The sequence below is a fragment of the Massilia sp. TS11 genome, from assembly GCF_022012445.1.
Classification (GTDB): Bacteria; Pseudomonadota; Gammaproteobacteria; order Burkholderiales; family Burkholderiaceae_D; genus Telluria.
Genome location: NZ_JAKLTS010000013.1, coordinates 1 through 56797 on the forward strand (window position 1 = coordinate 1; position 56797 = coordinate 56797).

Below are 56797 nucleotides of genomic sequence, written 5' to 3' on the forward strand. Positions count from 1 at the left end.
GAGTGCCCTAGCGATCTCCTCGAGACCTAACGCTATTAGCATGAATTGAAGAGTAAGCACGACGGCAAAGCTAACGACTAGCAGGGAGATTGCCATTCTCCACATGCCCTTGGCGACATAGTAAAAGGGGCCAAATAAGCGCAACCCGAAACGATCTTCCGATGACATAGACTTCAAATCTTTCAACGATGGCCCACCGGCCTTTTTGCTCCATTTGAAGCGCCTCTTCCAAGTTTCGGAAACATCAAGCCTGTCAATTTCGATCCCAGTTTCACCGTGCGTAGCACCGACACCTGGTGCTTGAATTGCATCCGTATGTGGCATTCGGTCCTCCGAGAAACGAGAGCAGGACCTAAGATCGGATCATTCGGAACATCAGGTATTGAGTCACCTCAGATAATCAAATCGCATCGCGGTGGGATGGTGTTGACATTGTCGCCACAAAAAACAATACAGCTGTCAGAGCTGCGGAGCTCGTGCATTTCATTTTCATCACCAATTCTTTAGCAGAACCTGTTTTCCCGTCTCCCGTTCTAGCTTGATCGGATAGTAGATCATCGTCACGGCGGTCTGAACTAAAGGCCCAACCCCCCATTGAAGTATAGGAACCGCGAGAAAGGAGGTCACCAAGAATACTCCGTGACCATCGCCAAGAATTGGAGTGAACAATCTGTTCAACACCAATACAAACGGAGCTATGAATAAAGCAGCGTACATATGGACTGTCCTGAACGGATTCCGATCCCGTCTGGCTTTCTCCAACAAGCCGACCGCGTCGCGCGTAAATGAAATATTCGCGCCCTCATCCCGATACATTCGATCAAACAGTCCGTGATTCTTTTGAAACGCGTCATTGATGTCGCCAATTGTGAGGTAAGCTCGATGGAGCAAGCTGGCTGTAACTCCAATTAGGACCGGCGCTCGTATATAAACTTTCATTGGAGCGAACAGGAAATAGAAGTAAAACATCGCGGCGCCAAAAACCCAAAATATGCACAATATAGCTAGAATTGCCAACAAACCATTACACAAGAGCTTGTCTGTTTTCCTAAATGGGAGATACACCAGCCAAGCCAAAATAAACATCGCGAAGTTAATCGCCAATGACGTTTTCCAGACGGCAGTAGAGCACTTGAATGAATCAGTCCCAGCCCACATAAAAAAAGTTCCGCTCAACGAAAGAAATAGTCCTGCAAAGGACGTTGTTATCACGCAGGCTCTTAGATGGTCGCCAACCTGGGGAGCATAGGCGGACCTTCCTTTTTTGTTCATGGCGCAACTCCTCACCTAACCATCTGAATTCGCGGGTAGTCTGTGTAGCGAAGGTCCTTGGTAGAGCGTGAAAGATATTCAGCCGTTTCTCGGAATTTCTTAGCGAGCCAGGAAGTGGTATCGCTTTCGCCCAATGCGTGACTGACCGCCTTGTCAAGTTTGTCAACGCCAAATGCCCATGCAACACTAATTGCAATCGTACCCGCAACAACTAGAACAACCGGCGCAGCAATGGTCGCACCAAGCATGGTAGCAATTCCGAAAATGGCTGCGACTGAAGCCGTTGTCAAAGCTGCGGCCAATCCAGCTTTAACCAAGTCTGTGCCGATTTTTGCTAAGAGGTCGCAAAAATCCTTCCTATGATTCCCGTGCTCATCAATTTCAACATAATCTTTGTACCATTCGGCAGTATCAAGAGCGATGGCAAAGAAGACGGCTACACCTGCCCCCTTCACGACCATCCTGCCTTCTTCTTGCGCGAAGGCTTTCATTGAATCCTTGGCCGCTCCCTTCGCTGTATCCCATGCCTGTTTCACGCCACCTGCACCGCCGGTGATCTTCATGACCTTGGCATGCTTTAATCCGTACTTGGTGGCCGACATCAACTCCCGAAGTTTGCTATTCCCGTTGAAGACCAAATATATTTTTGGGCCTGATTTATGAACCACTCTCTGCAGATGAAATCTGCAACCGATGAGTTCCTTAATCCAGGCATGATTGTCGAAAACATACCCGCCAGTCCCCGCCAACTGAGCAATAATCCAATTGCGTGTGATGATGTCATCGGGATCAAGGTGCAAGGATTCCCCACCTTCTCCAATCCACCGAATCAGCCAAGGTGGCGCACCTTCCTTCGATACTTCCTGAATGTGAACCGACTGTACTTCTTCAGGCTGGCTTGCTGACCTGCTTACATTCTCGATTGCGGTCGATTTCGCCGCAGGCGCAGGATTGGCAATAGCAACAATGAGAGGGACCGGCTTTTCTTTGGGGTCATCTGAATGACAGTGTTTGTCCCACTCGTTCGGGGTGACATTCGAAACCAGATGACCATCGCATTTCACGAGAAGCGAACCGCGAAAGTTTCTGCTAACCCATACATGCATTCGCTCGCCATCCTTGAACATCACCTTGGCATGCTGCGCAGCCAAGACAATCTTCTTGTCGCGTGCGTTGTAGAAATCAGATTCCGTCGCTTCAAGCGTATAGCTCTTGCCATTGCCAAGGTGGATATCGAAGACGACATCACGATGTTTGCGCAATATCACCTTCAACTTTCCGGTACTGCCGCGGATCCAGCATTCGACGGTTTCACCGGGAAGGTCGATGTGATGCTCTTGCACGACCACATCACAGCTTTCGCTCTTGGTTTGCGTAGACATCATTGCTCCCTTTACTTGCGTCTCTTCTGATCCGCGCGGAACGATCCGCGAGCTACATTCTTAATAACCATCTGTCCAGCACCATCCAACGTGCCAGAGTGCTTTTGTCCGTCCCATGCGTGAGCCTCAATAGGATCGTGTTGCAAAGGGGCGTCATCTGCGTCGACGTACTCCAAATGCAGATCTCCGCTCATCACCAGGTCTTCCGCACTATTCTTTAGATCTGGAACCGGCATGCTCTTGGCACCATTGAACTCGTGAGACGCCGCATGGAAGAAAAAATTCCCTTTGGTCCCAACCTCAATACCGCCAGAGCCGAACCGCGCATAACTGCCACCGCCATTGATCACAATTTCATCCTTTGCGCTTATAAAGACTCGATTGGCTGTCTGCGTAATATTCAGCTTAGCGAGTAAATGGATGCTGTCCGTCAGAGCGCTTACGTCAATGTCACCGGCCGCTGCGATCAACTTCATCCCGGCCCGTTGCACAAAGAGCCGAAATGCTTGACGAACACTTGCGAAGAATCCATGTCCCGCTGCGATAGAAACACTCTTGCCGGACGTAAGCGAAGTATCCAAGTCGCTAGCTATATGAGTCGAATTGGCGGTGGTTGTGGCGATGCCAGCCGGGCTGGACAGCACAAGGTGCGGCTTTGCGATTTCTGGAAAGTTGCCTCGATTCGAGTTTAATCCTTCGATGGCAGCGTTCTGCGCTTGAATGGCTGCGAGAGTCTCAGCTTGATCCCCACTAGCGTCTTGCGCGCCGTTTTTCTTTGCAGCGTCCGCCAAGACCTGGTGCAATTCGGCCGCCGCCGCCAACCGTCCGCTGGTCTCGCCCATGTCTTTGATCGGGCCGCGTGCGTCCTGCCTGGTTTCGGTCGTTATCAAGATCCCGCGAGCGGCCCGCGCAATGCCATGCCCGTCCGAGCGCAATTCCCAACCTTCGCCGCGCGTCTCCTTGCGCCCTTCCGTGCCTTCAATGCGTCCGATATTGCCAAGCGCGAGCTGACTAGACAAATGGTCGCTTCTCAGCAAAGTCTGAATTGAGGCGCGCGTATCGTCAAATATGAGTTGATTGCCGCGTTCAGATCCACCGAGTTCACGACTGCGAATCCCGGAAAGGGCCATCTGTTCATCCAGGTTCCAAGGCGGTGCGTGCCTTGCGTTGTAGAACGAACCAAGGATGACGGGATGATCGATATTCCCATCCAGGAAGACGACTGCAACCTCCTCACCCACTCTTGGAAGCCGAATGTGACCGAATTCGTTTCCAGCGCCTGGGGTCATGACGCGCAACCAAGGCGAACTGTTTTGATCACTATTACCGAGCCGATCCCAATGGAATTGCACTCTTACGCGACCCAATTCATCCGTATGAATCTCAGCACCGTCAGGCCCGACGACGGTTGCGGTTTGAATTCCCGGATCAGGACAACGTTCAGTGTTGAAATTTCGTCCTGGGCGCCAGCGAATGTCCTTGCGCACGCAAGTAAAGCTGTTCTCATATGAAGAGACAGCACCCAGCCCCGCTGGGTAGTTATTGCTTGCAACATGATCGACGCTGAGGACCAAGTAGTCGCGATTTGCAATGCTCGAGCGCGCTGCTTCATCGCGTCGATAAGGCCTTGGTTCGCCGCTGAAATGGCCGCCCAGTTTGAACGTCCGGCCCGGCGCGAGCGTTCGATGATTGCTCTCGCCCTCGAAAAACTGGCGATCCTTATCCAGTTCTTCCATCCGCTGCTTGGCGATGCGCTCGCCATCGTCCCGGTCCTTGAATCCATACGAACCAGTGTCTTCGTAGATTTCGTACTGAAAAACGTCGCCTTGCTCATTCAGCGATTCAATGCCCGCCTGTTGCGGCGTCGGACTCTTGTAGTTAAAGCTCGCCAGGCTTGTCTTGGCGCTACCGAGACGTCGTACAGCGTTCCACTCGCGGATGCCGTCTCCTTCCTCTGAACCAGCAAGGTTCTGAAATTGAATTACGTCTGGACCGTCGAAACGCGTCGCATCGATCGGCTCGGCCAGGTGGCTATTGTCGGAAAGAATGAGCGTATGACCATCGGCGCGATGCTCATACCAGTAGTAGAGGCCCAAGTCTTCCCAACGCCGATGTAAATGATTCCAGTCAGTCTCGTTGTACTGGTTGGCGCAGGTCAGCTTCGGATCCTCTCCATAAATCAGCAGACGCCAATCGGCCTGCCGATATTTTGCAAAGCTCAGCTCGGTGATTTCGCGCACGTTCCTGTTGTGGAAGGAAATGCAGTCCTTGTGGAGGCGCGCAAATGCCAGCCAAGGCTCCAGCACGAAGTGATAGAAGGCAAAGCCTCCATCCGCTCGCAGAAAGCGGAATTCAGTCACATAACCATTGAAGTAGCGCAACGAACCGTCTTCGCGCACCAGCGAAATCGTGACCATCTTCCCCATCATTGCCTTCAGCGGGATCCGCGCATCATCAGATAGGGCCTCGACTTCGATGCGAAATCCTCGCGAGACCTCTTCATGCGCATTCAGCATGTTTGGGAGAAGAATCTGATCGGGTCCATCGGAGCGAGGAAAATCCAGGCGCAGGAGCCGATGGTGCTGGGAATCCGAACCGAATACAGACGAGGCTACTTCCGCTAAGACCTGGCTTCCGTTCATCCACACCCTCCGTATCCATGCAGAAATTCTTCAACGGCTAAATTAATGCCGCCGACAATTCCAGCATTGACAGGAGTCAACGCCGACCTCATACGAAAGATGGAATTTTTTTTGAACGGAGCAGGCACGCGCGCGCTTGCGACGGGTGCCTCTAAACGAGGTTCGGACGACGCGAAGCGCGTCGTATGGAAGCGGACAAAAAAATACCCCATTGCTGGGGTACCTTTAGTCGATCTTGGCGGAAGCGGTGTCCGTAGGACTCTCGAATGAAGATGATTGCTCAACAGCCGCCATCCCACCTCTCATCCCTCCTTTACAATTCGAAAGATAGCATCCCTCTCGGGCCAAAGTCTCCGCTGGAGACTTGCTTACGTACACAGGATGGGAGAAGCGGAGCCCGGCCGTGCTCCGGGCCTTTTCATGTCTGACGCGACGATGCGCCATTCGATTGCGAAAAGAAAAATCGCAGCATTTCGGCTGAAGCGTCGGGCCCGGCGGGATCGGTAAAGGTCCCGGCAGGGTTGCCGCCAGACCAGGCATGGCCGGCCCCGTGCAATTCCCAAAATTCAGCCACGCTGCGCCCGCCGCTGGTCAGCAGCGCCGTTTGCGTGTAGCCGCGCCCGTCCGGCTGCTGCACGCGCTGTTGGCGCCGCTGCAGCGCGGCGTCCGGCGTGCAATCGAGGAACTGCTGCAAGACGGCGCCGCCATTGTGCAAATGCACGACCTCGTCGCGGTCGCCGTGAAAGACAATCACCGGCACCGGCCGCGACGGCCGGCGCACCGTCTTGCCCCCGGCGCGGGCCTTGGCGGGCGCCTTTTTCATCGCCGCCAGCCCCGTGATCAGATCGCGCGCGCTGCCGGCGGCCAGCCCGGAATGGACGCCGACCGCAGCGTACAGCTCGGGATAGGCCAGCCCCAGGATGGCGGCCATCGCGCCGCCTGCCGACAGGCCCGCCACATAAATGCGTTGTGGATCGATGGGCCGGGTCTGGACGATCTGCCGCGTCAGCGCCGCCAGCAGCGCTGGCTCGCCGGCGCCGCGCTGCTGATGCTCTGCCTCGAACCAGTTCCAGCATTGGGTGGCGTTCGCCGAGCGCGATTGCTCGGGATACAAAACGAAGCAAGCATGTGTCTCGGCCAACACGTTCATGGCGGTGCCAGCGGCGAAATCGTCCGGGTTTTGCGTGCAGCCATGCAGCATGACGATCAAGGGGCGCGGCCCCGCCGGCGCCTTGGACGGCACGTACAGCTTGTAGCGGCGCGTGCCCTGCTCCGCCGTAAAGCGGCTTTCGAGAAATTCGCCGGGGGCGCGCGGATCGGGCCCGGCCGCTTTGCCAGCCCTGGAGAACGGCCCCGTCTGCACTTTGGACACCCAGTCCGGCACGGCGTTCAGATCCACCATGGGCTTGTCGGCCCGCGGCGTCGCTGCGCGTCCCCGCGGCGCGCGCCGGTGCAGCTCAGGCAGCAGACCGGATGCGTTCAAGGCCTGTTGCACCAGCTCGGACGCGCCCAACGGATCGTTCTGCCGCGCGCGCTGCGCCGCAACGTGCATTTGCTCGATAAAATTCTCGAATGGTTTCATCATGACTCCTTGTTTCAAGTGTGCAGGCGGTCGTTCAGCGCCTGTTTGACGGCTGGCGCAGCAACGAAGGCGCCAAGGACATGGAGAGAGGAGATGGCCGCGCGCGCCAACTCGGGACTGACGTCGTCGTCCAGCGCGGCCAATCCCAGCACGTGAATTTCCAGCCGCGTGCCAGCGGCCACGGCATGTTCGAGGTCGGCACGCGAGTAGCGTTGCAAGCCCATCACAAAATGCTTGCGCTGCGCCGCATCGCGAATCGCGTCGGCGTGTCGCAGCAATTGGTTGCGGATCGCCGTACGGACGAAGTCGGTCCGGTTGGTATAGAAGGCTTCCCGCACCAGCAAGTCCATCTGGGCCAGGTCCACCAGACCCAGATTGACCGTGACTTTGTCGCTGTCAGGCAGCTTTTCCCGTGCTTCAAGGATATTCATGGCTTTGTCCTCCCTGCATACTCCAGATGGAGTATATGGAGGGCTTTTCAAGCGGCGCACACCAACATATTTGCTGCGCCGCGAAGGGGTAGGGAACGCCGCTTTGCGCTTTGCACGCGCCGCCACGCCGGGCCATGCCCGGCCTTGCGCTGAGCGCCTCCCCTATCTCAACCATCATGGTGATGTAGCGCTTCCGCAGCGCAAGCCGCACGCCGCCGCGCAGCGCGCACTATGCGCTGTGCCGGAACCAGCCGGGCAGGCGGGAGGCGGCGCCGGCTCAAGCCTCGGACGGGCCAGGCTTGCGCGGCGCCTCGCGCTTCACCGGCGTGATCGACACGGGATCACTGGCCGGAAAAGTCGCCGCCAATGCGCCGTCGAGCACGTCTTCGACATGCCTTTCCTGTGCCGTCATGCGCTCAGCCGGGACGGGCACGGCCTGGGCGAGCGATGGCATCTGGCGCAAGGCGTAGTGGGCCGCGTCGAGAAAGTGATCGTAACGGTAAGGGCCGAAACGGTATTGCCGGCCATCGTAGGTGATGTTCAATGCCGCCATCGATGCGTCCTGGCCGGGCGTGGGCTGATTCGAACGATCAAGCAAGGGGCCCGGATCGTCACTGTCGCCTGCCGCGGGGTGGGTGCGCACATGGCGGGCATAGGCCAGGGCGTCGTCCAAATGGTCGTAGCGGAATTCGCGAAAACAATAAGAGCGTCCGTCGAAACGCACGCCTGCGCGGGCCGCGGCCTCGACCGTGTCGGGCTCGGCTGGGGGCGCGCGCGCCGCCATTCGGTCGGGGTGAGAAATCGTGTTCATGGTGACCTCCGCAAGAAACGCCGCCGACATGACGGCAGCTTCACGATAGGCCTTTGCCAGAACCAGGGGCGCACCCTACTGCGCCCAAGGAACGCAGTCGGGACGCGAACTGGCGCAAGGCCGGGATGCCCGCCGCTTCAGCACGTTCGCACCAGTCGGCCAGGCGGGGTAACAGATCCGGTGCGCCGCCGCGCTGTTCCCACAAGCACGCCAACTCCAGGCGCATGGCCTGGAGCGTGGCCAGCGCCGGGTCGCGCGCCAGCAGCGGCGCCAGGCTGGCTTGCTCGCTGGGGTTCAATCGCCCGGGCTCGCGCCTGAACAGGCGCACGACGCGGCGCTCGGCCTGACCGCCACCGGCGGCGAGCGCACGGCCGGCCCGCACCACCATGATGCCGTAGGCCCGCGCCAGCGGGTAACGGTAGGTGTGGAAGGCTGCCAGCGTGGTCGCATCCGGTGTCGCGGGCGCGCCTGGCGGCGGCAAGATTGGCGCGATGGCGCGCACCTGGACCAGCCCGAGTCCGCGCAACAGGCACACATAAGCCCAGCCGATGTCGCACTCGAACCAGCGCCAGGACAGTTTGGCTGCGGTGGGAAAGGCGTGATGGTTGTTGTGCAGTTCTTCGCCACCGATGAACAGGCCCCAGGGCAGGAGATTGGTCGCGGCGTTGGGCAAGTCGAAATTGCGGTAGCCGCGGGCGTGACCGAGGCCGTTGACCAGGCCCGCCGCGCACACGGGGATCCACAGCATCTGGATCGCCCAGGCCGTGGCGCCGAGAACGCCGAACAGCGCCAGATCGATCAGCAAGAGCAGGCCCACGCCTTGCCACACGTAGCGCGCATACAGATGACGCTCGAGCCAGTCGTCCGGCGTGCCGGCGCCATAGCGCGCCAGCGTGGCGGGACAACGCGCTTCACGTTGGTAGAGCTCGGTGCCTTGGGTGAGCACGCGCCAGAGCCCGAACACTTGCGGACTGTGCGGATCGCCCGCGCGTTCGCACTGGGCGTGATGTTTGCGATGCACGGCCACCCAAGCGCGCGTGACCATGCCCGTTGTCAGCCACAGCCAGAAGCGGCACCCATGGCTGAGCCAGGGGTGCAGGCGCAAGGCGTGGTGGGCCTGGCTGCGGTGCAAATACAAGGTCACGGCAATGATGGTCACATGCGTCGTCGCCAACACGTAAGCGACGATGCCGGCGAGGGGCCACTGTAGCCATCCCCCCTGTAACCACTGCAATAAGAATTCCATCCAGCTGCCCTCGCCATCGGGACTGCGGCACGCGCCCTCGCGTCGACCGGTCTGCGGGCAGTGTAGGCGCATGCTGGCCGGCGCGCGGTTCGATAGGCACAGGCACTAGGCGGCGGGCGGGCGCCGCCGGCGGCCGTACCACGCCATCATCGGGTGGACGGACAGGCCGTGCAGCAACACCGACGCGGCGACGGTGATCAGCGTGAAGTCGGCCCACTGCCGCGCCAGCGCCGGCACGGGCGCCAGCGGCGCCACATAGAGCAAGTAATACAGGGAACCGATGCCGCGGATGCCGAACCAGGCAAGCAAGGGGCGCGCTGCGCCGCGCGCCGCGCCCAGGCCCGGCGTCAATAGAAGGGCGAGCGGCCGCACCAGCACGAACACGAGCGCGGCGAAGCCCCAGGCCACGCCCAGGCGCCAGGGTGCGCGCGGCAGCAAGGCCCCGAGCAGCACCACCAGGCCCAGTTCGGCCAGGGTCTCCAATTGTCCATTAAAGCCGAGCACGGCTTCGGTCAGGGCCGCGCTGGCGTGGTGCGAATGGACGGCGCGCTGGGCCGGCGCGTCGGCCTGGGCGGCGCGCGCGCGGCCAAGGCGGACCGTGCCCGGCAAGGGCCGCTCGCGCACGCGCTGCAAGGCGAGGCCGGCCGCGAATACGGCCAGAAACGGCGAGGCCTGGCACACGCTGGTGGCGCCATAGGTCAAGCTGATCAAGCCCAGAACCAGGAATTCTTCGAGGCCCAGCGCGCTGCCGCGGCGCGTGCGCAGATGCACGATGAGCATGCCGAGCACGGCGCCGAACACGGCCCCCAGCGCCGCCCCGGCCAAGGTCGCCCACAACAGATCGTGCCACAACCAATACCAGGCCCAGTGCGGGGACGGCGGGGCCGCCAGCAGCGCCAGGCCGAGCATGACGAAGGGATAGGCGGCGCCATCGTTCAAGGCGCCTTCGGCCGTCAAGGCGAAGCGTACCGGGTCGGGATCGTCGCCGGCCTCGGCGCGCACGCCGGCGGCCAGCACGGGATCGGTCGGGGCCAGGATCGCGCCCAGCACGATGGCCGCCCCCCATGACAGGCCCACGGCGTAGTGGGCCAGCGCGCCGATCCAGGCCACGCTCCAGGCCAGGCTGGGAAACGCCAGTGCGAGCGGCACCAGCCAACGCCGGTCGCGCAGCGGCACGCCCAGCTTCAGGCCGGCGCCGAACAGCGACAACAGCAGGCCCGCCTCGGCCCAGTGGACGTAGGCCGCCGCATCGCGCACGGGATCGGGATGGACAATATCGAGCACGCCCGGCCCCAGCGCGTAACCCACGCCCAGGTAAATCATGGCGGCACTAATGGGCAAGCCGGCGAAGCGCTTGCCCACCAAGAGCATTGAAATAAGCAAGGCGCCGACGGTCAACGCCCACATTGCGCTGGTCATGCGCTGGCCCCCTTGCTGGGCACGCGGGCCGGCGCCGCGCTCGCCTCATCCCGCATTGAGATTGCCCAACAACGGCCCCAGGGCGTCGGCCGTCACGGCAGGACTGAACAGGAAGCCCTGGGCCTCGTCACACGCCTGGGCCTGCAGAAAGGCCAGCTGTTCTGGCATTTCCACGCCCTCGGCGACGACGCGCTGGTGCAAGTTCTTGCCCATGCCGATTACGGCGCTGACGATGGCGCCGTTGTTTTCCGCCGCCGAGCCGATCGCGTGCACAAACGACTGGTCGATCTTGAGCACGTCGATCGGCAAACGGTTCAGATAGCTCAGACTCGAGTAGCCGGTGCCGAAATCGTCGACCGCGATTTGCAGGCCCCAGTGCTTGAGTGTCAGCAGCAAGTCCGTGCTCATGCCGACATCGCGCATCAACACGCTTTCGGTCAGTTCCACCTGGAGCTGGCGCGGATCGGCCCCGCTCACGGCCAGAATGTCGCGCACCCCGTCGAGGAACTCGCGGTGCTGGAATTCCAGCGCCGACACATTGACGGCCACCGTCAGCGGCGCCAGGCCGGCATGGTGCCAGCGTGCCGCCTGGTCGCAGGCGGCGCGCAAGACCCAGCGCCCGATCGGCACGATCAGACCGCTTTCTTCGGCCACCGTGATGAAGCGCTGCGGCGCGACCAGGCCCCAGTCCGGATGATGCCAGCGCAACAGGGCCTCGACGCCGGCGATATGTCCCGTGCTCAGGTTGATCTTGGGCTGGTAGAACAATTCGAATTCCTGGCGCTCGAGCGCGCGCCGCAAGCTGCTTTCGATCAGCTGGCGTTCGACGGCGCGCGTATTCATGTCTTCGCGGAAGAACTGGTAGTTGTTGCGCCCACGTTCCTTGGCGTGGTACATCGCCGTATCGGCGTTCTTGATCAGGGTGTCCGTCTCTTGGCCGTCATCGGGATAGATGCTGATGCCGATGCTGGTCGAGGCGTGCAATTCATGGCCGTCGATCCGGTGCGGCAGGGCCAGCGCTGCCAGGATCTTGTCGGCCGTCAGGGCCGCATCCTCCGCGTGCCGGTCTTCGGCCAACAGGATGACGAATTCGTCGCCGCCCTGCCGGCTGACCGTATCGGACGTGCGCACGCATTGCACGAGACGCTCGGCAACGGACTGCAGCAATTTGTCGCCGACCGCATGGCCAAGCGAGTCATTGATGTATTTGAACCGGTCCAGATCGAGAAACAGCAGCGCCAGCCTGCCGCCATGGCGCCGCGCGTGCGCGATGGCCTGCTTGATGCGGTCCTGCAGCAAGACCCGGTTGGGCAAATTGGTGAGAAAGTCGTGCTGGGCCAAATGGCGCATCTGCACCGTCAGCGCGATCACATGGGAGACGTCGCGGAACACCATGACGGCGCCGACGATGTTGCCGTCCCAGTCGTGGATCGGGGCGGCCGAATCTTCGATCGGGATCGGCGCGCCGCCGCGCGGCACCAGCAGGGCATCGGCGCGCAAGCCGATCGAACTGTCGTGTTCGAGGACGAATTCGACTGGATTGGGGATCGCTTGCTGCGTCTCGCCATCGAGGATCCGCAAGACCTCGGCGATCGGCCGGCCACGCGCTTCGTCGCGCTGCCAGCCCGTCATGACCTCGGCCGCGACGTTGAGATAATCGACGTGGCCGCGCATGTCTGTGGAAACGACGGCGTCGCCGATCGAATTGAGCGTGATTTCGGCGCGCGCCTGCGCCACATACAAGCCTTGTTCGACCGCCTTGCGCTGGATGATCGAGCGCAGCGCTTGCGGCACCAGATAATTGCCGAAAAAGCCCCGCATCAGGTAGGCTTGCGCGCCGTGCTGAATGGTCTCGATCGCCTCGGACTCGGTACCGTCCGTGTACAGCGTGAGGATGGGTGTATGGCCGGCGGCCTGGTGCAGCCGGTCGAAGCTGGCCAGGCCCTGACTATCCGGCAAATTCAAATCCATCAACACCGCATCGATACCCGGGCGGCCGAGACGCGCGATGGCATCGGCCAAATTGCCCGCGCGCTCGCATTCGAAGGGGCCGTCGCGCGCGTACGCCAAGGCCGACTCGAGACTCTCGTTATCAGCGATATTGGAAGAAACAATGAGTACGCGGTTGCTCATGCCAGGCCTCCCACTATAGTAGTAAAGACCGGCGCCGCATGAATTAGTTCAGCGCCCGGCACCCAAGGCGTGGACATACGACGAGGCCCGGGCGCGGCGATCTGGCTCGGCTCGCCCAGCGCAAGGACCGGCCCCGGCCCCATGGCAAACGATGCGCAGGTTCAGCATCGTCTCGTGAGTCTGCCCGCGTGCTCAGCCTTTAAACCGCGATAGCCATGCCATATTCGCCGCCTCGAAACCCAGGCGGACAAACGAGCGGTGCGCAAGTTCCATTGCCGCGCTGAGGACAGCTCCGCCGCTTGTACGCCGGCGCAGGCCACAGCCGGCCAGCCACATCAATATCATCCCAGGTCGACCCTCGCACCTCGCCTGAACGCGCCAAAGTGAAAATCGCAATTTCGAGCGCGCGGGCGGACGTCCCTTCACGCTGGCGTACGAGCCGCACGAACTCACCGAATTTACTGGAGCCCCGAAGGCGAAGCCTTCGGGCGCAGGCAACGTAGATCACGCCTTACATCAATTAGAGACGGCAACTCCTCGATTACAAATTCAATTGCTCCAGGGCCTTCACAATACGTCATCCCTTGCGTTAATCATGTTCGTTTGCGTACTGTACATCGGATAACCATGACGTCCAGGATTACAAACGCAATCGCACCTTGAGCTAGCACACGGAAACCCACGCGATATGCAGCTTCGCAAGAATCCGTTGATCATTGGTCCAATGATGCAAACTCGTTTTTGCAGCTAGTCGCAAACCCCACCCTAAAACGGCGGGGATTTCTGCTGTCCTGCTGAACCGCCCTGCCCCACAATGAAAGCTTAATCAGGCAGGGATCGCCCCAACGCCGAGCGGGCTCAAGCCCGACCTGGAGTGACGCTCCAGGCGCTGCGCATGATACGCGCCATTTCCAATGCAGCCTTGCTGCTAGCGGCTTTGTCCGCAACCTGAGCGGTGCAGCTGGCCGCCCGTACACGGTCGCAGTCAGACCGCGTACATCCACACCCGCATCCGCGGGCATTTGTTATGCGGCCGATGTCCGGCCATGAAGTTCGCAAGCGGCGCAATTCGGCCGCCTGCACGCCAGCTCGTGCTGGCAACGCCACGCGGCCGCAGCCTGGCCGCAGCGCTCGCAAACCGCGAGTGCAACCGGCGTCGGTACCGGCAGCGTGGGTTCCGACGCCAGCACGCCGGCCGGTTGTTTAGGCCACCAGCGTGCGCCGCGCGTCGTTACTGGCGGCAAGGCTGCCAGTGACGACGCGCTACCGCGCTCGCCCTGCTTAGCAAGCAGGCGAAAACGGTACATGACGGTAGCACGTGACAGCCACAGCAGTAGGCACACAAGCGACCGTCGATGCTGCTTGCCAGCAGCTTCGCTCCCGTCAAACGGAGCCGTCTCGTGCATGTCGATGCACTCCATGGGCCCTGGGTTATTGGCCCGCCCGCTGATCGGCCTTCAAGCCATCAGCGGCGCCACACACGCATGCGGCGTGGGCAAGCAGTGAAACAAACCGCATGAACGGGAGTGGTGTCCCGTGGCCTTCAACTCCCTGGCCTCGCTGCGGCGAACCAGGCGGCCAAAAACACTTACCGGACTGAACCACACCACGCGATTGCTAACCCTTGCAAGGAGCTTTGTCGTGCGCGATTTGAATTACGAACTGAAACAGATGTGCAACCGGAACCAGGACGGCAGCTTCGCCAGCCGTGCGGATCGGTTGCGCGTATTGAGCCAGGCCGCAGCCCAGCTCGAACGACTCGGCTTTCGCGACATGCACGCGATCAGCCTCAAGCCGAAACACATCACCGCCCTCCTTGGCCAATGGCGGGCGGACGGCGTGAGCACGGGAACGATGAAGAATCGCATGAGCGCCCTACGCTGGTGGGCCGAGAAGATCGGCAAGCAGAACATCATCGAGCGGTCGAACGCTGCCTACGGCATCGCGCACCGCTCGTTCGTCACCAACGTCTCGAAGGCCAAGAGCGTCGACAAGGCGACCCTCGGCCGCATCAAGGATGCCCATACGGCTGCCTCATTGCGCCTGCAAGAGGCATTCGGACTGCGCCGCGAGGAGAGCATCAAGATCGATCCCAAATGGGCCGACCAGGTCGATTACCTACGCTTGAAGGACTCGTGGACTAAGGGCGGCAAATACCGGGAAGTGCCGATTACAACGGAACGGCAGCGCGCCGCCTTGGACCATGCAACGCAAGTCGCAAACGGCGGCAGTTTGATTCCAGCGCAATTGCGCTATAAAGACCAGCTCCAACGCTTCCGCTTCGAATGCCACCGCGCCGGCATCAACGGCGTGCATGGCCTGCGTCACAAGTACGCACAAGATCGTTACAAGCAATTGACCGGCTGGGCTGCGCCGGCCGCCGGCGGGCCCAAGTCAAAAGAACTCAACGCGCTTCAAAAGGCGAAAGACCGCGAAGCCAGGCTCACGCTTTCAAAGGAGATGGGCCATGGCCGCGAACAGATCACGGCGGTCTACCTGGGTCGCTAACCAATTCCTATCGAACGAGGACAATTATGCTTCCCCCTTCCGACCGCCTGCTCAAACTTCGCGAAGTGATGCACCGCTGCGCGCTGTCCCGATCGGCGATCTATTTCAAGATCAAGAATGGCAACTTTCCTTCCCAGGTCCCCATTTCAAGCAAGTCGGTCGGATGGCTAGAGAGTGAAATCAATGCGTGGCTGGACGAGCGCAGGGCCGAGCGCGATCGACGATCACGTTGATTCGGAATTGGCCGATGCGAGAAAGTCCGCCCAAGTCTGCATCAGGACCCGACGCTTTTCGAGAAGATCGCCGCGTCGATACGCAGCCTCCACACGATCGGGCAAGCTATGCGCCAGCGCGTGCTCGCACACCTCGCGAGAAAAGGCGTTCGAGACGTCCTCCGCGCACCAATCGCGGAAGGCGGATCGAAAACCATGCACGGTGATGTCGCCATGTCCCATGCGGCGCAGGACAGCGGTCAGACTCATGTCCGAGAGCGCGGCATCGCTTCGGCGCCCAGGGAAGACGAGACCGTCCTTGCGGCTCAAACTCTCCAACAAACGCAGCGCCGCATCGGACAGAGGCACGCGATGTTCACGTCCGGCCTTCATGCGTTCGGCCGGCACGGTCCACAGGCGACCAGCGAAGTCGATTTCATCCCAGGTCGCACCACGCACTTCGCCCGAACGTGCCGCCGTGAGAATCGCGAATTCGAGGGCACGCGCGGACATCCCTTCACGCTGGCGCAAGAGGCGCATGAAGCCACCCACTTCGCGCCAGTCCATTGCCGCAAAATTCGTGGTGCGCCTCACGCGCCCGGGTTCTGGCAGGAGCGTCGCAAGGTGCCCGCGCCAACGCGCGGGATTCTCGCCTTGCCGATACTGGCGCACCGTGGCCCAATCGAGGATCGCCTCGATCCGTCCACGCAAACGCTTTGCCGTCTCGGTCTTGGTATGCCAGATTGGTTCGAGTACCGTGACCACGTGGGCCGTGTCGATCCGGGCCACAAGGAGCTTGCCAAAAATGGGAGAGACGTATGTCGCCAACGTCGCTTCCCACTGTGCGGCGTGCTTTGGATTGCGCCACCCACAGCGATGCGAACGGATATATTGGGCCGCACATTCATCGAAGGTGTACGCGTGGGCGACATCGACAAGAAGCGCCATCATGGCCCGCCTGCGTTCGTCCAGGGGATTGCGCCCCTCCTTCAGCTGCGCGCGGCATTCGCCAGCCTTTTCACGTGCTTGCGACAGACTCACGTCGCGCAGGGCGCCAAGCCCCATCTCGTGGCGCTGGTGATGAAAGTCAAAGCGGAAGATCCAGCTCTTCGTACCCTGCCTGGACACACGCAGGCAAAGGCCGTCGCCGTCGCGATGGTAGCCAGGCTCCGCCACCTTCGTTGCGAACAAGCTTGTCAGTCGCTTGGTTCGTCGTTTCGCGCCGTCCGCCATAATCCGTCCCACCTTTCGTCCCACCTTTAGAACGAGGATTTGACCGGAAGTTCATGGAAGATCTTGGACGCAAATCAAGCTTCTCCCTCTATGAGCGGACAAAAAAATACCCCATTGCTGGGGTACCTTTAGTCGATCTTGGCGGAAGCGGTGAGATTCGAACTCACGAACGGGTTCCCCCGTCGGCAGTTTTCAAGACTGCTGCCTTCAACCACTCGGCCACGCTTCCTGCGAAGCCGAGATTATACATAAACGCCATCGGCCTGGTCAGCGTCCTGGTTCTCGCGCAGCAGCTTTTCGAAAGCGCGCGCGTCGAGCGGGCGTGACAGCAGATAGCCCTGCACTTCATCGCAGCCGGACTCGCGCAGGAAGTTCAGCTGCTCCTGCGTCTCGACCCCTTCGGCGATCACGCGGTGTTTGAGCTGGCGGCCCATATTGATGATGGTGCTGGCGATGGCGCAGTCATTGCTGTCGTTCGGGATGCCGGTCGTGAACGAGCGGTCGATCTTCAGCGTGTGGATCGGGAAGCGCTTCAGATAACTGAGGCTCGAATAGCCGGTCCCGAAATCGTCAAGCGACAGGGCCACGCCCATCGCCGTCAGGCGGTCCATGATGGTGATCACGCGCTCGATGTTGTGCATCAGGGTGCTCTCGGTGATCTCCAGCTCCAGCCAGGCCGGATCGAGTTCGTAGCGTTCGAGCGTGTTCTTCACGCGGCCCGGCAGCATCGAGGTGAACTCGCGCGCCGACACGTTCACGGCCAGGCGGAACGGGCGCAGCCCGGCGCGCTGCCAGGCGGCGGCCTGCGCACAGGCGGTCTCCAGCACCCACTCGCCGACCTGCACCACCAGACCGGTGGATTCGGCCAACGGAATGAATTCGGCCGGCGGCACGAGGCCGCGTTCGGCGTGGCGCCAGCGCACCAGCGCCTCGGCGCCGATGATGCGGCCGGTGTCGACCGCGTACTTGGGCTGGTAGTGCAGCAGCAGCTCGCCGTGGCCGAGCGCGTGGCGCAGGCCGTGCTCGAGGCGCATCCGCTCGAGCATGGTCTGGTTCATATCCTGGCTGTAGTAGGCCACGCTGTCATCCGGGTTTTCGGCATCGGCCTTGGCGCGCGCCATGGCGATGTCGGCCTGGCGCAGCAGGCTCTCGGCGTCGGTGCCGTCCTGCGGGAAGACGCTGATGCCGATGCTGGCCCCGACGCGCAGCACATGGCCATCGACGAGAATCGGGTCGATCAGGCTGGCCTGCAGCTTCTGGGCCACGGTGGTGGCCTCGAAGTGCTGGCCCAGGTCGAACAGGCCGACGGCGAATTCGTCGCCGGTCAGGCGTGCCACCACGTCCTGCTCGCGCAGCACGGCGCGGAAGCGGCGCGCCACTTCCTTCAGCAGCTCGTCGCCGACGCTGCGGCCCAGCGTATCGTTGATGACCTTGAAGCGATTCAGGTCGATGAACAGCACCCCGGCGATCGACTGGTTGCGCAGCGTGACCGACAGGCCCTGGTCGACCAGCTTGGTCAGCAGGGTGCGGTTGGGCAGGCCGGTCAGCGCGTCGTAGTAGGCCAGGTGGTGCAGGCGTTCCTCGGCCTGTTTGCGCTCAGTGATATCGGTCAGGTAGGCGATCATGCCAATCGGGCGCTCTTCCAGATCGCACAACTGCGACAGCGACAGGCTGGCCCAGAACACTTCGCCATTCTTCTTCCGGCGCCGCACTTCCATCATGCGGCCGCCGTATTCCGCGAAGTTGTCGCGGAAGGCGGTGTCCTCGTCCTCATACAGGAACAGGATGTGGCGGCCCACGGCCTCGATCGCGCTGTAGCCGAACAGGCGCTCGGCGCCCTTGTTCCAGCTGGTGATGTAGCCGTTCAGGTCCATCGTCACGACCGACTCGTGCAGGTGGTCGAGAATCTGGGTCTGGTGCGCGAGCTGGGCTTCGACCTGCACGAAGGCGTGGGTCGAACGCTGCGCCACCGAATGAATCTGCAGCAGGCTGGCCGTCAGCGTCGCCAGACTTGAAAACTGCTGCTTCTCGTGCTCCTCGAAGCTGCCGCGCCCGCACACATGGAAGCTGCCGAAGTACTGGCTGTCGCGCACCACGTCCTGCATCAAACCGCCGGCGGCCGATTCCACCGGCCCTGAGTGTACGGGCGGCAGGCCGCCCGGCGTCAGGTCGGACGGGATGAACTTGCCGTGCGGGGCCTGCATCAAGTCGCTGGCTATGCGTCCCAGTTCTTCCCACAGGGCCGGGCCGCGCAGCCGCAGCACCGCCTCGCAGACGGCGGCGCTGGCGTGCATGTAGGCGGCGCTGGCGTGGGTGCTCATCTCAGAGGTCCCGGCTCACCTGAATGGCCCAGCGGAAGCCGGCCAGCTGCACCTTCCACCACATGGCGGCGTCGCATTCGGCCTGCTGCAGGTAGGCTTCGCTGGGCGACTCCACCAGATTCAGCATCCGTCCCAGCGTGCCCTGGCGCTGCAGCAGCGCCGTTTCCACTTCCTGCGGCAGGCTCAGGGCCGCGCACAGTTCCACCATGCTCATGCCGAACAGGCGGTCGAGCAGCGAGAACATCCCCGTCATGAAGGCGAGGTCCTGGAATTCCACCGGGCCGCCCTGCTGCTTGACCAGGGCTTCCATGCAGGCGGCGCGCAGCGCGGCCAGCGGCAGCAAGGGGTTGATCGGGCCGTCCTCCTGCTGGCGCGCGTACAGCAGCAGCTGCAGCCAGCGCTGCAGCTGGCGCCGGCCCAGCACGTGGATGGCCTGGGCGAAGCTGGCGATGCGCGCCTTGCTGCCCACGGCCGCGGAATTGGCGAGCTTCAGCAGGTGGTAGGCCAGGGCCGGGTCCTGCTTGACCTGCAGTTCGAGCTCGCGCGTGTCGGCGTCGCGTGCCACCAGGGCCAGCAACGCCAGCAGGCGCTTGCGCGAGGCGCTGTCCTGGGGCGGCGCGTCGGGATCGGTATCGAGCACATAGTCGCCGCAGAACCAGCTGGCGCCGGCCGCTTCGGCCGCCGTGCGGGTGGCGCGGTCGTCCACATGGCGCGCCAGGCGCAGCGCGTGGCGCGGCGTGAAGTCGACGCCGGCCGGCAGCGCGCCATCGAGCAGCACGCGGTAGCCCATGTCCTGCCAGCGCGCCACGGCCGCCGGGGCCTGCTCACGCGTCAGACAATCGGCGCGGAACAGCGGCAGCACGCACTCGGGCGGCAGCAGGGCCATCACATTGTCGTCCGGGCGCGGACAGGGCAAGGGCAGCACCCACTCCAGCTGTGCGAGCGCCGCCGCCATCTCCAGGTCGCCGAACACGGCGCCCAGGGCGGTACTGACGTCTTCCCCTGCTTGCGGTACCACTTCAACAACCAATCCGACCCAGAGGTCCTGGGTGTCGGTCACGGCCTGAATATTTACCAACGGGAACTGGTTGAGATTGTTTGCTGCGGACATCGTGGTTTTGGATGGACAATCTTCCAATGCTAGCTAATTAATTGGCAAAAAGCAACAAATTTGGTGAGATTTGGTGATCTTTTCCTAGAATCAATCCTCGAATGCCGCGCTGTCTTTTGACGCCGGTGTTGATCTTTTAAAAGCGTGCGGCGCGCCCCGTTCGGCCACTGTTTGTGGTGCCTCAAGATTGCTGAAGCGCCCTGCCCGTATATTTTTCCGGCAGGAATCAACGTCCTGAGCGGAGCGGAGCATGGGCAATTTTGAGCAGGCCAGCCTCGGACAGAAACTGACGCGCACGGCGGCTTCGGCCGCCGGCCTGGCGCTGCTATTGGGTCTGGCCGCCTTCGCTTTCGACACCTGGCTCGAGTCGCCCGACCGGACCCAGGCGCTGCGCCGTCTGCTCGGCGCGGCCGGGGTGGCGCTGGCGGCCTTCGGCCTGGCGCTGGGCCAGGCCGGGCGCCACCGGCGCCGCCTGGGCGAGCCGGTCACCGCCATCACACGCCAGATTCTCGGCATCGCCGCCAACCAGGACTACACCCAGCGCCTGCAGCACGAGCGCCACGATGAACTGGGCGCGATGATCGACGCGATCAATGCCCTGCTGGCCCAGATCGAAGGGCGCGGCGCCGCCCTCACCCTGCACCGCGACGAACTCGAACGCCAGGTCAGCGTGCGCACCGAGCAGCTGGAGAAGGCCAAGAACGCCGCCGAAGCGGCCAGCCGCGCCAAGAGCGCCTTCCTGGCTACCATGAGCCACGAAATCCGCACGCCGATGAACGGGGTGCTCGGCATGACCGAGCTGCTGCTGTCGACCAAACTCAGTGAGGAGCAGCGCAACTACACGAGCATGGTGCAGCGCTCGGGCGAGCATCTGCTGGTCCTCATCAACGATATCCTCGACTTCTCGAAGATCGAGGCGGGCAAGCTCTCGGTCGAATACATCCACTTCAATCTGGCCGATCTGCTGGACGACATCGACCATGTGTTCACGCCCCAGGCCCAGGCCAAGGGTCTGTCCTTCGTGCTCGATGCCGCCCACGATCTGCCGCTGGCCGTGTGCGGCGACCCGAACCGCCTGCGCCAGGTGCTGGCCAACCTGCTCGGCAACGCGATCAAGTTCACCGAGCGCGGCCAGGTCGCGCTGTCGGTGCGCCTGACCCAGGAGGACGGCCAGGCCGCCGCCCTGCGCTTCGAAGTCAAGGACACCGGCATCGGCATCGCGCGCGACGCCCGCACCCGTATCTTCGAGGCCTTCAGCCAGGCCGATAATTCGACCACCCGCAAATACGGCGGCACCGGCCTCGGTCTGGCCATCGCCAAGCAGCTGGTGGAGCTGATGGGCGGGCGCATCGGCGTCGAACACGCGCTGCCGCATGGCTCGCTGTTCTGGTTCACGGTCAGTCTCGACAAGCGCCGGGTCGACGCCGGCAGCACGCCCTCGCATCCGAACGTGGTGCGCGCCCTGATCGTCGACGAGAACCCGAAGAGCGCGGCCGCGCTCGAACTGCAGCTGGCGCAGTGGCAGATCCAGGCCGAGACGGCCGGCAGCGCCGACGAGGCCCTGGCCAAACTGGTCGGTGCGCCCTTCGACGTGGCCATCATCGACATGGAACTCTCGCACGGCAGCGGGCTGTCGCTGGCGGCCGCGATCCAGGCCGACCGCCTGGCCACCAATATGCGCATGCTGCTGCTCTCGAGCGAACGCTGCGCCGCCGACGCGCAGCAGCGCCGTACGGCCGGCGTGGCCTATCAGCTGATCAAGCCGCCGCGCGCGGGCGATTTGTGGGAATGCCTGCTGGCCCCGAGTGCGCCGCCAGCGCCGGCCACACCGGCCGAGAGTGCGCCGCCCGAGCCCGCGCCCAGCGCCAGTGCCCCGGCGCGCGGGCGGCGCCGGCGCGTGCTGCTGGCCGAGGACAACCCGGTCAATGTCGAAGTGGCCCAGGCCATGCTGGCCTCGCTGGGCCTGGACGTGACCTGCGCCCGCAACGGCGAGGAGGCGCTGCGCGCCGTCGACCACGGCGACTTCGATGTGGTGCTGATGGATTGCCAGATGCCGGTGATGGACGGTTTCGCCGCCACCAGCGAAATCCGGCGGCGCGAGCAGGAAGCCGGCCGCACGCGCAGCCTGCCGATCCTGGCCATCACCGCCAACGCCCTGCAGGGCGACCGCGAAAGCTGCCTGGCCGCCGGCATGGACGACTACCTGTCCAAGCCCTTCACGCGGCACGCGCTGGCGGCCACGCTGGGCCGCTGGATGGCCTTGCCCGCCCTGCCCCAGCCCGCGCCCGAGGTGCCGCGCGAGACCTTCAACCGCAGCGCGCTCGAGGCTATCCGCACGCTCTCGCCCGAGCGTGGCGACGCCCTGGTTGAACGGGTGGTGCAGGCCTTCATCCACGACACCCCGCAGCAGATCAAGCGCATGCGCGAGGCGGCCGCCATCGACGACAGCGAAAGCCTGCGCAAAGCCGCCCACAGCCTGAAGTCGGCCAGCGCCAACATCGGCGCCGAGACCCTGTCGCAGCAGGCGCGCGAGCTCGAACAACTGGGCCGCAGCGGCATCTGTGGCGGCGCCGACGCCATCCTGAAAGACATGGAGCGCGAATTCCAGGCTGTCCGCCTGTCCCTCAACGCCTTACTTGAGAAGGAGACCTGACATGGCTGCGCCGATTGCTCCCCGCCGCTCCCGGGTCCTGGTCGCCGATGACGACCCGGTCATGCGTTTGCTGATGCTCGAAATGCTCGGCCAGGTGGGCCTGGAGGGCATCGAGGCCGCCGACGGCGCGGCCGCCCTCGCCCACTGCCGCGCCGGTCCGCCCGATCTGGTGCTGCTCGACGTCGACATGCCCGGCATGGACGGCTTCAGCGCCTGCCGCGCCATCCGCGCGCTCGAACATGGGGCCCTGGTCCCGATCATCATGGTCACCGGCAGCGACGACGTCGACGCCGTGACCCGCGCCTACGAGGCCGGCGCGACCGACTTCGTGTCCAAGCCGATCAACTGGCCGATCCTCGGCCACCGCGTGCTGTACGTGCTGCGCGCCTCGGACGCCATCGCCCGCCTGCGCATCGCCGACGCACACAACCGCGCCGTGCTGGCCGCGATTCCCGATACCTTCTTCCGCCTTTCGGCCGACGGCGTCTATCTCGATTACGAGCAGGGCCGCACCGACACCGGCGCCGGCTGCGTCGGCAAGCATGTGCGCGAGGTGCTGCCGGCCGCCATCGCCGAACGGATGATGGAGCACGTCCAGGCCGTGCTGGGCGGCGACGCCCTGCGCTCGATGGAGTACACGGTGCTGCGCGGCGCCGAGGAAGTGCATGTCGAAGCGCGCCTGGTGGCGACCGAGTCAGGCCAGATTCTCGGCCTGGTGCGCGACATCAGCGAGCGCAAACGCAGCGAGGAGCAGATCCGCCGCCTGGCCTACAGCGACAGCCTGACCGGCATTCCGAACCGCCAGGCCTTCCTCGACATGCTGGAACGCGAACTGCAGCGTGCGCGCGCCGCGGGCAGCAAATTCGCGGTGCTGTTCATGGACCTGGACGCCTTCAAGCGCATCAACGACACGCTCGGCCACAACGTCGGCGACCTGCTGCTCAAGGCCGTGTCCGAGCGCCTGCGCGAAACGATCCGTCCGTCCGACCTGCTGTCGCAAGGAGCGCACGACAACCTGGCGCGCCTGGGCGGCGACGAGTTCACGCTGCTGATTCCGGACCTGGAAAAAGTCGACAACGCTCTGGCCGTGGCCCAGCGCGTGAAGGAAGCGATGCGCCGTCCCTTCGCCATCGACGGCCACGAAATCTTCGTCACCGCCTCGATCGGCATTTCGCTCTACCCGGAAGACGGGCAGGATTCGGACGCCCTGCTCAAATACGCCGACACGGCCATGTACCACGCCAAAAACTGCGGCAAGAACAACGCCAAGCTGTATAGCTCCTCGCTGACGATGCAGATCATGAGCCATGTGAAGCTGGAAGTCGGCCTGCGCAAGGCGCTCCAGCATGGCGAGCTGTATCTGCACTATCAGCCGCAGGTGTCGGTGCGCAGCGCGCGCATCGTCGCGGTCGAGGCCCTGATCCGCTGGCGCCACCCGGAGCGCGGCCTGATCAGCCCCACCGAGTTCATTCCCCTGGCCGAGGAGACCGGCCTGATTGTGCCGATCGGCGAATGGGTGCTGCGCAGCGCCTGCCGCCAGGCCAAGCTGTGGGAGGCCGTCACGCCCGAGCCGCTGCGCCTGGCCGTCAATCTGTCGGCGCGCCAGTTCAAGGACGAGAATCTGAGCCAGATGGTGCTGGCCGTGCTGCAGGAGACGCGCCTGGCGCCCGACAAGCTGGAACTGGAACTGACCGAGGGCACGCTGATGGACGATGCGCGCGCCACCATGGCCACGCTGGAGCAACTGCGCCGGATCGGCGTCTATCTGTCGATCGACGACTTCGGCACCGGCTATTCGTCGATGAATTATCTGAAGCGCTTCGATGTGCGCGCCCTGAAGATCGACCGCAGCTTCATCAGCGGCCTGCCGCAGGACTCGGAGAACGCCGCCATCACGCGCGCCATCATCGCGATGGCGCATGGACTGAAGATGGCGGTGGTGGCGGAAGGGGTGGAGACCGACGAACAGCTGGTGCTGCTCGAGCAGTTCGGCTGCGACCTGGCCCAGGGCTTCCATCTCGGGCACCCGGCGCCGCCGGAGTCGATCACCCTGATGCTCGAGAAGCAGGCCGCCCTGACCGGCACCTAGGCCTTAGCCGTTCCAGCGGAACACCGGCAGCGCGGGCGGGCGGTAGCCGAGCGACAGCACGATCTGGTCGCCGTGGTGCAGCGTCAGCATGCGCGGATCGCCCTCGTATTCACGCGCGCCGGCGGCATCGATCACAAACACATGCAGGGTCTTCTCGGTGATGCCGGCCACGTTCGTGCTGCTCAAGGGCTGGCCCCAGGCGGCAAACACTTCGGCCAGGGTCGGCAGATGCTTGTCGCTGACGCTGATGTGGAGCACGCCGCTGCGGTCCTCGGTGTAGATCGGACCGGCGCAGGCGCCGTCGGCGGCGCCGATCCCGGCCGGCACGGCCAGGGCCTCGCCATCGCGCAGCACGCTCAGATGCACCGACATGCCGCGCCCATCGAGCTGCTCGCTGTAGCAGCCGATGCTGTCGGCCAGATCGGGCCAGGCGTCGCTGCCCACCTGCTCGCCCGGCTGCAGCGGATAGGCCGCGCCAAGCGGCGGCACCGCCGCCACCGACACGCCGGACTGCACCGGCTGCGGCCCGGGGCCGCCGTTCCCGCCACCACAAGCTGCCAGCAGCAGCGCGCACACCACACTCAGACTTCCGATTGACTGACGCATACGACCTCCTTCGCTGTGGAAATTGTCGTTATGCTAATTTTTTGGTGCAGAGCGGGATTGTGCTGGCGCAGGACCAGTTCAGGCAGCGATTGATTTGCTTCAGGGGCAGTGTGGCGCTCAGATCGCGCCGTCGGCGCGCAGGGCCGCGATCTCCTCGGCCGACAGGCCCAGGCTGGCCAAGACTTCATCGGTGTGGGCGCCCAGGGCGGGGCCGATCCAGGCGGTGCCGCCGGGCGTGGCCGACAGCTTGGGCGTGACCGCCGGCAGCTTGATCGGGGTGCCGTCGGCGAAGGCGGCCTGCTCGAACATGCCGCGCGCGAGGAATTGCGGGTCCTGCAGCATATCGCGCACCGAGTAGATTTTCGAGGCCGGCACGTCGGCCGCCGTCAGCACGGCCAGCGCGCTGTCGATGTCGTGGGTGGCGCACCAGGCCTGGATGGCGCCGTCGATGTCGGCCGTGCGCGGCACCCGCCCGTCATTGCGGGCCAGCGCCGGATCCTCGGCCATGTCGTAGCGGCCGATGGCCGTCATCAGGCGCTTGAAGATCGCGTCGCCATTGCCGGCGATGACGATGTTCTGGCCATCGCGCGTGGTGTAGGTGTTGGACGGGACGATGCCCGGCAGGGCGCCGCCGGTGCGCTCGCGCACCACACCGGCGTAGTCGAATTCCGGCACCAGCGATTCCATCAGATTGAAGACCGACTCGTACAGGGCCACGTCGACCATCTGGCCTTGGCCCGTCACGTCGCGGTGGCGCAGCGCCATCAGCGCGCCGATCACGCCATGCAGGGCGGCGACCGAATCGCCGATCGAGATCCCGACGCGCACCGGCGGCCGGTCCGGGTGGCCGGACACGTAGCGCAGCCCGCCCATCGATTCGCCGACCGCGCCGAAGCCCGGCTGGTCGCGCATCGGGCCGGTCTGGCCAAAGCCGGACAGGCGCACCATGATGGTCGAGGGCTTGTCGGCCTTCAGCTGCTCGTAGCCGAGGCCCCATTTTTCCAGCACGCCGGGGCGGTAGTTTTCGACGATGATGTCGGCTTCCAGCGCCAGCCGGCGCGCCAGGGCGCGGCCCTCGGCGTGCTTCATGTTCAGGGTGACGCTCTTCTTGTTGCGCGCCTGGACCGCCCACCACAGCGAGGTGCCGTCCTTCAGCACGCGCCAGCTGCGCAGCGGGTCGCCGCCGTCCGGGGTTTCGATCTTGATGACGTCGGCGCCGAATTCGCCCAGCATGCGCGCGCAGAACGGGCCCGCGATCAGCGTGCCCAGTTCAAGCACCTTGATGCCTTTCAGCGCCGTCATGTGCTGCGGCGGTCCAGCATGGCGCGCGCGATGGTGCCGGCGTCCACGTATTCGAGCTCGCCGCCGACCGGCACCCCGCGCGCCAGGCGGCTGACCTGCAGGCCGCGCGCCTTCAGCATTTCGGCGATGTAGTGGGCGGTGGCCTCGCCCTCGCTGGTGAAATTGGTCGCCAGGACCACTTCCCGCACCAGACCATCGGCGGCGCGCTGCATCAGTTTTTCGAGATGGATGTCCTTCGGCCCGATGCCGTCCAGCGGCGACAGGCGTCCCATCAGCACGAAGTAGCGGCCCTTGTAGGTCAGGGTCTGCTCGATCATCATCTGGTCGGCCGGGGTCTCGACCACGCACAGCAGGGCCGTGTCGCGCTCGGGATCGGCGCAGGTGTCGCACACTTCGCTTTCGCTGAAGGTGTTACACAGGGCGCAGTGATGGACCTGCTCGACCGCCTGGAACAGCGCGCGCGCGAGCATGGCAGCGCCTTCGCGGTCGTGCTGCAGCAGATGGTAGGCCATGCGCTGCGCCGACTTCGGCCCGACGCCAGGCAGGCGGCGCAGGGCTTCGGTCAGAAAATCGAGCGACTTCGCGGTCACGCCTTCCTCAGAACGGCATCTTGAAGCCCGGGGGCAGCGGCATACCGGCCGTCAGCGCACCCATTTTTTCCGAGGCCGTGGCTTCGGCCTTGCGCACGGCGTCGTTGAAGGCGGCGGCGACCAGGTCTTCCAGCATGTCCTTGTCGTCGGCCAGCAGCGAGGGGTCGATGCTGACGCGCTTGACGTCGTTTTTGCAGGTCATGACGACCTTCACCAGGCCGGCGCCAGCCTGGCCTTCGACTTCGATCGTGGCCAGCTGTTCCTGCGCCTTGCGCATATTGTCCTGCATGGCCTGGGCCTGTTTCATCAGACCGGCGAGTTGGTTCTTCATCATGGTAGCTTTTCCTTTTCTTGAATGGCTTAGGCGGTTTCGGGCGGTTTCACCGAACCGGGAATCACGCTCGCGCCGAGCAGGCGCATCATGTCCTGAACGAAGGGGTCGCGCTCGACCAGTTCTTCGGCGGCGCGCTGGCGCGCCTCGCGCGCGGCCTGGGCAAAGGCGCTGGCCGTATGCCAGACCGGCCCGATCTCGATCTCGAGATTGACGCGCACCTCAGGGAAGCGCTCCTGCAGCGCGGCCGCGAGTTTCTCAGTATTGCCGCTGGCGCGCAAGGTATCGACCGGCACGCGCAGCTTGAAGTGGGCCGCATGGCCGTCGCAGCTGGCGCTGACCAATTCGGTTTGCACCGCCAGCTGCTGGGCCACGCCGCGCAGCGGCAGGCCGGCGGCCAGCTCGGGCCAGTTGCCGTTCCAGCCGATGGCGGGCAGCGGCGCGATCACATGCTCGGTGCGCGGCGCGGCCGGCGCGCGCGCCACGGGCGCTGCAGCCGGTGCGGCCTGGGCTTCCTCGGGGAAGCCGGTGGCCCAGGCAGGCGGTTCATCGTCGGGCACGGCCTCGGCCTGGCCCAGGTCCCAGGGCGGCGCCTCGGCCACCACATCGCCCTCGTCCTGGGCGGCCGGGGCGGCGGCGCGCGCGACCGGGGCCGCCGCAGGCGGCGCGGCCACGGGCGCCGGGGCCGGCGCCGGACGCGGGGTGGCGCCGCTGATGGCGCCCGCACCCGGCTTGCCGCGCGAAGCGGCGCGTGCTGCTTCGAGCGCGGCCTGGATGGCGGCGCGCGCGGGGCTGAGCGGCGCGGCAGCAGCCGGTGCCGCTTCCGCGCTCGGCGCGGGCACGGGGGCTGCCGGCGCGACAGCGACCGGATCGGCCGGCGCGGGGACCGGCGCTGCGGCCAGCGGCGCCGGTGCCGGGATTTCAGCCACCGGGGCAGGCGCCGGAGCAGCCGCCATCGGTGCGGGTGCCGGTGCAGCCGCCACTGGTGCGGGCGCCGGGGCAGCGGCCTGCGGCGCCGGACGCGCTGCCGGGCGCGCCGCGCCAGCCGCCGCCATGGCGGCCGCGCGGGCCTCGCCGGCCATGCTGCGCGCCTGGCCGGCCGTAGCCGGACCGGTCGGCTTGGCGCCGCCGCCAGCGGCTGCGCCGTTCTCGGGACGGAAGGCCAGCATGCGCAGCAGCGTCATGCTGAAGCCCGCGTATTCATCGGGCGCCAGGCCCATTTCATTGCGGCCGTGGACGGCGATTTGATAATACAGCTGCACTTCCTGCGGGTCGAACAGCTCGGCCAGGCGCAGGATGTCGGCGTATTCGGGCAGGTCTTCGGGCACGGCGGCCGGCACGCTCTGGGCCAGGGCCACGCGGTGCAGCAGGGTCGCCAGGTCCTGCAGGGCGGCGTTGTAAGACAGGCTGCGGCTGGCCATTTCGTCGGCCACGGCCATCAGATCGGCGCCGTCATTGCGCGCCAGCGCGTCCAGCAGGCGCACCAGGAAGCTCTGATCGAGCGCGCCCAGCATGCCCTGCACGGCTTCCAGCGTCACCTGCCCGGCCGCATAGGCGATCGCCTGGTCGGTCAGCGAGAGCGCATCGCGCATCGAGCCGTGCGCCCCTTGGGCCAGCAGGCGCAGGGCCGGCTGCTCGAAGCCGATGCCCTCCTGCCCGAGAATGTTCTCGAGATGGCCGATGATGTGCCCGGGCGGCATCTGCTTCAGATTGAACTGCAGGCAGCGCGACAGCACCGTCACCGGAATCTTCTGCGGATCGGTGGTGGCGAGGATGAACTTGATATGCGGCGGCGGCTCTTCCAGCGTCTTCAGCATGGCGTTGAAGGCGTGGTTGGTCAGCATGTGCACTTCGTCGATCATATAGACCTTGAAGCGCGCGTTGGACGGGGCGTAGATGGCCTGTTCGAGCAGCTGCGCCATTTCGTCGACGCCGCGGTTCGAGGCCGCGTCCATTTCGATGTAGTCGACGAAGCGGCCGCCGTCGATGGCCACGCAGGCCTCGCACTGGCCGCAGGGCTCGGCCGTCACCCCGCCCTGCCCGTCCGGGCCGGTGCAGTTGAGGCTCTTGGCCAGAATGCGCGAGAGCGTGGTCTTGCCCACGCCGCGCGTCCCGGTAAACAGATAGGCATGGTGCAGGCGCTGGGTGCGCAGCGCGTGCGACAGGGCGCGCACCACGTGCTCCTGCCCGACCAGGGTCTCGAAGTTGCGGGGACGGTATTTGCGGGCGAGGACTTGATAAGACATGCTCAGATTGTACTCCGGCCGACAGTCAAACCGCCATTGTAGCAACCAGCGCAGGGAATGATAGAGGGAGAAAGGAGGCGAGCCTGATCTGCGGCACTTGTGGGGAATAGCTGTGGCTGCTTCGTTCCCGACCTGACCAGGTTGACCATGCCACAATGCGCAGGGGCCCGCCCGGGACGCATTATATCAGTCCCGGGGCGCGCACGCCAAACCCTCTTACAAACCGAGCTGTTGCCAGATCTCGTCGACCCGCAGTTTGACCGCCTCGCTCATGGTGATCGTGCGGCCCCATTCGCGCGCGGTCTCGCCCGGCCACTTGTTGGTGGCGTCGATGCCCATCTTCGAACCCAGGCCCGAAACCGGCGAGGCAAAGTCCAGATAATCGATCGGCGTGTTGTCGACCAGGGTCGTGTCGCGGGTCGGATCGACCCGGGTGGTGATCGCCCAGATGACCTCTTTCCAGTCGCGGATGTTCACGTCCTCGTCCACCACCACGATGAACTTGGTATACATAAACTGGCGCAGGAAGCTCCAGACCCCGAACATCACCCGTTTGGCATGGCCCGGGTAGGCCTTCTTCATCTGGACGATGGCCATGCGGTAGCTGCAGCCCTCGGGCGGCAGATAGAAGTCGGTCACCTCGCTGAACTGCTTTTGCAGCAGCGGCACGAAGACTTCATTCAGGGCCACGCCCAGCACGGCCGGCTCGTCGGGCGGCTTGCCCGTGTAGGTCGAGTGGTAGATCGGGTCGCGCCGCATGGTGATGCGGTCGACCGTGAACACCGGGAAGCGGTCCTGCTCATTGTAATAGCCGGTGTGGTCGCCATACGGGCCTTCGAGCGCATGCTCATAGCCGCTCGGGTCGCTTGCGTCCGGATAGATATGCCCTTCGAGCACGATTTCAGCCGAGGCCGGCACGCGCAGTTCGGAGCCGATCGCCTTGACCAGCTCGGTGCGGCTGCCGCGCAGCAGGCCGGCGAACTGGTATTCGGACAGGCTGTCCGGCACCGGCGTCACCGCGCCCAGAATGGTGGCCGGATCGGCCCCGAGCGCCACCGCGATCGGATACGGCTGACCCGGGTTGCGCAGGCAGTGCTCGCGAAAATCGAGCGCGCCGCCGCGGTGCGCCAGCCAGCGCATGATCAGCTTGTTCGGACCGAGCAGCTGCTGGCGGTAGATGCCCAGATTCTGACGCTTCTTATTGGGGCCCTTGGTAATGACCAGCCCCCAGGTGATCAGCGGCGCCACGTCGCCCGGCCAGCAGTGCTGGATCGGCAGGCGGCCGAGGTCGACGTCCTGCCCTTCCCACACCACGTCCTGGCAGGGCGCGCTGCTTTTCTCTTTGGGCGCCATGTCCCACACGGCCTTGACCAGGTCGACCATCTTCTTCATGTCGCCGAAGCCCTTGGGCGGCTCCGGCTCCTTCAGGCGCGCCAGCACATGGCCGATCATGCGCAGCTCGGACAGGTCCTGGGCGCCCATGCCGAGCGCCACCCGGCGCGGCGTGCCGAACAGATTACCCAGCACCGGCATGCTGTGCCCGGTCGGCTTTTCAAACAGCAGCGCCGGCCCGCCGGCGCGCAGCGTGCGGTCGCACACCTCGGTCATTTCGAGATGGGGCGAGACCGGCACGGCGACCCGTTTTAATTCGCCCAAGTTTTGCAACTGGGCAATAAAATCGCGTAAATCAGCGTATTTCATCGTTTTCGTTTGTAACAGGGTTCCGTTCAGGCCGCTTAAAAAGAGCGAGCCAAGTCCTTGATTCTATGTGGGTTTGCGGCGGTGCAGCAGGAAAATCAATATCTAAAAGTAATAAGACACACTTGCGTTAGTATTGACTTGATATAAACCGCCCCCTACAATGCGGTCCATCGTATGAGTTGGCACCTCGCCTCAATGTCGCGACTGGATTGTAGCCGACTCATCCACCCACGGGGGACGGGGCCCCACATGACATTTTAAGGAGTGTTTTTTCATAAGGCGTCTGCCTTCCCCCGAAACGCATTGCCTGCTCCTGGACGAGGGAGCGCCAGTTTAGCGGGCAATTAAGGCGTCAGACCCCCACCGCCCTGGTGGAGCCTGACGAAAAATCTGATGCACGGCATGACGCAGACCGGAACGCGCCAACGCGCGACTGGACAGCTTTTGCCGCGACAAAGGAGGTAGCATGTTGCATCGATCCACTCTGGGTAACAACGTTACCCGCCCGGCTAGCCAGCCGGCCGTGCTTGAACGCGCGGCAAATGTGCTGCGTAATGTGCTGGCGGCAGCACAACATACGCTGACCCTGTTCGGCCTGTCGGCCGTCGCCGCCATCGCCCTGCTGGCCGCCAAGCCTGAGCTGGCCAAGCAAGTGTCGCAGTTCCTGACCCAGGACCAGGTGCAAGAGGCGCCGGCCTTGGCTCCGGATCTGGCCGCTCTGATGGAGCAACCCGCCGTCGAAGCCGACAGCGCCCCGACGGCCGAGGAAAAAGCCCTGCTGGGCAGCCGCAAGCAGCAGCAAGCCGTGACGTCCTGGCTCAGCAAGCGTTACCGCGTGGCCAGCGATGCCACCAATATGCTGGTCTCGACCGCCTATCTGACGGCCCATGAAACCAAGATGGACCCGCTGCTGATTCTGGCCGTGATGGCCATCGAATCGGGCCTGAACCCGTTTGCCGAAAGCCCGATGGGCGCCCAGGGCCTGATGCAGGTGATGTCCAAGGTGCACCAGGACAAATTCGAGGAAATGGGCGGCGTCCAGGCAGCTCTGAATCCGGTCGCCAACATCCGCGTCGGCGCCCAGATCCTGAAGGAGTATGTGCGCCGCTCGGGCTCGATTGAAGCCGGCCTGAAAAACTACGTCGGCGCCGGTGCGGCCGAGAGCGACGCCGGCTACAGCGCCAGCGTACTGGCCGAGTACAACCGCCTCAAGCAGGTCGCTGGCGGCAAGAGCGTGCCCGTGACCATCCCCAAAGCCGTGGCCCCGGTCGAGAAAGAACCGAAGACCGAGACCGCGCGCCAGACGGCCAAGAGCGAACAGCTGGCCGGTCTGTAAGCCTGCCCTGCTCCCAATAAAAAACGCGGCCTCGGCCGCGTTTTTTTATGCCCTGCGCAATGCTCAGCGCGCGGCCGTTTCGTCCGGACGCAGCTTGGGCGCCAGCTTGTCGAGCACGCCGTTGACGTATTTGTGCCCGTCCACGCCGCCAAAGCTCTTGGCCAGCTCGACCGCCTCGTTGATGACGACCTTGTAGGGAATGTCGAGGTGGTTCTTCAGTTCGTAGGCGCCCAGCACCAGCACCGCGTGTTCGATCGGCGACAGCTCGCTGATCGGCCGGTCGAGCACGGGGGCGAGGTCGGCGCGCAAGTCCTCGACGTGACGGATGGCGCCACGCAGCAGCAGCACGAAATGCTCGCCATCGGCCTTATCGAAGCCATGCGCGCCGCGCATATTGTTGACCACCGTGTTCGGGTCATCGTGATTGAGCAGCCACTGATACAGGCCCTGCAGGGCGAACTCGCGCGCGCGATGGCGCGGCGTGCGGTTCTTGTTCGGGTTGGCGTGCGTGGTTTTCTCAGTCATGCGCTCATTCCTCTTCGGGATTCAGTTCTTCGAGCGCGATCAGCAGATTCGCCATCTCGACCGCCACGCGCGCCGCCTCGGCGCCCTTGGTGGCCATGCGCACTTCGGCCTGCTCATCGTTCTCGGTGGTCAGCACGGCATTGGCGATGGGGATCGAATAGTCGAGGCTCACGCGCGTGATGCCGGCGCCCGATTCATTGGACACCAGTTCGAAGTGATAGGTTTCACCGCGAATCACGGCGCCGAGCGCGATCAGGGCGTCGAACTGCTGGGTTTCGGCCATGCGCTGCAGGGCCAGCGGGATTTCGAGCGCGCCCGGCACGCTCACGTGCAGGGTGTCCTCGTCGGCCACGCCCAGGTGCTTGAGCTCGGCCAGGCAGCTGGCCAGCAGGCCGTGGCAGACATCTTCATTGAAACGGGCTTGCACCACGCCGATGCGCAGGCCGCTGCCGTCCAGGTTCTTTTCGTAGGTTCCTACCGTCATGGTCTGGTCCTTTGCTGTTTTTGTTGTTTATTCCGGCTTGGGCTGGTAGCCCGTCACTTCGAGGTGGTAGCCGGTCATGGAAGGCATCTTGCGCGGGCTGGCCAGCAGTTTCATCTTGCCGACCCCGACGTCCTTGAGAATCTGGGCGCCGATGCCATAGGTGCGCAGATCCATGCTGGCGGCGCGCCCGGCCGGCTTGACGGCCGGCTTGTCGAGGGCGTCGAACTGGGCGAACAGCTGCTCGGCCGATTCCTCGCAATTGAGCAGCACCATCACGCCGCGTTCGGCGCGCTGGATGGCGGCCATGGCCGAGGCCACGCTCCACGAGTGGGTCGTGACCTTCTGCTCGAGCAGGTCGAGAATCGAGACCGGCTGGTGCACGCGCACCAGGGTTTCGCGCTCGGGCGTGACCTCGCCGTGCACCAGCACCAGGTGGGCCGAGCCGCTCGGCTTGTCGCGGTAGGCGAGCAGGCGGAAGCTGCCGGCCGCCGTGTCGAGCTGGCGCTCGGCCACGCGCTCGACCATGCATTCATTGGCGCTGCGATACTGGATCAGGTCGGCAATGGTGCCGATCTTCAGATTGTGTTCCTTGGCGAACTCGATCAGGTCCGGCAGGCGCGCCATCGTGCCGTCGTCCTTCATGATCTCGCAGATCACCGAGGCCGGGGTCAGGCCGGCCATGGCGGTCAGGTCGCAGCCGGCTTCGGTATGGCCGGCGCGCATCAGCACGCCGCCCTTGACGGCTTTCAGCGGGAAGATGTGGCCCGGCTGGACGATGTCGGCCGGCTTGGCCTCGCGCGCCACCGCCACCTGGATGGTGCGTGCGCGGTCGGCCGCCGAGATCCCCGTCGTCACCCCCTCGGCCGCCTCGATCGAGACGGTGAAATTGGTGCCGAACTGGGTGCCGTTATTGGTCGCCATCATCGGCAGATTGAGCTGGCGGCAGCGCTCCTCGGTCAGCGTCAGGCAGACCAGGCCGCGCGCGTACTTGACCATGAAGTTGATGGCCTCGGGCGTGACGAAATCGGCCGCCAGCACAAGGTCGCCCTCGTTCTCGCGGTCTTCCTCGTCCACCAGGATGACCATGCGGCCAGCACGCAGCTCGTCGACGATTTCTTGGATGCTCGAAATGCTCATGATGTCAGTGTTTCCTGCGCCTCGCGCGTAATCCTCTATTCTACCCGATCGAGAGCAGCCCCGGCAGTTGCCAAGCCCGCCCGGCGGCGCTTATGATAGCAATTCGTTAATTTTTTCCGGTGGAGCCATGTTGCGTGTGAAGTATGCCTGTAGTGCCCTGATCCTGGCCTGGAGCCTGCCCCTGTGGGCCGCACCCGACCCGGCCGCCCTGATCCCCGTCGGCCCCCAGGTCCGCGTCGGCAAGCTCGACAACGGGCTCAGCTTCTACATCCAGCGCAATGCGCGCCCCGAAAAGCGCGTCGAGATGCGCCTGGTGGTGAAAACCGGCTCGGTGCAGGAAGACGAAGACCAGCGCGGCCTGGCCCACTTCACCGAGCACATGGCCTTCAATGGCTCGACCCATTTTCAGAAGAACCAGCTGATCGACTATCTGCAGCAGATCGGCGTGCGCTTCGGCGCCGACCTGAATGCCTACACGAGCTTCGACGAAACCGTCTACATCCTGCCGATTCCGACCAAGGACCCGGCCCACGTGCGCCAGGGCTTCCAGGTGCTGGAAGACTGGGCCCACGGCCTGAGTCTGACCGACGCCGACATCGACGCCGAACGCGGCATCGTGCTGGAGGAAATGCGGCGCGGGAAAGGCGCGGGCGAACGCCTGATGCGCAAGCTGCTGCCGCTGCAGCTCAATGGCTCGCGCTATGCGCAGCGCCTGCCGATCGGCGACGAAACCGTGCTCAAGACCTTCAAGCCGGACACCCTGCGCCGCTTCTACCGCGACTGGTACCGCCCCGACCTGATGGCCGTGGTGGTGGTCGGCGACATCGACCCGCAGGAGGCCGAGCAGCAGATCCGCGCCCATTTCAGCGCGCTCAGCAACCCGGCCGGTGCGCGTCCGCGCGTCAGCTACGACGTGGCGCCGCGCCAGGCCTCGGCCAGCATCGTGGCGACCGATCCGGAGATGACGACGAACAGCGTGCAGCTGCAGCTGGCCATCTTCAAGCAGCCGCGCCAGGGCAGCTACGGCGTGGCGCGCGAGCGCCTGCTCGATGGCGCCGTGCAGAACATGATGGCGACCCGCTTCAATGAAATCGCCGAGCAGCCGAACGCGCCCTTCATGGCCGCCGGCCTGGGACGCGGCAAACTGGTGGGCGAGGCCGGTGTGCTCAGTGCCGGCGCGGTGGTCAACAAGGCGGGCAGCGAAGCGGCCATCCGCGCCCTGCTGACCGAGGCCGAGCGCGTGCGCCAGCACGGCTTCACGGCAGCCGAATGGGAGCGCGTGAAGAAGAACATGATCGCCAATCTCGACCACATGGTGAAGGAGCAGGACAAGCAGGACTCGGGCGCGCTGGCGGCCGAATACATCCGCAATTTCCTCGACGGCGAACCGATCGCCGCGCGCGACGCCGAGCGCGCCTTCAAGCTCGAGGTGTTGCAGGCCGTCACGCTGGACGAACTGAATGCGCGCGCACGCCGCCTGCTGCAGCCCGATCCGGCCCTGCTGGTCGCCTTCAGCGGCAGCGACAAGGGCGAGGCCCCGGTCCCGAGCGAAGCGGCGATCCTGGCCGCCGCCAGCGCGCCGCTCGAGGCCAAGCTGGCCAAGCACGAAGACAAGGCCGTCAGCGGCCAACTGGTCGCGCGCCCCAGCGGCGGCAAGATCGTGGCCGAAACCGTCAACGCCAAACTGGGCACCACCACGCTGCGCTTTGCCAACGGGCTGGAGATCATTCTCAAGCCGACCAGCTTCAATAACGACCAGATCGCGCTGAGCGGCATCCGCTACGGCGGCACCGCGCTCGAATCGGATGCCAGCTTCCGCCGCGCCAGCCTGGCCACCCAGATGGCGGGCAGCCTGGGCGTGGGCACCCTGTCGAGCAGCGACATCCAGAAGCTGCTGGCGGGCCGCCCGGCCGGGTCGACCATGGGCCGTGCCGACTACACCGAGTCGGTCGGCGGCGGCGCCACCAAGGCCGAACTGGAGCCGATGCTGCAGATGACCCATATGCGTTTCAGCCCGATGCTGCGCAACGAAGGCCTGTTTAACACCATGCTGGAGCGCCAGCAGACCGCCCTGCGCAATCTGCAGCAAAGCCCGGAGAACTGGTTCGTCGACCAGTTCCTGCGCACCCTCTACCAGAACCACCCGCGCGGACCGCGCCTGCCGCAGGCCAGCGACTACGCGGGCCTGACCCTGCTCGAAGCCAGCGGCCTGCATGATCCGCGCTTCCAAAGCGCCAAGGGCTTCCGCTTCGTGATGGTGGGCGCCTTCGACGTCGAGACCGTCAAGCCGCTGCTGGCCGACTACCTGGGCACCCTGCCGGTCGGCGAGCTGCCGACCGAGGTGGTGGACCGCACGCCGCCGACGCTGCGCGGCGTGCGCAAGGAGGTGCTGTTCAAGGGGAGTGAAGCGAAGAGCATGCTGCGCATTAGCTTCGGCGGCGACACGTCCTACGACCCCGACGAGGCCCTGCGTCTGAACATGCTGAATCAGATCATCAACATCAAGCTCACCGAGGTGGTGCGCGAAAAACTGCAGCTCGTGTACAGCGGCGGCGTCTCCGGCGGCATGGGCCGCACGCCGCACGGGAACTACCGGCTCGACGTGAACTTCACCTGCGCGCCCGACAATGTGGACAAGGTGGCGGCCGCCGCGCTCGGCGAAATCGAGAAGATCCAGAAGGAAGGCCCGAGCGCAGCCGACATCGAGAAGGTGAAAACGGCCATGCGGCTTGGCTACGAGCGCAATCTGAAGGAGAACGGCTACTGGGCCAGTCAGCTGCTGAGCGCCGCGCTGTATGGCGACGACCCGGAGCGCATCCTGACGGTGGCGGAGCGGATCGCTGCGGTGACGCCGGCCCAGTTGCAGGCGGCGGCGCAGCGCTACTTCGACATGAACAACTATCTGCAGATGGCGCTCAAGCCCGAACCCAAGGCCTGAACGCCAGGGCGGGGGCCAGCCCCCGCCCGTGCTGGCATCACTTCAGGTATTTATCGAACCACGCCAGCTGACGCGCGCGCAGGTCCTTCTGATGTTCGGGCTTGCGCAGCGCGTGCCCTTCCCCTTCGTAGATCACCAGGCTGGTTTCCACGCCCTGGGCCTTGAGTCCCTTCCAGAATTCCATCGACTGCGCCGGCGGGCATTCGACGTCGCGCTCACCGACGTAGATCAGGGTCGGCGTGCGCGCGGCCTTGATCGTCTCGATCGGCGAGGCACGGCGGTACACGGCCGGATCATCGTAGGCGGTGGCGCCGAAGAACGGCGGCATCCAGGTGTCGATGCCGTTCTGGCCGTAGTAGCTGATCCAGTTGGCGATGCCGGCGCCGGCCACGGCAGCCTTGAAGCGCAGGCTGTGGGTCACGCCCCACATGGTCATGAAGCCGCCATACGAGTGGCCCATCAGGCCGAGGCGCTGGCCGTCGATCGGGGCCTGGGCGATGGCGGTGTCGACGCCGGCCAGAATGTCGCGCCAGTCGCCGCCGCCGAAGTCGGCGCGGTTGGCGCTGGTGAAGGCGCTGCCCTGGCCATAGCTGCCGCGCGGATTGGGCATGAACACGAAGTAGCCGCGCTGGGTCAGCTCGCGCACCAGCGGGTTGCCCAGATCGCCCTCGCCCACGTAGCGCGGCGAGACCGCGGCGGCCGGGCCGCCATGCACGGTGACGACCATCGGATACTTCTTGCCCGGCTCCGTCTTCAGCGGGCCGACCAGCCAGCCCTGCACCTGGAAGCCCTCGTTGGTCCAGCTCAGGCTACGCGCGCTGATGACTGCCTGCAGGTGGGCGTTGTCCTGGGTGATGGCGACCGGCTTGGCGACCGGGCCGGCCATGATCCGTTCGGCCGACGTAAAGTCCTCGGCGATGAAGGCCGACAGCTTGCCGTCGGCCGAGAAGTCGATGCGGCCCTGGCGCGCGGCTGCGCGCGTCGTCACCGGCGCCTGCCACAGCACCTGCACGGCGGCGCTGGCCGGATCGATGCGCACGGCCGCGTGGTCGGCGCCGATCAGGGCCGAGGCGTACAGCTGCTTGCCGCGCCAGGCCAGGCCATTGAAGCTGCCGCGGTAATTCGGGGTCAGGTTGCGCGGCGTGCCGCCCGCCAGCGGCACCTGATAGACATCGCCGCCGATCGAGCCGAAGTCGCTCATCAAGCCACCGACGAAGGCCACGCTCTGACCGTCCGGCGCCACGCGCGGCAGGTTCATTTGCATCTTGGGCGCGGCGATCACGCGCAGCTTGCCGCTGGCCAGATCGACGTAGCCGAGGGTGGCGATCCACCAGTTGCTGTCGCCATTGCCCTTGGCGCTGGTGACGGCGAAGCCCTTGCTGTCGGGCGCCCAGTCGTATTCATACACATAGGTGTCGTCCGGCGACACCAGGCGCAGGCTGCCGCCCTGCACCGGCACGACGCCGATGCGCTGCTCGTCTTCGCTGCTGCCGATTTCGCCGACCAGGCGCGCGCCGGCCTCGGTGGCGCCAGCCGCCTTCTTGGCGTCGATCGTGGCCAGCAGCGCGATCTGCTGTCCGTCCGGGGCAAAGCGCGGCGTACTGGCGATCCCCTTCACCTGGGTCAGGGCTTCGGTTTTGCCGGCGCTGACCAGATACAGGGTGGCGCTATTGCGCGCCGCCTCGCTGCCGATGAAGGCCATGCGCTGGCCGTCGGCCGACCAGGACGGCTGCTCGTAACTACAGGCGGCGCAGGGATCGTACTGAGCGACGATGGCGCCGCTCTTCGCATCGCGCACGACGATGCTGGCATGCGGACGTTTGCCCGGCGTGGCGGCGGAGACGGTCTCCACGCTGGCAATACGGGTGCCGCTCGGGTCCAGGGCGAGCGAGCGGAATTCGCGGATGGCGGGGGTGTCGGCGTAGGCGAGGCTTGTGGCCAGCATGCCGACCCCGGCGAACAGGGTCAGGGCTTTCATGGGTCTCCGTCAGGTGGTCAAGGCGTCGACGAGTGTAATGGAAAATCGCGCCTGCTGTGCAGACTGACAAGCGTGCATATGCATGTGTAGAATGGCCTCGTCACTGCCGCCGATGCCGACCATGTCTGCCCTTCGCCTTCTCGTTCTGCTGCTGCCCGTGCTGGCCAGCGCCGCGCCGCTGCCGCTGCGGGTCTGCGCCGACCGCAACGACTGGGTGCCCTACACCTACGGCGAGCGCGATGGCCTGCTGCAGCAGCGCCTGCGCCAGCTGGCGCCGCGCCTGGATTTTGCGCTCGAACTGGTGGCCCTGCCCTGGCCGCGCTGCAAAGCCGAAGTCGCGCGCGGGACAATGGACGCGCTGCTCGGGTCGAGCGCCAACCCCGAGGCCCTGGCCGAATTTGCCTTCCCGCTGCGCGAGGGCGCGCCCGATGCGGCGCGTGCGCTGGTCCAGACCGAGCTGGTGCTGCTGCGCGCGGCCGGCAGCCGCGTGAGCTGGGACGGTCAGCAGCTGCGCGGCCTGAGCGGCCAGGTGATGTACATCCAAAACTACCGCGAGGTCGGCGCCGCCCTGCGCGCCCACGGCATTCCCGGCGACGGCGGCGGCCTGGCCAATGAACAGAATGCGCAGAAGGTGCTGGCCGGGCGCAGCAATGTGATGGCCACCTACGCGGGCGATGCGCGCGCCTTGCTGGAGCGGCCCGAATTCCGCGGCCGCCTGGAGCTGCTGACACCCGCGCTCTCGAGCGGCACCTACTATCTGGCCTTCAATCGCAACTACTACAAGGCCCACACCGCGCAGGTGGAGGCGCTGTGGAAGGCCAGCGCGCGGCCGGCTGGCATAATGCGGCCATGACTCCGAACGCGCCCGCCTTCACCAATCCCCTGCCGGGCGTACCGGCGATTGAATCCCCGTTCTTCGCGCCCCTGTTCGCCGACGCCGATCCGGCCACGCGCGCGCTCGCACAGCAGCTGCACGAACACGGCTATGCTGTCATCGATTTTCCCGAACCGGACTTCGAGCGCCTGGCGGCCGAGATCCAGGCGGCGCTGACGCCGCATTTTGCAGGCCCGGACTGGGAGCGCTTTCGCAGCGGCGGCGGCGCCGATCTGCGCATCCGCGACGCCTGGACCGGCATTCCGGCCGTGCAGCGCATCGCCGCCAACGGGGCCGTGCTCGACCTGCTCAGCCGCCTGTACGGCGCGCGCGCCTGGCCCTTCCAGACCCTGAACTTCCCGGTCGGGACACAGCAGGGTGCGCACACCGACGCCGTGCACTTCAACTCCGCGCCGGAGCGCTTCATGTGCGGCGTCTGGGTCGCGCTCGAAGATGTCAGCCTCGATCAGGGACCGCTGTTCTACTACCCGGGCAGCCATCAGTGGCCGATCTACGGCAACGAACATGTGGGGCGCTGCGTGTCGACCCTGCCCGCGCGGCCCGACCAGACAATCTACGAGCCGATGTGGCAGGCCCTGATCGCCGCCAAGGGCGCACAGCGCCAGCTGTTCACGGCGAAGAAGGGACAAGCGCTGATCTGGGCCGCGAACCTGATGCATGGCGGTAGCCCGCAGCTGAACCGCCAGCTCACGCGCTGGTCGCAGGTGACCCACTACTTCTTCGAGGGAACGGCCTGGTACGCACCAATGTTCTCCGACCCCTTCTACGGCCAGATCTACTTTCGCCGCCTGCGCAATATCGCCACCGGCGAGCCGATGCGACAGACCTATGCGGGCTGGGAGATTCCGGAGGCCGTGTTCGAGGCACTACGCTCGACCCAGCCGAACGGGCCGTATCAGTTCGACGCCGACGCCTACCTGTGCGCCAACCCGGATGTGGCGGCGGCCGGCGTCGACCCGCTCGCGCATTATCTGCGCCACGGCCACGCCGAACGGCGCCGCCTGCGTCCCTGAGCCTCAGCCCTGGCGCACGCCTTCGACCGAGAGCATGCGCTCGACGTAGCGGGCAATCAGGTCGACTTCGAGATTGACCTTGGCGCCGGCGTGCAGATGGCGCAGCGTCGTCACGGCCACCGTATGCGGAATCAGATTGATCGAGATGCGGCAGGCGCTGTCGGTGTCGGTCACGCGGTTGACGGTCAGCGAGACGCCGTTGACGACGATCGAGCCCTTGAAGGCCAGGTATTTGCTGAGCGCCTTGGGGACATCGATGATCAGTTCACGCGATTCGCCGACCGGCTCGAAACTGTGGACGCTGCCCAGACCATCGACGTGGCCCGAGACCAGATGGCCACCGAGGCGGTCGGCCAGGGTCAGGGCTTTTTCGAGATTGACCTCGCCCGGCGCATCGAGGCCGACCGTGCAGTTCAGGCTCTCGCGCGAGACATCGACGGTGAAGCTGCTGGCGGTTTTCTCGACCACGGTCATGCAGGCGCCGTTGAGAGCGATCGAGTCGCCGAGGGCGACATCGGCCAGCGGCAGGCCACCGGCGTCGATGACGAGGCGCACGCCGGCATTGGCGTCCTGGGCGAGCGGGGTAACGGATTGAATGCGGCCGACGGCGGCGACGATTCCGGTAAACATGGGCTTATTCCTGGTTGGCGTTGAAACGGGCGAGCAGGCGCAGATCGGGACCAATCATCTGCACCTCATGGAATTGCAGGCGGTGCTGCTCGCTCAATTGTTGATAGGGGCCGAGCGCGAACATACCCTGGCCCTCGCCCAGCAGACTGGGCGCGAGATACAGCAGCAGTTCATCGGCGCAGGCTTCGCGCACGAGCGAGCCATGCAGCTTGTGGCCGGCCTCGACATGCACTTCATTGATGGCGCGCCGCCCCAGTTCCAGCATCAGGCGCGGCAAATCGACCTTGCCGTGCGCGTTGGGCAGCTCCCAGACTTCATGGCCGCGCGCGCGCAGCAGCTCGGCCTTGGCGGGATCGGGGGTGGCGGCGCAGGCGATCCAGCACGGGTCGCCGCTGAGGATGCGCGCGGCCGGATCGATGTCGAGCTGGCTGTCGACGATCACGCGGCGCGGCTGGCGCGGCGTGGCGACGGCGCGCACCGTCATCTGCGGGTTATCGGCGCGCACGGTGCCGATCCCGGTCAGGATGGCGTCGGCGCGCGCGCGCCAGGCGTGGCCATCGGCGCGCGCGGCCTCGCCGGTGATCCATTGGCTGGCGCCGTTGTGCAGGGCCGTCTTGCCATCGAGGCTGGCGGCGCTCTTGATGCGCACCCAGGGCAGGCCGCTGCGCATGCGTTTGAAGAAGCCGATGTTGATGTCCTCGGCCGCGCGCGCCAGCAGGCCCAGTTCGGTGCCGATGCCGGCCGCGGCCAGGCGTGCCATGCCCTGCCCCGCCACCAGCGGATTGGGGTCGCCGACGGCCGCCACCACCCGGCCCAGGCCGGCGCGCACGAGGGCGTCCGCGCACGGCGGCGTGCGGCCGAAATGGCTGCAAGGCTCGAGCGTGACATAGGCGGTGGCGCCGCGCACATCGTGGCCGCGCGCGGCCGCGTCCTTCAGCGCCTGAATCTCGGCATGGTCCTGTCCGGGCGGCTGGGTGTGGCCGGCGCCCAGCAGCTGGCCGTCGCGCACGATCACGCAGCCCACGCGCGGATTGGGGGAAGTCAGGCCGATGCCTTTGGCGGCCCAGTCCAGGGCCAGGCGCATGGCGGAGATGTCGTCGGTCAGTTGCACGTTTCGCGGGGGTCGGTTCCTTAACTGCCGCAATGGCTGTCGGCCCGCCCCGGGTCGCACAGACGCGGGCGGCCCAGCATATTGATGATGATGCGGCGCTCGTGGCCGTTGTGATGCAGGCTCAGCGTGCCCCAGCGGGCGGCCAGGGGGCTGGCCATGCTGCACGGACGGCCAGCGCCATTATAGGCAATGTAGACGCCGCCTGCGCCATTCGACATGCGGCTGGCCACCGTGACCCCGGCCGGCAAGGGACCGTGGCGCGCCAGCACGCCGGCACCGCCGGGGTCGGTGGCGAGCAGCCAGCCCGCGCTCAGGTCGGCGCCGGCCGGCAGCAGATAGACGACGCGGTTGTGTGCCACGGCCAGGCTGCGCGTGGCGCGCACGGCGGCCAACAGGTCGACACTCGCGCTGCGCAATTCGGCCTGGGCGACAAAGGCGCGCGCCGACGGCAGGGCCAGGGTGGCGCTGGCCGCCAGGATCGCCAGCACCACGAGCATTTCCACCAGGGTAAAGGCGCGCGCCATGGCTAAGGCCAGCAGCGCGCGCGGCTCGGGGCCGGCCGGCGCTCGCCCTCGCTGCTGAGCATGAGGGTGCCGCAATCGGGGTCGCGAAAACGCGCATCGACGCGCGCCGTGCCGGGCTCGGCGCGCAGCAGGATGCATTCGTCGAGCTGACGGCCGGGGCAGGCCTCGCCTGATAATTCGTAGGCGCTGCTGGCCGGGGCGCTGCCCGACCACCACTTGAAGCGCCCACTGTCGGGCCCGCCGCCCTGGGCCGAAAAGGCGGCAAAACGGTTGTGCAGCGTGAAATAGCGCTCCTGCTGGTGCAGGATTTCGAGCAGGGCGATCTGGCCCTCGCTACGGCGGGTGCGCGTGACATAGGCGGCATAGCTGGGGTAAGCCAGCATCGCCAGCAGGCCGATGATGGTCAGCACCACCAGCAGTTCAAGCAGGCTGAAGCCGCGCCGCTTCATGGATGGACTCCGGGCTGCCAGTCGGCCAGCTCGCGCCAGCTGAGGCGGCGCACGGGCTGGCTGCTGTCGAGCCGCTCGGCCACACGCAGCTGCCCGTCGCGGTCGAGGTGGGCGATGCTGATGCTGCGCAGTTCGCGCGCCTGGTGCGGCCCGCTGCGCTGGCTGCGCAGCGGCGTGGGCAGCAGCAGCATCGGCGCGGCCGCGCTCAGCTGGGCCACCGGCGTGCTGCTGACACTGCGCGTCTTGCCGCTCAGGGGATCGAGCACATAAGTGGTCAGCACCGCGCTGCAGGGGCCATCGGCATGGCTGGCGTCGACTGCCAGCTGGCCGGCCACCACCTGAGGCGCGCTCAGCACCTGGTCCTGGGACGGCTGCAGCTCGCGCAGCCAGCCGCGTCCGGCCAGGCCCAGCTCGCTGCGGCTCAGGGTGTGGGTCGGCCCGGCCTCGGTGTCCGGGATCGCATACAGGCTGTTGGCAGCGCGCGCATCGGCCGTGCCGGCCACCACCAGATAGCTGCCGTCGGCCGCCATCAGCACGCGCGGGGCCGCGCGGATCGCCTGCGGGCGCCCATCGCGGTCGGTGGCGCTGAACAGCGGGCGCGCCGGCACGCTCTCGGGGCCGGGGCGGCCGGCGCGCAGGTCAAAGCGCCACAGCAGGCCATGGTTGTCGCCCACATAGATGAAGCGCAGGCTGCCGTCGGCCTGGGTCACCAGGCCCGGCGGCGACAGGCGGCGCGTGCCGCCTATGCTCAAGCGGAACAGGTTGCTGCCCTGCGCCCACGCGGTCCCGGGCAGCTTGTCGAGCGCAAGCAGATACACGGCCTCGCCGACGGCCAGCACAAACGGGCGCAGGCGGCCGTCGAGGCGCAGCTGGACGAAACGCGGCGCGCCGGACAGCATGCCGATCTGGCGGTCGTTGAAGTCCCACAGCAGACCGAGGCCGTCGAGCAGGCGCGCCGGCTGGCTGATGTCGAGCGCGAACAGGCCCGGATGCCCGGCCCCGACGGCCGCGGCCAGCACCGTGCGCGGCGCGCCCTGCAGCGCCAGCTCGGCCACGGCGGGCTCGGGTGCGGCCGGACCGGGCCAGGCCAGGGCGCCGCTGTCCTCGCGCAGGGCGGGCGGCAGAAAGCCGAACCACTCGCGCCCATCGGCCAGGGCGAAGCCATGCAGCAGGCCGTCATCGGCCCCGACCAGCACGGCCGTGGCGCTGGCGGCCGGCTGGCTGTGGCTGGTGTCGCCCAGGCGCCGCCCGTCCGCCCCGAGCACGCGTGCGCGCAGGGTGGGCGCGAGGCTGTCCGGGGCCAGCGGCAGCAGGCGTCCGTCCTCGGCCGTGTAGAGCTGGCGCGTGGCCTGGCTGGCCAGGCGCTCGGCCGCCTCCCAGCCGGGCGCAGGCGCGCCCAGCGGCTGCAGGCGCAGGCGCCCATCGCTGCCGTCGGCGGCGGTCAGCACCAGAGCGGCCGGGGCCACCACCAGGCTCGGACCGGGCGCGGCCGGACACTGGCCGGCCAGACTCTGCAACAACATCAACGCGCTCAGCATCATGGGGCCTCCGGACGCCGGTACATGCTCTGCACCACGGCATAGGTGTCGGGACGGGCGCCAAAGCCGATCGCCGTCACCCGGTAGACCCACAGCGGGGCCTGCTCGGCATCGCTGCCGGGCAGACGCACGGGCAGGCGCTCGAGCACATAGCGCGGCGGCTGCGCCGGCATGGGGCCGGCCCCGGTCTGCCCGGCCACGGCCTCGCTGGCCGGGCGGCCGGCGCTGCGCAGGTCGAGCGTGCGCCAGTCGGCCTCGCTCAGCACGGCTGGATCGGGGTCGGCCAGGGCCAGGGCCTGCTCGGCTTCATGCAGGGCCGCCTCAGCCATCTGGAAGGCCAGCGCGCGTTCGCGCTCGCCGCGGGCGACGCGCTCGGCATCGGTGGCCGAACTGGCCAGGCTGGCGCCGATCAGCATGACCACGACCAGCACAGCCAGCACCATCACCAGGGCAAATCCACGGGCGGGCATCAGTCACCTCCATTGCGCAGGGCCACGGTCAGCGCGAACTGGCGGCGCGGCCGCGTGCGCAGTTCCGCCTCCATGCCGGCCTCGTCGATACTGTCGGCGGCGTCGCGCAGGTCTTCGAACAGGTGGTAGCGGCGCGGCGCGCGCGCCTCCTGCACGCCATCGGGCGCGTGCAACAGCAGGCCCAGGCGCACGCTGCGCACCCGCCGCCAGCCGTCGGGCAGCGCGGCCACCTCGTCGGCATGCAGAAAGCGGTCGCTCAGGCCGTCGGGCTCGTCATCCTCATCGACCCCGTACAGCACCTGAAAATTGTCGACGCCGCGCACGATGGCGTCGTCGCCCCAGCCATGGCTGCCCTGGTATTTGCAGCGCAGCTCGGTCTCGCCGTCGGCGCTGCGCGCCACATAGAACACGCTCCAGGCCGGCAGGGCCTGCACGCCCTCGCCGAAGCCGGCGCAGTTGCGCACGCTGGCGTCGCCCTGGCCCTGAAAGCGCAGCACCAGCGCATCATTGCCGGGCGCCAGCTCGCCGGGCGCGAGCGGCAGACCCGGGCGGATCTGGCCCGAGCGCCGGTCCACGCCCTGCAGGGCCTGCAGATAGGCCTGGGCCGGCGCCACCGGCAAGGCGCCGAACTCGCGGTAGCCCGCCTGGCGCACGGCCCGCGCGACCGCCTCCAGCACCAGGCGCCCGCCCTCCTCCACGTCCTGCTGGGCATGAAGGAGGCGAAACGCCTGCTGTGCCTGCAAGGCGCTGAACATGGCGGCGATGCCGAGCAGCAGTGCAATGGTGAAGCTGACCAGCAGCTCGGGCAGGCTGAAGCCCTGCTCGACCCGCCAGACCGCCCACAGCCGGCGCTGGGTGCGCAGCGCCGCCAGCTGCAGGCGCAGCCAGCCGTAACAGGCATAGTCGCGTGCGAAGCCGGGCGCGCACAGGCAGGCCAGCATGGCCATGCCAAAGCGGCCCAGGCCACGCCGGCCGCGCCGCAGCGCCGCCCCCAGGCGCAGGGCGGCACAATACAGGTAGAAGGCCAGCAGCCGCAGCGCCAGCCCGAAGGCTGGCCCCTTCATGGCTGGGCCCCGGCCAGCGGCACGGCCAGTTGCGGCTGCACGGGCGCGCGCGGACCGCGCAGGCGCCAGCCAAGCTTGAGCACGAGCGGCCCGGCCCCGCTGCACGGCCACACCAGGGCTGTGCCCTGCCAGGCCTGGGCGTCGCGGCAGACGCGCACGCGCCCGCCGGGGAAGGCGGCGCCCACATGGGCCTGCAGCGCATACGCGAGCTGGCCGGCCGGCCCGGGTCCGCCCGGCGGCGGCGCGCCGCCCGCGCTGTCGTAGTCGAGTTCGGTGAGTTCCGGGACCGGGCCGAGCGCCTGCAGGCCCTCGGCCGCCTGCACGGACAGCTGCACGCCGCGCCCGAGCAGGGCCGCCTCCGCCCCCGCCTGGCTGCTGCGCCAGGCCAGCCCGGCCGCGCCGAGCAGGCCGACGCCGACCATCAGCAAGGCCACCAGCACTTCGATCAGGGCCACCCCTGCCTGCGCCGCCACGATGCGTCTCCCTCGTCCGTGCGCGCCACGATGACGCGCGTGCGACTACCTTAGCGGTACGCGTGGCACGGGCCGCTGTGCTGCTTCAATCGGATCAGGGGAACTTTGTGGCGCGCTCGCGCTCAGGACTTGCGCACCTGGCGCACTTCGGCAATCGCCTGCTGGAATTCGGACAGGTCTTCGAAATTCTTGTAGACGGAGGCGAAACGGATGTACGCGATCTTGTCGAGGCGCTTGAGCTCATGCATGACGAGCTCGCCCACGTAGCCGGACTCGACCTCGCGCTGGCCGCTGGTCAGCAGGCGCTCTTCGATCGTGGCGACGGCCTGGTCGATGGCCGGGGCGGCCACCGGGCGCTTGCGCAGGGCCAGCAGCAGACTGCCGCGCAGCTTGCTGCTGTCGTATTCGGACCGGCTGCCATTTTTCTTGACGATGAAGGGCATCGACAGTTCCACCCGCTCATAGGTGGTGAAGCGCTTGTCGCAGCTGCCGCAGCGGCGCCGGCGGCGCACGGCGTCGCCCGCTTCCGAAACGCGGGTGTCGAGCACCTGGGTGTCGTCGTGCTGGCAAAACGGACATTTCATGCGGGGCCGGTCCTGTCTGAAAAGAACAATGGCGCGCCCACCTGGACGCGCCACCGGATATTACCAAGATTTAAACAAATGTTTAAGCGGCATACACAGGGAATTTGTCGACCAGCTGCTTGACCTGGGCCTTCACGCGCTCGATGGTGGCAGCGTCGTTCGGGTTGTCGAGCACGTCGGCGATCAGGTTGCCGACCAGTTCGGCCTCGGCTTCCTTGAAGCCGCGCGTCGTCATGGCCGGCGAGCCGAGACGGATGCCCGAAGTCACGAAGGGCTTCTGCGGGTCGTTCGGGATGCCGTTCTTATTGCAGGTCATGTGGGCCTGGCCCAGCAGGGCCTCGGCTTCCTTGCCGGTCAGGCCCTTCGGACGCAGGTCGACCAGCATCACGTGCGACTCGGTGCCGCCCGACACGATGCGCAGGCCGCGCTGGATCAGGGTCTTGGCCAGCACGTCGGCGTTCTTGATCACCTGCTTCTGGTATTCGACGAATTCCGGCTGCAGGGCTTCCTGGAAGGCCACGGCCTTGCCGGCGATAACGTGCATCAGCGGACCGCCCTGGATGCCCGGGAAGATCGCCGAGTTGATGGCCTTTTCGTGCTCGGCCTTCATCAGGATGATGCCACCGCGCGGGCCGCGCAGCGACTTGTGCGTGGTCGAGGTGACGAAGTCGGCGTGCGGCACCGGGTTCGGGTAGAGGCCGGCGGCGATCAGGCCCGCATAGTGGGCCATGTCGACCATGAAATAGGCGCCGACTTCCTTGGCCACCTTGGCGAAACGCTCGAAGTCGATGCGCAGCGAAAAGGCCGAGGCGCCGGCGATGATCAGCTTGGGCTTGTGCTCACGGGCCAGACGTTCCATCGCCTCGTAGTCGATGTCTTCCTTCTCGGTCAGGCCATACGAGACCACATTGAACCACTTGCCCGACATATTCAGGGCCATGCCGTGGGTCAGGTGGCCGCCTTCGGCCAGGCTCATGCCCATGATGGTGTCGCCCGGCTTGAGCATGGCGAAGAACACGCCCTGGTTGGCCTGCGAGCCCGAATTCGGCTGCACGTTGGCGGCTTCGGCGCCGAACAGTTTCTTCACACGGTCGATCGCCAGTTGCTCGACCACGTCCACGTGCTCGCAGCCGCCGTAGTAGCGCTTGCCCGGATAGCCTTCGGCGTATTTGTTGGTCAGCTGGGAACCCTGGGCCTGCATGACGGCGGGCGAAGTGTAGTTCTCCGAGGCGATCAGTTCGATGTGATCGTGCTGGCGGCGGTTTTCCGCCTGGATGGCTTCCCACAGTTGCGGGTCGACGTTGGCGAGCAGGTGGTCTTTGGCAAACATGAACAACTCCAAATCAGATAACAGTGAATTTTCGGATCGGATGCGGGAAGCCGGTAAACGGACGGGCAGCCTCACAACTCCATCGGCGGCTGCCCAGGCGAACGGCATAGAAGTCTCACGTTCCCCGGTGGAGCTCCACCTTGGCGCCAGCGGGCGCCTTTCGCCAGTTACGTGAGACGCGTAATGGAAAGAAGATTGTACGGCAATCCCCCCTGCCCAGCAACCGAGCCCCCGGGTTTCGCGGCAAGCCCGCAAATCCGGTACACTCTGGGCTTACGCCAAAGGAAAACTCATGATCGTCTTTATCACTGGTGCTTCGTCCGGCTTCGGCGCCGAAATGGCCCGAACTTTTGTCAAACATGGCCACCAGGTCATCATCGCCGCGCGCCGCCTGGCGCGCCTGCAGGACCTCGCACGCGAGCTCGGCGAGGCCGCCCTGGCCGTGCAGATGGATGTGACGAGCAAAGCCTCGATCGAAGACGCGCTGGCCCAGCTACCGCAGTCCTGGCGCCAGATCGACGTGCTGATCAATAACGCCGGCCTGGCCCTGAACACGGCCCCGGCCCACGAAGTCCCGCTGGCCGACTGGGAAACCATGATCGCCACCAATTGCACGGGCCTGGTCACGATCACGCGCGCCCTGCTGCCGGCCATGGTCGCGCGCGGCAGCGGCACCATCATCAACATCGGCTCGGTGGCCGGCCACTACCCCTACCCGGGCGGCAATGTGTATGGCGCGACCAAGGCCTTCGTCGAGCAGTTCACGCTCAATCTGCGTGCCGACCTGGTCGGCACTGGCGTGCGCGCCAGCAATATCGCGCCCGGCCTGTGCGGCGGCACCGAATTCTCGAATGTGCGCTTCAAGGGCGACGACGCGGCCGCCGCCAAGGTCTATGAAGGCACCCAGCCGCTGACGGCCCAGGACATTGCCGACACCGCCTACTGGATTGCCACCCTCCCCCCGCATGTCAACATCAACCACATCGAAATGATGCCGGTTTGCCAAGGCTTTTCGGGCTTCAACATCAAGCGGAACTGAAAGTTTCAGCTCTGCCGGGCTTTGTTAAGAATTGTTACAGCTCTGTCCAATTTGCCACCTATCAAGTCTACTATCCGGTTAAGGAATCATGGCTGCATCTGTATTTGATTGGACGGTCAGGGTCTACTACGAAGACACGGACGCCGGCGGGATTGTGTTCTACGCCAATTACCTGAAGTTTTTCGAGCGCGCGCGCACCGAATGGCTGCGCGCCTGCGGCGTGCACCAGCAGGCGCTGAAGGACGAGGCCGGCGCGATGTTCGTGGTCAAGGACGCGGCCATCAGCTATCACGCGCCGGCGCAGCTCGACGATGTACTAAAATTAACCTTGGGCATTGAGAAGCTGGGACGGGCCTCGGTGCAGTTTGTCCAGCAGGCCTGGAAAGGCGATGTCCTGCTGACCAGCGCCCAGGTCAAAGTCGGCTGTGTCGACAGCCACAGCCTGCGGCCCCGGCCCTTGCCCGATCACATTGCAGCCAAGATGCGCGCCAGCGCCGACCACACTAGCCAATCAGAATGAACGCCACCCAAGACCTGTCTTTCCTCGCTCTCATCGTCAATGCCCATGTGATCGTGCAGATCATCATGGCCCTGCTGCTGGTGCTGTCTCTGGTGTCGTGGTCGTATATCTTCAGCAAGCTGTTCGCCGTGCGCGCCGCGCGCGCTCAGACCGAGACGTTTGAACGCAGCTTCTGGGCCGGCGGCAATCTGCACGCCCTGCACCAGAGCACCAGCAACACGCGCGAAAAGAGCGGCGCCCTGGCCCGCATCTTCGACGCCGGCATGGGCGAATTCATCAAGGGCAAGCAGGCGATGGGGCGCGACGCGCTCGACGTCGGCGCCGTGCTCGACGGTGCGCGCCGCGCCATGCGCGCCGCCTACCAGCGCGAACTGGACGCCCTCGACAACCACCTGAACTTCCTGGCCTCGGTCGGTTCGGTCTCGCCCTATGTCGGCCTGCTCGGCACCGTGTGGGGCATCATGAACGCCTTCCGCGGCCTGGCCAATGTGCAGCAGGCCACGCTGGCCGCGGTCGCGCCCGGCATTGCCGAGGCCCTGATCGCCACCGCCATCGGCCTGTTCGCCGCGATTCCGGCCGTGGTCGCCTATAACCGCTTCACCCACGATATCGACCGGCTGGCGATCCGCTTCGAAAGCTTCATCGAAGAATTCTCGAACATCCTGCAACGTCAATCGCGCTGAGCATGGCCTCCTTCTCCAGCATGCGCGGCGGGCGCCGTCGCAAGTTCAAGTCCGAAATCAACGTCGTGCCGTATATCGACGTGATGCTGGTGCTGCTCATCATTTTCATGGCCGTGCCCCAGACCCAGAACCCGTCCGAGATCAAGCTGCCGAGCGCCGAGAAATCGACCCAGCCGCCGGACGACCTGATCCGCATCGAACTCAAGCCGAATGCCACGCTCAGCCTGAGCGTGCGCGGCAAGAACGCCCAGGGCGCCCAGGACTACCAGGAGCGCCAGGCCCTGCTGCGCGATCTGCGCGCGCTGCACGACAAATACCCGGACACCGCCGTGCTGATCGCCGGCGACAAGGACGTCAAGTACGACGAGGTGATCCAGCTGATTTCGGAAGCCAAGAAGATGGGCATCAACCGCGTGGGTCTTGCCACCAAGTGAGCCAGCCATGAGCGCCAGCATGACCGCCCCCCTGCCCGGCAGCCCCTACCAGGTGCCGCCGGAGCCGCAACGCCTGCGCGCGATCGCGCTGGCGCTGGGCGTGCACGCGGCCCTGCTGCTGTTCCTGTGGGGCGGCATCCAGTGGCAGAACAGCCAGCCGACCGCGGTCGAGGCCGAAGTCTGGGACCTGTCGACCCAGCAGGCCGCGCCGACCCCGCCGCCGCCGGCCGAAGCCGAACCGCAGCCGCAGAGCGCGCCGGCGCCGGAACCGGTGAAGGCCGAGCCGCCGGCCCCGGCCGTCGACATCCGCCTCGAGAAGCTCAAGGCCGAAAAGGAAAAGAAAAAGCAGCTCGAGGAGAAGAAGCTGGCCGAGAAAAAGGCCGCGGCCGAGAAGAAAGCCAAGGATCTGGCCGAGAAGAAGGCCAAGGAAGAGCAGGCCCTGGCCGAGAAGAAAGCCGCCGACGCCAAGGCCGCCAAGTCGAAGAAGGCGCTGGCCGAGCAGAAGGCCCTGGACAAGCTGCGCGAAGAAGAAATGCGCCGCATCACCGGCGCCGTCGGCAGCGGCGGCAGCGGCACGGCCGCGCAGTCGACCGCGCCGCGCATCGACAGCGGCTATATGGCCGCCCTGGTGGCCAAGATTAAGAGCAATATCGCCTACTCGGGCAGCCTGGATGTGCCGGGCGCGCCCAAGGCCGTGTACCGGATCGAGCAATTGCCGACCGGGGAAATCATCGCCGTCAAAAAGGTCAAAAGCAGTGGCATTCCGGCCTACGACAGCGCCGTCGAAAATGCCATTGCCAAGTCGTCCCCGCTGCCGAAGAAGAAAGACGGCACGGTGGAACGTTCGATTGAAGCTGTGTTCGATATGAAGGATTTGCCTTGAAATTCAGTCAGACCCTGTTGCGCTGGAGCGCCGCCGCCGCCTTCGCCCTGAGCCTGCCGGCGGCCGCCCAGATGCGCATTGAAATCTCGGGCGTGGGCAGCACCCAGATCCCGATCGCGATTGCCACCTTCGCCGACGAAAACCTGGCCCCGCAGGAAGTCAGCGCCATCATCCGCGCCGACCTCACGCGCAGCGGCTATTTCAAGGTGGTCGACGCCGGCCAGGTGATCAACGAAACGGCCAGCATCGACTACGCCGCCTGGAAGGCGCGCGGCGTCGACGCGATCGCCGTCGGCAGCGTGCAGAAGCTGGCCGACGGTCGTATCGTGGTGCGCTACAAGCTGCTCGACACGATCAAGGGCACCGACGTGTCGAGCCGCAATGACGCCGTCAGCGCGCCCTACACGCGCGCCGCCGCCCACCGCGTGGCCGACGACATCTATGAAAAGCTGACCGGCGTGCGCGGCGCCTTCTCGACCCGCATCAGCTATGTGACCGAAGGCCTGGTCAATGGCGTCCGCAAGCAGATGCTGATGGTGGCCGACGCCGACGGCGAGAACGCCACCCCGGCGCTGCGCTCGGCGGAACCGATCATCTCGCCGGCCTGGTCGCCCGATGGCACCAAGCTGGCCTATGCCTCGATGGAAAGCCGCAAGCCGGTCATCTATGTGCAGGAACTGACCACGGGCCGCAAGTGGGTGGTCGCGAATGAAAAGGGCAATAACTCCGGCCCGGCCTGGTCGCCCGACGGCAAGACGCTGGCGGTCTCGCTCTCGCGCGACGGCCACTACCAGGTCTACCTGGTCAATGCCGACGGCAGCGGCCTGCGCCGCCTGACCAATGGCAGCGGCATCGACACCGAGGGCCGCTTCTCGCCCGACGGCCAGACCGTGTATTTCGCGTCCGACCGCAGCGGCGGCGCCCAGATCTACAAGATGCCGGTCAGCGGCGGCCCGGCCCAGCGCGTGACCTTCAACGGCCCGTTCAACTTCAGCCCGCGCATCTCGCCCGATGGCAAGACCCTGGCCTATGTCGGCCAGCGCGACGGCAGCTACAACCTGTATGTGATGGACCTGGCCAGCGGCCAGGAAACCAAGTTGGCGGACAACGCCACCGAACCGAGTTTTTCGCCGAATGGCCGCTACATCATGTACGCGACCGGAAGCGGACGCAAAACCCTGGCCGTGGTATCGGTCGACGGGCGTGTGAAGCAATCGCTTTCCATGCAAGCGGCCAGTATCAAGGAGCCCAGCTGGGGCCCATTCCTGCAGTAATTGTCCAACAAGGAGAAAACTATGAAACACAGCAAATACCTGGCCCTGATCGTCGCTGCCAGCGCCGCCCTGCTGGCCGGTTGTTCCTCGCCGGTCAAAGTGGCCGAGCCGGCCCCGGTGGTGGAAAAGGCCCCGGAGCCGGTCGCTCCGCCGAAAGCCGAACCGGCACCGGTGAAGACCGTGGACGCGACCCCGGTCGATCCGCTCAACGATCCGAAGGGCGTGCTGGCCAACCGTAGCGTCTACTTCGATTTCGACAGCTACGTGGTGCGTGAAGACGGCAAGCCGGTGGTGGACAACCACTCGGCCTACCTGGCCAAGAACAAGCAGCGCAAGGTTCTGATCCAGGGTAACACCGACGAACGCGGCGGCACCGAGTACAACCTGGCGCTGGGCCTGAAGCGTGCTGAAGCCGTGCGCAAAGCCATGGCCGCCCAGGGTGTGGCCGACGGCCAGATGGAAGCTGTGTCGCTGGGCAAAGAAAAGCCCAAGGCCGAAGGTCATGACGAAGCCGCCTGGGCGCAGAACCGCCGCGCCGACATCGTCTATTAATTGACGCGCATTGACACGGGGTGGCGCGCAGTGCAGACTGCTCGCGCCCCGTTTTTATTTGGAACTCAATCATGAACACGTCCCGCATCCGTGCCCTGCTGCTGGCCCTCGTGTGCAGCGCGCCGCTGGTGGCCCACGCTGGCCTGCTCGACGATGATGAAGCACGCAAGGCCATTCTCGATCTGCGTGCCAAGGTCGACCGCCTGGTCGGCGAGCTCAATGCCCGCATCGATACCAAGGTCGAGAAATCGGCGCTGACTGACATCGTCAACGACCGCGAGCGCGTGATGGAGCAGATCGCCCAGCTGCGCGGCCAGATCGAAGTGCTGGCCAATGAAATCGCCAAGGCCCAGAAGGCGCAGAAAGACCTGTATGTCGATCTCGACAACCGCCTGAAGAAACTGGAGCCGCGCAAGACCACGATCGACGGCAAGGAAGTAACGATCGCGCCGGACGAGCAGAAGTCCTATGACGCCGCGATGCTGCTGTTCAAGGCGGGCGACTACAAAGCCGCCGCCCAGTCGCTCGGCGAATTCGTGCGCCGCTATCCCGAATCGGCCTTCGCGCCGAACGCACAATACTGGCTGGGCAACAGCTACTTTGCCCAGCGCGATTGCACCAATGCCATCGCCGCCCAGCAAGTTGTGCTGAGCGCCTACGCCGACAGCCCCAAGGCCCCGGACGCGATGCTGAACATCGCATCGTGCTACGTGGAGCTGAAGGACAAGAAGAACGCCAAGAAAACTTACCAGGACCTGATCGCCAAATTCCCGGGCACGCCGGCGGCCGCCACGGCCAAGGACCGCCTGGCCACGATCAAGTAAGTTTTCGCCGCCACGGGGGCTTGACCGATCCGGAACCAGGCCCTATAATCTTGCTTCTTTCGGGTCGTTAGCTCAGTTGGTAGAGCAGCGGACTTTTAATCCGTTGGTCGCTGGTTCGAGCCCAGCACGGCCTACCAGAATTAGCAGTACAGAAAAGGGTTTCCCGCTTCGGCGCGAAACCCTTTTCCACATTCCCGCCTCCCCTCTCGCGCACGCCTCCAACAATCGATGGTTGCGCGTCATGCGATCAATAGATTCGCGTAACTTGACGGCTTGCGCCGAGTCCTA

At 65.4% G+C, this 56797-nt stretch carries 50 protein-coding genes, 2 tRNA genes, 1 other RNA gene and 1 riboswitch (1 of these 54 cut by a window edge); of the genes, 17 read left to right on the forward strand and 36 right to left on the reverse strand.

What is annotated here, in order from left to right; all coding sequences use genetic code 11:
• The 10 genes from LZ005_RS17330 to LZ005_RS17375 all read right to left on the reverse strand — a co-directional run.
• A partial coding sequence (locus tag LZ005_RS17330) for a DUF2628 domain-containing protein (RefSeq protein ID WP_237809757.1) occupies positions 1-324 on the reverse strand: 324 nt, incomplete at its 3' end.
• Between the two features lie 168 nt (positions 325-492).
• Entirely contained in the window at positions 493-1272 is a 780-nt protein-coding gene (locus LZ005_RS17335) for a hypothetical protein (protein ID WP_237809758.1), read from the reverse strand.
• A gap of 11 nt (positions 1273-1283) precedes the next feature.
• Entirely contained in the window at positions 1284-2654 is a 1371-nt protein-coding gene (locus LZ005_RS17340; protein ID WP_237809759.1) for a hypothetical protein, read from the reverse strand.
• An 11-nt stretch (positions 2655-2665) separates the two neighbouring features.
• A complete protein-coding gene (locus LZ005_RS17345; protein WP_237809760.1) occupies positions 2666-5296 on the reverse strand; it encodes a type VI secretion system Vgr family protein in 2631 nt (876 codons plus the stop codon).
• A 418-nt stretch (positions 5297-5714) separates the two neighbouring features.
• Entirely contained in the window at positions 5715-6878 is a 1164-nt protein-coding gene (locus LZ005_RS17350; RefSeq protein ID WP_237809761.1) for a PHB depolymerase family esterase, read from the reverse strand.
• Positions 6879-6892: 14 nt separating this feature from the next.
• Positions 6893-7309: a CopG family transcriptional regulator gene (locus LZ005_RS17355; RefSeq protein WP_237809762.1), complete on the reverse strand. Its 417-nt coding sequence runs from the start codon at positions 7307-7309 to the stop codon at positions 6893-6895.
• Positions 7310-7586: 277 nt separating this feature from the next.
• Positions 7587-8120, reverse strand: a complete 534-nt coding sequence (locus LZ005_RS17360) for a hypothetical protein (RefSeq protein ID WP_237809763.1) — start codon at positions 8118-8120, stop codon at positions 7587-7589.
• 40 nt (positions 8121-8160) lie between these two features.
• The gene (locus LZ005_RS17365) at positions 8161-9366 is read right to left on the reverse strand and encodes a fatty acid desaturase (RefSeq protein ID WP_237809764.1); all 1206 of its coding nucleotides are present in this window, start codon (positions 9364-9366) and stop codon (positions 8161-8163) included.
• Between the two features lie 105 nt (positions 9367-9471).
• Positions 9472-10785: a cation:proton antiporter gene (locus LZ005_RS17370; RefSeq protein WP_269106763.1), complete on the reverse strand. Its 1314-nt coding sequence runs from the start codon at positions 10783-10785 to the stop codon at positions 9472-9474.
• Positions 10786-10830: 45 nt separating this feature from the next.
• Positions 10831-12918 (reverse strand): bifunctional diguanylate cyclase/phosphodiesterase, encoded by a 2088-nt coding sequence (locus LZ005_RS17375; protein WP_237809766.1) that lies wholly within the window; start codon positions 12916-12918, stop codon positions 10831-10833.
• A 1641-nt stretch (positions 12919-14559) separates the two neighbouring features.
• On the opposite strand from LZ005_RS17375, the gene LZ005_RS17380 reads away from it, so the two are divergent.
• Complete coding sequence (locus LZ005_RS17380; protein WP_373889350.1) at positions 14560-15426, forward strand: phage integrase N-terminal domain-containing protein; 867 nt, start codon at positions 14560-14562, stop codon at positions 15424-15426.
• 26 nt (positions 15427-15452) lie between these two features.
• A complete protein-coding gene (locus LZ005_RS17385) occupies positions 15453-15659 on the forward strand; it encodes an AlpA family transcriptional regulator (protein WP_237809768.1) in 207 nt (68 codons plus the stop codon).
• Here the strand turns inward: LZ005_RS17385 and LZ005_RS17390 are convergent.
• The 4 genes from LZ005_RS17390 to LZ005_RS17405 form a co-directional block, all read right to left on the reverse strand.
• Complete coding sequence (locus tag LZ005_RS17390; protein ID WP_307727812.1) at positions 15651-16829, reverse strand: integrase arm-type DNA-binding domain-containing protein; 1179 nt, start codon at positions 16827-16829, stop codon at positions 15651-15653. The genes LZ005_RS17385 and LZ005_RS17390 overlap by 9 nt on opposite strands.
• 181 nt (positions 16830-17010) lie before the next feature.
• Positions 17011-17100: transfer RNA gene (locus LZ005_RS17395), tRNA-Ser, on the reverse strand.
• Between the two features lie 13 nt (positions 17101-17113).
• Entirely contained in the window at positions 17114-19192 is a 2079-nt protein-coding gene (locus tag LZ005_RS17400) for a bifunctional diguanylate cyclase/phosphodiesterase (RefSeq protein WP_237809770.1), read from the reverse strand.
• A 1-nt stretch (position 19193) separates the two neighbouring features.
• Positions 19194-20303 (reverse strand): HDOD domain-containing protein, encoded by a 1110-nt coding sequence (locus LZ005_RS17405; protein ID WP_237809771.1) that lies wholly within the window; start codon positions 20301-20303, stop codon positions 19194-19196.
• A 250-nt stretch (positions 20304-20553) separates the two neighbouring features.
• Here LZ005_RS17405 and LZ005_RS17410 point away from each other — a divergent pair, with 250 nt between their 5' ends.
• Together LZ005_RS17410 and LZ005_RS17415 are read left to right on the forward strand one after the other, a co-directional pair.
• Positions 20554-22956, forward strand: coding sequence for a response regulator (locus LZ005_RS17410; protein WP_237809772.1), 2403 nt, complete (start codon positions 20554-20556; stop codon positions 22954-22956).
• Position 22957: 1 nt separating this feature from the next.
• The gene (locus LZ005_RS17415; RefSeq protein ID WP_237809773.1) at positions 22958-25045 is read left to right on the forward strand and encodes a bifunctional diguanylate cyclase/phosphodiesterase; all 2088 of its coding nucleotides are present in this window, start codon (positions 22958-22960) and stop codon (positions 25043-25045) included.
• 3 nt (positions 25046-25048) lie between these two features.
• Here the strand turns inward: LZ005_RS17415 and LZ005_RS17420 are convergent, their stop codons facing one another.
• The 7 genes from LZ005_RS17420 to ubiD all read right to left on the reverse strand — a co-directional run bounded on the left by LZ005_RS17420 (position 25049) and on the right by ubiD (position 31821).
• The gene (locus tag LZ005_RS17420; RefSeq protein WP_237809774.1) at positions 25049-25651 is read right to left on the reverse strand and encodes a hypothetical protein; all 603 of its coding nucleotides are present in this window, start codon (positions 25649-25651) and stop codon (positions 25049-25051) included.
• A 117-nt stretch (positions 25652-25768) separates the two neighbouring features.
• Positions 25769-26953 carry a CaiB/BaiF CoA-transferase family protein gene (locus LZ005_RS17425; RefSeq protein ID WP_237809775.1) on the reverse strand — a complete coding sequence of 395 codons (1185 nt, stop codon included), beginning with the start codon at positions 26951-26953 and terminating at the stop codon, positions 25769-25771.
• On the reverse strand, positions 26950-27543 hold the full coding sequence (gene recR, locus LZ005_RS17430; RefSeq protein WP_237809776.1) for a recombination mediator RecR: 594 nt from the start codon (positions 27541-27543) through the stop codon (positions 26950-26952). Before recR ends, LZ005_RS17425 begins: the two co-directional genes overlap by 4 nt.
• A 7-nt stretch (positions 27544-27550) precedes the next feature.
• Positions 27551-27877, reverse strand: a complete 327-nt coding sequence (locus tag LZ005_RS17435) for a YbaB/EbfC family nucleoid-associated protein (RefSeq protein WP_237809777.1) — start codon at positions 27875-27877, stop codon at positions 27551-27553.
• Between the two features lie 26 nt (positions 27878-27903).
• A complete protein-coding gene (locus tag LZ005_RS17440) occupies positions 27904-30120 on the reverse strand; it encodes a DNA polymerase III subunit gamma/tau (RefSeq protein ID WP_237809778.1) in 2217 nt (738 codons plus the stop codon).
• Between the two features lie 73 nt (positions 30121-30193).
• Positions 30194-30292: signal recognition particle sRNA small type (gene ffs / locus LZ005_RS17445), an RNA gene on the reverse strand.
• 44 nt (positions 30293-30336) lie between these two features.
• Complete coding sequence (gene ubiD, locus LZ005_RS17450; RefSeq protein ID WP_237809779.1) at positions 30337-31821, reverse strand: 4-hydroxy-3-polyprenylbenzoate decarboxylase; 1485 nt, start codon at positions 31819-31821, stop codon at positions 30337-30339.
• A gap of 466 nt (positions 31822-32287) precedes the next feature.
• Here ubiD and LZ005_RS17455 point away from each other — a divergent pair, with 466 nt between their 5' ends.
• Positions 32288-33157: a lytic transglycosylase domain-containing protein gene (locus tag LZ005_RS17455; RefSeq protein WP_237809780.1), complete on the forward strand. Its 870-nt coding sequence runs from the start codon at positions 32288-32290 to the stop codon at positions 33155-33157.
• Positions 33158-33220: 63 nt separating this feature from the next.
• Here the strand turns inward: LZ005_RS17455 and nusB are convergent, their stop codons facing one another.
• Genes nusB through ribBA form a run of 3 tightly spaced genes read right to left on the reverse strand, consistent with a single transcriptional unit; the run spans position 33221 to position 35303 of the window.
• A complete protein-coding gene (gene nusB / locus LZ005_RS17460; RefSeq protein WP_237809781.1) occupies positions 33221-33682 on the reverse strand; it encodes a transcription antitermination factor NusB in 462 nt (153 codons plus the stop codon).
• A 4-nt stretch (positions 33683-33686) separates the two neighbouring features.
• Positions 33687-34166 carry a 6,7-dimethyl-8-ribityllumazine synthase gene (gene ribH / locus LZ005_RS17465; RefSeq protein ID WP_237809782.1) on the reverse strand — a complete coding sequence of 160 codons (480 nt, stop codon included), beginning with the start codon at positions 34164-34166 and terminating at the stop codon, positions 33687-33689.
• 27 nt (positions 34167-34193) lie between these two features.
• Complete coding sequence (gene ribBA, locus LZ005_RS17470) at positions 34194-35303, reverse strand: bifunctional 3,4-dihydroxy-2-butanone-4-phosphate synthase/GTP cyclohydrolase II (RefSeq protein WP_237809783.1); 1110 nt, start codon at positions 35301-35303, stop codon at positions 34194-34196.
• 127 nt (positions 35304-35430) lie between these two features.
• Here ribBA and LZ005_RS17475 point away from each other — a divergent pair, with 127 nt between their 5' ends.
• The gene (locus tag LZ005_RS17475) at positions 35431-38241 is read left to right on the forward strand and encodes a pitrilysin family protein (RefSeq protein ID WP_237809784.1); all 2811 of its coding nucleotides are present in this window, start codon (positions 35431-35433) and stop codon (positions 38239-38241) included.
• Positions 38242-38278: 37 nt separating this feature from the next.
• Here the strand turns inward: LZ005_RS17475 and LZ005_RS17480 are convergent, their stop codons facing one another.
• The gene (locus tag LZ005_RS17480; protein ID WP_237809785.1) at positions 38279-40219 is read right to left on the reverse strand and encodes a S9 family peptidase; all 1941 of its coding nucleotides are present in this window, start codon (positions 40217-40219) and stop codon (positions 38279-38281) included.
• 121 nt (positions 40220-40340) lie between these two features.
• Between LZ005_RS17480 and LZ005_RS17485 the strand changes: the two genes are divergently transcribed.
• Together LZ005_RS17485 and LZ005_RS17490 are read left to right on the forward strand one after the other, a co-directional pair.
• Positions 40341-41072 carry a hypothetical protein gene (locus LZ005_RS17485; RefSeq protein ID WP_237809786.1) on the forward strand — a complete coding sequence of 244 codons (732 nt, stop codon included), beginning with the start codon at positions 40341-40343 and terminating at the stop codon, positions 41070-41072.
• Positions 41030-42127: a phytanoyl-CoA dioxygenase family protein gene (locus tag LZ005_RS17490; RefSeq protein ID WP_237809787.1), complete on the forward strand. Its 1098-nt coding sequence runs from the start codon at positions 41030-41032 to the stop codon at positions 42125-42127. Before LZ005_RS17485 ends, LZ005_RS17490 begins: the two co-directional genes overlap by 43 nt.
• A gap of 3 nt (positions 42128-42130) precedes the next feature.
• On the opposite strand, the gene LZ005_RS17495 is transcribed toward LZ005_RS17490, so the two are convergent.
• From LZ005_RS17495 to glyA, 10 genes are all read right to left on the reverse strand, one after another.
• On the reverse strand, positions 42131-42757 hold the full coding sequence (locus LZ005_RS17495; protein ID WP_237809788.1) for a riboflavin synthase: 627 nt from the start codon (positions 42755-42757) through the stop codon (positions 42131-42133).
• 4 nt (positions 42758-42761) lie between these two features.
• A complete protein-coding gene (ribD, locus tag LZ005_RS17500; protein WP_237809789.1) occupies positions 42762-43868 on the reverse strand; it encodes a bifunctional diaminohydroxyphosphoribosylaminopyrimidine deaminase/5-amino-6-(5-phosphoribosylamino)uracil reductase RibD in 1107 nt (368 codons plus the stop codon).
• Positions 43869-43888: 20 nt separating this feature from the next.
• Positions 43889-44392, reverse strand: a complete 504-nt coding sequence (locus tag LZ005_RS17505; protein WP_237809790.1) for a GspH/FimT family pseudopilin — start codon at positions 44390-44392, stop codon at positions 43889-43891.
• 2 nt (positions 44393-44394) lie between these two features.
• The gene (locus LZ005_RS17510) at positions 44395-44841 is read right to left on the reverse strand and encodes a type IV pilin protein (RefSeq protein WP_237809791.1); all 447 of its coding nucleotides are present in this window, start codon (positions 44839-44841) and stop codon (positions 44395-44397) included.
• Positions 44838-46364, reverse strand: a complete 1527-nt coding sequence (locus LZ005_RS17515) for a PilC/PilY family type IV pilus protein (RefSeq protein ID WP_237809792.1) — start codon at positions 46362-46364, stop codon at positions 44838-44840. The genes LZ005_RS17510 and LZ005_RS17515 overlap by 4 nt, the downstream gene beginning before the upstream one ends.
• 14 nt (positions 46365-46378) lie before the next feature.
• Positions 46379-46849, reverse strand: a complete 471-nt coding sequence (locus LZ005_RS17520) for a PilX N-terminal domain-containing pilus assembly protein (RefSeq protein WP_237809793.1) — start codon at positions 46847-46849, stop codon at positions 46379-46381.
• Entirely contained in the window at positions 46849-47913 is a 1065-nt protein-coding gene (locus LZ005_RS17525; protein WP_237809794.1) for a PilW family protein, read from the reverse strand. Before LZ005_RS17525 ends, LZ005_RS17520 begins: the two co-directional genes overlap by 1 nt.
• Positions 47910-48386 (reverse strand): type IV pilus modification protein PilV, encoded by a 477-nt coding sequence (locus LZ005_RS17530; protein WP_237809795.1) that lies wholly within the window; start codon positions 48384-48386, stop codon positions 47910-47912. The genes LZ005_RS17525 and LZ005_RS17530 overlap by 4 nt, the downstream gene beginning before the upstream one ends.
• A 122-nt stretch (positions 48387-48508) precedes the next feature.
• Positions 48509-48970: a transcriptional regulator NrdR gene (nrdR, locus tag LZ005_RS17535; protein ID WP_237809796.1), complete on the reverse strand. Its 462-nt coding sequence runs from the start codon at positions 48968-48970 to the stop codon at positions 48509-48511.
• Between the two features lie 82 nt (positions 48971-49052).
• Positions 49053-50300 carry a serine hydroxymethyltransferase gene (gene glyA / locus LZ005_RS17540; RefSeq protein WP_237809797.1) on the reverse strand — a complete coding sequence of 416 codons (1248 nt, stop codon included), beginning with the start codon at positions 50298-50300 and terminating at the stop codon, positions 49053-49055.
• 84 nt (positions 50301-50384) lie between these two features.
• Positions 50385-50481, reverse strand: a riboswitch (ZMP/ZTP riboswitch).
• A gap of 111 nt (positions 50482-50592) precedes the next feature.
• On the opposite strand from glyA, the gene LZ005_RS17545 reads away from it, so the two are divergent.
• The 9 genes from LZ005_RS17545 to LZ005_RS17585 all read left to right on the forward strand — a co-directional run bounded on the left by LZ005_RS17545 (position 50593) and on the right by LZ005_RS17585 (position 56646).
• Positions 50593-51339, forward strand: coding sequence for an SDR family oxidoreductase (locus tag LZ005_RS17545; RefSeq protein WP_237809798.1), 747 nt, complete (start codon positions 50593-50595; stop codon positions 51337-51339).
• 88 nt (positions 51340-51427) lie between these two features.
• Entirely contained in the window at positions 51428-51859 is a 432-nt protein-coding gene (ybgC, locus tag LZ005_RS17550; protein ID WP_237809799.1) for a tol-pal system-associated acyl-CoA thioesterase, read from the forward strand.
• The gene (tolQ, locus tag LZ005_RS17555) at positions 51856-52542 is read left to right on the forward strand and encodes a protein TolQ (RefSeq protein ID WP_237809800.1); all 687 of its coding nucleotides are present in this window, start codon (positions 51856-51858) and stop codon (positions 52540-52542) included. Before ybgC ends, tolQ begins: the two co-directional genes overlap by 4 nt.
• Positions 52543-52544: 2 nt before the next feature.
• On the forward strand, positions 52545-52976 hold the full coding sequence (locus tag LZ005_RS17560; protein ID WP_237809801.1) for a biopolymer transporter ExbD: 432 nt from the start codon (positions 52545-52547) through the stop codon (positions 52974-52976).
• Positions 52977-52995: 19 nt separating this feature from the next.
• Positions 52996-53859: a cell envelope integrity protein TolA gene (gene tolA / locus LZ005_RS17565; protein ID WP_237809802.1), complete on the forward strand. Its 864-nt coding sequence runs from the start codon at positions 52996-52998 to the stop codon at positions 53857-53859.
• Positions 53856-55133, forward strand: a complete 1278-nt coding sequence (gene tolB / locus LZ005_RS17570) for a Tol-Pal system beta propeller repeat protein TolB (RefSeq protein ID WP_373889349.1) — start codon at positions 53856-53858, stop codon at positions 55131-55133. Before tolA ends, tolB begins: the two co-directional genes overlap by 4 nt.
• Positions 55134-55154: 21 nt before the next feature.
• Entirely contained in the window at positions 55155-55685 is a 531-nt protein-coding gene (gene pal, locus LZ005_RS17575) for a peptidoglycan-associated lipoprotein Pal (RefSeq protein WP_237809803.1), read from the forward strand.
• A 71-nt stretch (positions 55686-55756) separates the two neighbouring features.
• Positions 55757-56509 (forward strand): tol-pal system protein YbgF, encoded by a 753-nt coding sequence (ybgF, locus tag LZ005_RS17580; protein WP_237809804.1) that lies wholly within the window; start codon positions 55757-55759, stop codon positions 56507-56509.
• 61 nt (positions 56510-56570) lie between these two features.
• Positions 56571-56646: transfer RNA gene (locus tag LZ005_RS17585), tRNA-Lys, on the forward strand.
• A 110-nt stretch (positions 56647-56756) separates the two neighbouring features.
• Here the strand turns inward: LZ005_RS17585 and LZ005_RS17590 are convergent.
• Positions 56757-56797, reverse strand: partial view of a PKD domain-containing protein gene (locus LZ005_RS17590; RefSeq protein WP_237809805.1) — the 3' end only. It continues 625 nt past the right edge of the window; 41 of the gene's 666 nt are visible here — the last part of the coding sequence; its start codon lies beyond the right edge, outside the window — the gene reads right to left on this strand; the stop codon is at positions 56757-56759.

Excerpts from the sequence above, each read along its gene's own strand:
- LZ005_RS17385 (WP_237809768.1), top strand. The coding sequence starts at position 15,453 with ATGCTTCCCCCTTCCGACCGCCTGCTCAAACTTCGCGAAGTGATGCAC.
- LZ005_RS17340 (WP_237809759.1), bottom strand. The coding sequence starts at position 2,654 with ATGTCTACGCAAACCAAGAGCGAAAGCTGTGATGTGGTCGTGCAAGAG.
- tolA (WP_237809802.1), top strand. The coding sequence starts at position 52,996 with ATGACCGCCCCCCTGCCCGGCAGCCCCTACCAGGTGCCGCCGGAGCCG.
- LZ005_RS17440 (WP_237809778.1), bottom strand. The coding sequence starts at position 30,120 with ATGTCTTATCAAGTCCTCGCCCGCAAATACCGTCCCCGCAACTTCGAG.
- LZ005_RS17480 (WP_237809785.1), bottom strand. The coding sequence starts at position 40,219 with ATGAAAGCCCTGACCCTGTTCGCCGGGGTCGGCATGCTGGCCACAAGC.
- LZ005_RS17505 (WP_237809790.1), bottom strand. The coding sequence starts at position 44,392 with ATGGCGCGCGCCTTTACCCTGGTGGAAATGCTCGTGGTGCTGGCGATC.
- pal (WP_237809803.1), top strand. The coding sequence starts at position 55,155 with ATGAAACACAGCAAATACCTGGCCCTGATCGTCGCTGCCAGCGCCGCC.
- LZ005_RS17350 (WP_237809761.1), bottom strand. The coding sequence starts at position 6,878 with ATGAAACCATTCGAGAATTTTATCGAGCAAATGCACGTTGCGGCGCAG.
- LZ005_RS17560 (WP_237809801.1), top strand. The coding sequence starts at position 52,545 with ATGGCCTCCTTCTCCAGCATGCGCGGCGGGCGCCGTCGCAAGTTCAAG.
- glyA (WP_237809797.1), bottom strand. The coding sequence starts at position 50,300 with ATGTTTGCCAAAGACCACCTGCTCGCCAACGTCGACCCGCAACTGTGG.
- ribBA (WP_237809783.1), bottom strand. The coding sequence starts at position 35,303 with ATGAGCATTTCGAGCATCCAAGAAATCGTCGACGAGCTGCGTGCTGGC.
- ribH (WP_237809782.1), bottom strand. The coding sequence starts at position 34,166 with ATGACGGTAGGAACCTACGAAAAGAACCTGGACGGCAGCGGCCTGCGC.
- ybgF (WP_237809804.1), top strand. The coding sequence starts at position 55,757 with ATGAACACGTCCCGCATCCGTGCCCTGCTGCTGGCCCTCGTGTGCAGC.
- LZ005_RS17510 (WP_237809791.1), bottom strand. The coding sequence starts at position 44,841 with ATGAAGCGGCGCGGCTTCAGCCTGCTTGAACTGCTGGTGGTGCTGACC.
- LZ005_RS17335 (WP_237809758.1), bottom strand. The coding sequence starts at position 1,272 with ATGAACAAAAAAGGAAGGTCCGCCTATGCTCCCCAGGTTGGCGACCAT.
- LZ005_RS17415 (WP_237809773.1), top strand. The coding sequence starts at position 22,958 with ATGGCTGCGCCGATTGCTCCCCGCCGCTCCCGGGTCCTGGTCGCCGAT.
- LZ005_RS17410 (WP_237809772.1), top strand. The coding sequence starts at position 20,554 with ATGGGCAATTTTGAGCAGGCCAGCCTCGGACAGAAACTGACGCGCACG.
- LZ005_RS17520 (WP_237809793.1), bottom strand. The coding sequence starts at position 46,849 with ATGCCCGCCCGTGGATTTGCCCTGGTGATGGTGCTGGCTGTGCTGGTC.
- LZ005_RS17485 (WP_237809786.1), top strand. The coding sequence starts at position 40,341 with ATGTCTGCCCTTCGCCTTCTCGTTCTGCTGCTGCCCGTGCTGGCCAGC.
- LZ005_RS17400 (WP_237809770.1), bottom strand. The coding sequence starts at position 19,192 with ATGAGCACCCACGCCAGCGCCGCCTACATGCACGCCAGCGCCGCCGTC.
- ubiD (WP_237809779.1), bottom strand. The coding sequence starts at position 31,821 with ATGAAATACGCTGATTTACGCGATTTTATTGCCCAGTTGCAAAACTTG.
- LZ005_RS17370 (WP_269106763.1), bottom strand. The coding sequence starts at position 10,785 with ATGACCAGCGCAATGTGGGCGTTGACCGTCGGCGCCTTGCTTATTTCA.
- LZ005_RS17420 (WP_237809774.1), bottom strand. The coding sequence starts at position 25,651 with ATGCGTCAGTCAATCGGAAGTCTGAGTGTGGTGTGCGCGCTGCTGCTG.
- LZ005_RS17515 (WP_237809792.1), bottom strand. The coding sequence starts at position 46,364 with ATGTTGTTGCAGAGTCTGGCCGGCCAGTGTCCGGCCGCGCCCGGTCCG.
- LZ005_RS17375 (WP_237809766.1), bottom strand. The coding sequence starts at position 12,918 with ATGAGCAACCGCGTACTCATTGTTTCTTCCAATATCGCTGATAACGAG.
- nusB (WP_237809781.1), bottom strand. The coding sequence starts at position 33,682 with ATGACTGAGAAAACCACGCACGCCAACCCGAACAAGAACCGCACGCCG.
- LZ005_RS17365 (WP_237809764.1), bottom strand. The coding sequence starts at position 9,366 with ATGGAATTCTTATTGCAGTGGTTACAGGGGGGATGGCTACAGTGGCCC.
- LZ005_RS17405 (WP_237809771.1), bottom strand. The coding sequence starts at position 20,303 with ATGTCCGCAGCAAACAATCTCAACCAGTTCCCGTTGGTAAATATTCAG.
- tolQ (WP_237809800.1), top strand. The coding sequence starts at position 51,856 with ATGAACGCCACCCAAGACCTGTCTTTCCTCGCTCTCATCGTCAATGCC.
- LZ005_RS17545 (WP_237809798.1), top strand. The coding sequence starts at position 50,593 with ATGATCGTCTTTATCACTGGTGCTTCGTCCGGCTTCGGCGCCGAAATG.
- ybgC (WP_237809799.1), top strand. The coding sequence starts at position 51,428 with ATGGCTGCATCTGTATTTGATTGGACGGTCAGGGTCTACTACGAAGAC.
- LZ005_RS17425 (WP_237809775.1), bottom strand. The coding sequence starts at position 26,953 with ATGACGGCGCTGAAAGGCATCAAGGTGCTTGAACTGGGCACGCTGATC.
- LZ005_RS17355 (WP_237809762.1), bottom strand. The coding sequence starts at position 7,309 with ATGAATATCCTTGAAGCACGGGAAAAGCTGCCTGACAGCGACAAAGTC.
- nrdR (WP_237809796.1), bottom strand. The coding sequence starts at position 48,970 with ATGAAATGTCCGTTTTGCCAGCACGACGACACCCAGGTGCTCGACACC.
- LZ005_RS17525 (WP_237809794.1), bottom strand. The coding sequence starts at position 47,913 with ATGAAGGGGCCAGCCTTCGGGCTGGCGCTGCGGCTGCTGGCCTTCTAC.
- LZ005_RS17360 (WP_237809763.1), bottom strand. The coding sequence starts at position 8,120 with ATGAACACGATTTCTCACCCCGACCGAATGGCGGCGCGCGCGCCCCCA.
- LZ005_RS17495 (WP_237809788.1), bottom strand. The coding sequence starts at position 42,757 with ATGTTTACCGGAATCGTCGCCGCCGTCGGCCGCATTCAATCCGTTACC.
- LZ005_RS17475 (WP_237809784.1), top strand. The coding sequence starts at position 35,431 with ATGTTGCGTGTGAAGTATGCCTGTAGTGCCCTGATCCTGGCCTGGAGC.
- LZ005_RS17455 (WP_237809780.1), top strand. The coding sequence starts at position 32,288 with ATGTTGCATCGATCCACTCTGGGTAACAACGTTACCCGCCCGGCTAGC.
- LZ005_RS17435 (WP_237809777.1), bottom strand. The coding sequence starts at position 27,877 with ATGATGAAGAACCAACTCGCCGGTCTGATGAAACAGGCCCAGGCCATG.
- LZ005_RS17345 (WP_237809760.1), bottom strand. The coding sequence starts at position 5,296 with ATGAACGGAAGCCAGGTCTTAGCGGAAGTAGCCTCGTCTGTATTCGGT.